Origin of the sequence: Streptosporangium nondiastaticum (assembly GCF_003011965.1) — a bacterium.
GTDB classification, from domain to species: domain Bacteria; phylum Actinomycetota; class Actinomycetes; order Streptomycetales; family Streptomycetaceae; genus Streptomyces; species Streptomyces nondiastaticus.
On record NZ_PXWG01000007.1, the window covers coordinates 1 to 56,673 of the forward strand.

A 56,673-nucleotide genomic window follows, 5' to 3' on the forward strand; every position below is an offset into this window, starting at 1 on the left:
CCGCGGTCCCGCGGCCGCCGCACCGGGCGTCCCGAGCAGCGTCCCGGCTGCTGCGAGGCTGCCCCAGGACATCAGTCGGCTGTGAAAGGTGCGGCGGTCCAAGCGGCTCTCCTGGTGGGCGCGGCTCCTGGCGAGGTGTCGCGTCCATGCAAGCGGCCGGCCGGATCATCAGATGGTGGATCCGGTGGATCCCCTCTTGTGGGTGATGCGGATATCGCCACCGGCGGGTGCGCGGCGGGTGTGGCGCGTGTGCCCGCCCGTCGCTCCGGGTGCCTGCTGAGCCGTGGTGACGCAGTGGGATGATGGCGGCATGCACGACGAGCTTCGCGCGGCCCGGGCTGCGGTGTACGAACCGAGCGGCTTCGCCTGCTCGCAGCCGGTGCCCGAGGCGGAGAGCGCCGAGTACGGGGCGCACGCGTTCACCCTGGACGGTCTGGCCGTCAGGTTCCGGGTGGGGAAGACCACTCCGACGAAGGCCGGCCAGTTCGTCACGGTGTGGAAGAGGCCTGACGGCGGCGGCCCGATCCAGCCGTTCGGCGTCGAGGACGCCGTCGACCTCTTCGTCATCAGCAGCCGCGAGGGGAGCCACTACGGGCACTTCGTCTTTCCGCGCGAAGTGCTGGGCGAGCGGGGCGTCCTCTCACGCGGCGGCGCCGGCGGGAAACGGGGCTTCCGGGTCTACCCCCCGTGGGTGACGACGACCAGCCGGCAGGCCGCCGGCACCCAGGAGTGGCAGGTGCGGTACTTCCTGCCCGTCCCGGCCGACGGCCCGGTCGACCCGGTCCGTGCCCGGGCGCTGTACCACCCCTGAGGCTCGTCGACGTACCACCCCTGAGGCTCGTCGACACCGGGCGACGCGCAGCGCGCAACGAGGTCAGGCGCGTACGGTGTACCAGGCGCCGACGCCGCCGCAGCCCGTACCCATGTACGTGGTGCTGCGGTATCCCGGCGGGATGGGCGAACCGGAACAGGTCCACATGCCGTTGCGGACGAGCTCGTGGTACCAGGCGCCGATGCCGTTGCAACCGGTGCGCATGTAGTTGGTCGTGACGTAGCCGGGCGGGATGGGGGACCCGGCGCAGGTCCAGCGGCCGTCACGGGCCGACTCGTGGTACCAGGCCCCGATGCCGGTGCAGCCGCCGCGGTCGTACCTGGTGATGACGTAGCCGGAGACGACCGGCGAGCCGGAACAGGTCCAGATGCCGTCCTTCACGGGCTGCTGGTACCAGGAGCCCGCTCCCTTGCACCCGGTGCGGTCGTAGCCGGTGATGACCCAGCCGTCCGGAACGGGAGCCCCGGAACAGGCCCACTTGCCCGGCAGCCGCCAGCCACCGCTCGGAGCCGCGGCGGCCGTACCGGCAGCCGCCGTGCCGGTGAGCGCGGCCGCGATCAGCGCTATCGCCCCCACGGCGGCGGCGATCCGGCCACGAGTTGCCGCCGACTTCGCTCTGAAGTACGTCAAAGGTCTGTCCACGCCCATCCCTTCGTCTTGGTCACTTCGTGCCTGTCGAGGGGAAAGGACACCGGAGACCGGTACGAAAGTCAGCCCGTCCGACCGTGAGTGTGAGAAGGGTGTCACTGCACATGAACCGCAGCCGCGGTGAGGTCGGCGTGATAGAGGCAGGCGCCTGACGCGTGGTTCCTCGGGTCCGGATCGCGCACTCAGGCGGCTGACCGGGCGGCCACGACGGATGCGGGGGCATCGTCGCGGCGCGTTTCGGTCGCCCACCGCGTCACCGGCGACAGCGCCGACGAGGCCGCCAGGAACAGCCCGCCGAGCAATACCCAGCCCAGCGCCCCCACTCCCGTCAGCAGCCCTGTGAGCACGAGCGGTCCGAGGGTGCGGGCGATCGTCGTACCCGTGCCGAAGAAGCCCTGGTACTCCCCGATGCGCTCCGGCGGCGCCAGGTCGAAGCCGAGCTGCCAGGAGCCGGCCGACTGCAGCATCTCGGCAGCCACCAGCAGCACCGAACCCGCGACCAGCACGCCGACCGCGACGGCGGGCGACTGCCCTGCCGAGAACGCGAAGACCACACACGTCGCGAGCGCCAGCACCCCGGACCGGCGAATGGCCCGGGCCGCAGTGGCCGGCCCGCGGACCGAGCGGGCGGTACGGACCTGGAAGAGCATCACGGCAACGGTGTTGAGCACGAACAGCGCGGAGACCAGCCACTCGGGGGCGCTGGTGCGTTCAGTGATCCACAGCGGCAGGCCGAGGCTGAGCAGCGGCATCCGAAGGAGCAGTACGGCGTTCAGGAGTGTGACGGCGACGTACGGCCGGTCCCGTAGCACCTGGAATCTCACGCCCGGTGCGGTGGCTGCGGATGAGGTGCCCGCGGGCGCGCTCGTGACGGCCGCGGCGCCGGCAGGTGCGGCGCCCGCAGGTGCGACGGCCGGCAGCCGCGAGAGCAGGACCGCGCAGAGCAGAAAGCTCACGGCATCGATCGCGAAGACCGTCCGGTACGCCGACGCGGTCCCGTAGGAGACCGCGAGCCCGCCGAGTGCGGCGCCCACGGCGAGACCCGCGTTGAGCGTCGACTGCAGATGGGCGAGGACACCGGTGCGCTCCCGCTCGGAGACCAGGCCTGCCAGCAGTGCCTGCCGGGCGGCGGCCAGGCCCGATTGGGCCGTGGCGTAGAGGCAGGCGGCGACGAGGAACGGCAGGAAGTCCCTCACGATCAGGAAGGAGGCGACCGCGGAACCGGTCGCGAGGGCGAGCAGCACGGCCGTGCCGCGCGGTCCGTGCCGGTCCGCTGTGCGCCCGAGCGGTACCCCTACGACCGAACCGACCGCCCAGGCCACGGTGAGGCCGAGACCGATCCTGGCCGGCGCCAGACCGACGACGTGCGTGAAATAGAGGACCGAGGTGACGTAGTAGATGCCGTCACCGACCGAGTTGCTCAACTGTGCGAGCGCGAGGCCGCGTTGTGGTCCGGCGGGCGGAAGAAGTCGGGGCATGTCTTGACAGTACACGCTCATTGGATCAAGGAAGTGGGCCACTTCGACGCGACGTTCATGGGCCACTGGCAGGGGGGCGGGGGCCGTAGAGGCGCCACGCTCGGCATCCACCGTGAGGGCGCGCTGCAGGACTGCTTTCCCCAACGGTCCGGCAGGTTCCGTCCGGCAGGCTCTGAAGTCTGAAGGGGTGACGTGGCGCCATGGCCGTGTGCCCCCGTACGCGGTGGGTCTGCGCCCTGCACGCCGGTGACGGCGCGGGGCGCGGCAGGCTCAATGGGCCCATGGAGACACTCACCGCCTGTACACGGCGGCCCGGCGCGGCCACCGCTATCGGCGCCGACGACGTGTTCACCGACCTCTGGATCGCCCCGGCCGCTTGTCCGGCGCCGGTGGCGATCTGTCTGCCGGAGGGGGCCGAGTGCCTGCCCGGCATCGATGTCTGCTGCTCGGGGTTCTGCTTCAAGGCCCCCGGCGAGGTGAAGGCGCACTGCCACGGGTGAGCGGAGAGCACGCTTCCCGGCAGTGCGGGCGAGTGCCGGAAGGGGGCTGCGGCTGATGCCCGGATCCGTCCTGCGGCTGACGCCCGGCACCGTCCTGCTCGATACCGGCGGCGACGGAGTGCTGCTGCACTGCACCGCACCCGTCGCCGCCTACGTTCCCCCGGCGGCGATGAACTGGGCGGCGCGCGGCGCGGCGGTGCCCGCCGAGCACGAAGCGGCGTACGCGCGGTGTCTGAAGGCGTGGCGCTCGGCCGGCCTCGTGCAGGACGCCGAGCCGCCGAACTCCCCTCTCTCCCGGGAGGATTCCCCGGCCGGGGCGGCGGGGCGTCGTGCCCACCTGGCCGTCGACCGTCCCGTGCTGGTCATCGTGTCGTCTCCCGGCTGCGGCTACTGCCTGCACCTGCGGGCCGATCTCGAAGCCAACCGCGAAGCCCTCGGGCGCCTGGACGCCTCGGTCCTCCTCGTGGGTGAGGGCAAGCCTGTGGTGTGGGGTGCCCGCCTTTCTTCGGGCGGTATGGAGGAACTGGCCGAGGTTGCGGCGGACACGGCGGGGTCGGGCACACCTTCGGCCGTCCTGCTGGCTCCCGGCGACAGCCCCAGGAGCCTGCACGGGTTCGGCGCCGTGACCGCCGCTCTGATCGAGCTCGGCGGGGGAGACCCCGGACGTACGGTCTGTGAGGTGCCGACGTCCTGCTCGGCCACGGTGGGCGCCGGCCCTGTTGACACCCTGGTGACGGTGCACGCCCGGGGGAGGGCGGTGGGGGTCGCCGCACGAGGACCGGAGCCTGTAAGCGTGGTGGCCGACCTGGTGGCCGAAGAGTCCGCCTCGGGCGGTGACACCGGCTACGTGCCCGTCACCTTGCGGGTGGAGCGCCCGCGCAACGTGTGGCTGATCTTCCGCGGCGGCGAACTGGTGGCCCGCTCTCGCAGCGCGGAAGAGACCTTGTCCCTGCTGCGACGGATCGTCGCCGGGTTCGGCCCGCCGGAATCCCACCAGTTCCGGCTGCTGTGCGGGGCGCTCGTCCACACCGACGCACCCGGCCACGCCGACGGGCGGGTCGTGCTCGTCCCGCGGAACTGGCTCTCGTACTTCGTCGTGCGTTCTTCCCTGCTGGCGAGGTCCGGTTGGCGGCCGTGCCCCGACCCGTACGTACTCCTGGAGGCCGCCTCGGGCCGGGGCCCGGGCCCCGGCCCGGACAGTGCGCGGCCTGTCCTCGTCCACCCGTCGCCGGCCGGGATCGCGCAGCGCATGCCAGTGACGGGGGTGCTGGCGCAGCGCCCGGACCGCTCGCGGCCTGTAGCGCACACGCGGGGAAGGGCACTGGCCGCGATCGTCAACTGGCTCGCCCGCCCGGTGTCCCCGCAACAGCTCCGCGCGGCGTACGCCCTGGTCTCCGCCCTCCCCGTCCACCTGGGCACCCGCGAGGAAGCGATGGCCTTCCTCACCGACCCGACGGACGCGGCGGTCCCTTCGTAGTCCTGCTTCGTAGCCCTGCTTCGTAGCTCTGCGAGTGCTCTGAGACCGAGCCTGTGCCGGCCGTGTAGCTAACCGGCCGCCAGACGGGCCTCGAAGCCGTCGAGGATGGCCCGGAGGCCGAAGGCGAAGCTGTCCACGGGCGCCGCCAGGTAGTCCGTGGCGGCGGCGCTGCCGAGCCGTTCGCGCAGCCGCGGGAACTCCGCGGCCACTTCGGCGGCGTGCGCCATGGTGTCGGCCAGCTGCTGCTCCGGGTCTCCGCCGTTCTTGCTCAGGCGCCGGGTCAGCGAGACCTCCGCGGCGGGCCCGAGGGCGTTGCCGAGGACGAAGGTGAAGACGGCCGCGGCCGCCCGGTCCGCATCGTCGGGAGCGAACCCCGCCTGTTCGTAGAGGGCGAGGAGGTGCTCGTCGTGGCGGGCCTTGCCGGGTCCGTAGAGGAGGTGGCTGCCGAAGGCCTGCCCGAGCCACGGGTGCCGGGTGAGCATCGCGTGCGTGCCGGTGGCCATGGCGGTGGCGGCCGTGCGCCAGTCGGTGGTGGCGAGGTCGGGGAGTTCGACCTCGGTCCAGATCGAGTCGCCGGCGAGCCGGACCAGTTCGTCCTTGGTCTTGATGTGCCAGTAGATCGCCGTGGGGGCCGACCCGAGCCGCTTGCCCAGGCTCCGCATGTTGAGGCCGTCGAGGCCTTCCTGGTCCAGCAGCTCGATGGCGGAGCGGACGATCTGGTCTGCGGTCAGCGTGTCCCGGGGCATGGCCCTCAGCCTACTTGAACTAAGTTCATGCAGGGCTTGCACTTAGTTCAAGAGTGGCTCTACGCTTCACTTGCACTTAGTTCAAGCGGGCAGGCCCGGAGGGGGAAACGATGAAGCAGGAAACGCTGTCGGATTTCGTGGGGACGAAGGCGGAGGAGTTCGGCGTTCCCGGCGTGGCCGTCGGGGTGCTGATCGACGGCCAGGAGGTTTACGCCTCCCACGGCGTCACGAACGCCGGGAACCCGCAGCCGGTCGACGAGGACACGCTGTTCCACGTGGCGTCGGTGACCAAGACCTTCACGGCGACCGCCCTGATGCGCCTGGCGGCGGAAGGGAAGGTGGACCTCGACGCGCCGGTGCGCCGGTACGTGCCCGAGCTCGAACTCGCCGACGAAGCGGCCGCGGCGCAGATCACCGTGATGAACCTGCTCAACCACACCTCGGGGCTGGACTGGAACCTGATCGACGGCGGCGAGGAGGACGGCAGCCTCGCCGCGTTCGTGGCGAAGATGTCCGAGCTGGGCACGATCGCGGCGCCCGGCGCCCGGGCCTCGTACAGCCAGGCCGCCTACAACCTGGCCGGGCGCGTCATCGAAAAGGTCACGGGCCTGGCCTTCGAGAAGGCCGTGGCCACCCTGGTCCTGGAGCCCGCGGGCCTGTCGAACACCCTCTTCGACCTCGACGAAGTCATGATCCGGCGCTTCGCCGTCGGCCACACCCCCGACGCGAACGGCGAACTCCGCCCCGCCCGGCCGTGGCGGGCGAACCCGTTCGCCGCCCGCGGCAACAACCCCGGTGGCGGCATCGCCTCCTCGGTGAGCGACCTGCTGCGCTGGGCCCGCTTCCACCTCGGCACCGGAGACGGCGTTCTGCCCACCGAGGCGCTGCACCGCATGCGGGAGCAGACGGTCGCACTGCGCGGCAGCACCCTCGGCGACGGCTTCGGCATCTGCTGGTTCCTGCGCGACGTCGACGGCGTCCGGACGATCGGACACGGCGGATCGGGACAAGGCCAGTTCGCCGAGCTGCTCATCGTCCCCGAACGGAACTTCGCCGTCGTCTCCCTGGCCAACGCCGGCCCGGACGGCTACCTCTTCAACCAGTCCGTCACCCGCTGGGCGCTCGCACACTACCTGGGCCTGACCGAGCATGACCCCGAGCCGCTCCCGTACGACGAGGCGCGGGCGCGGGAGGTGGCCGGACGCTACGAGATCGACGCCATGAACCTCGACATCGCCGTCGCCGAGCCTGCCGCCGAGCCCGTCGACGGGTCCGTCGCCCGGTCCGCCGGCGGATCCGCCGGCGGGGCCCGGCTCACGCTCGCCGTGGGCATCAAGCCGGAGATACGCGAGGCGTCGGACGCCGAGATGCCCGCGGACTACCCGGCCGCCACCATGGGCTTCCTGCCCGGCGACGGCGACGAGTACGTCATCACCGAGGGCGGCCTGAAGGGGCAGCGCGGCTTCTTCACCCGCGACGACAAGGGCACGGTCGTCGGCGTCGACCTGGCGGGCAGGCTCTTCGGCCGCGCCCCGGGTGCTTCCTGACCGATGGTGCGACGGCACCGGCAGGTGGTTTGCATTTCGGTCAGGGCGAGCAGCGACGGTGCTCTCCATCGCCTCGGACCGGCCGGCGGCAGGGGGCTTGCCGCCGGCCTACGCGGTGACGGGCTGGTCAGCTCCGCTCAGCTCCGTCCCGCTGCGGTCAGGAGGACGCGCCGAAGTTCTGCGTCCACCAGGGGCCGTTCGACTTGAAGTTGATGCCCACGCCGATCTCCTTGAAGGAGCAGTTGAGGATGTTGGCGCGGTGGCCGGAGCTCTTCATCCAGCCGTCCATTGCCGTGCGGGCGTCCTGGGGGCTCTTGAAGATGTTCTCGCCGTACGTGCTCCAGTGGTAACCGGCGGCGGTCATCCGGTCGCCGGGGCTCTTGCCCTCCGGGCTGGTGTGGTCGTAGTAGTCCCGGGCGGCCATGTCGTCGGAGTGGCCCTGTGCCGCGGCCTGCAGCTTCGCGTTGACGGTGAGCGGCGAGCAGCCGGCCTTCGCCCGCTCCGCGTTGACCATGTCGACGATCTGCTGCACGTACTTGCTGTTCGCGCCGCCGGCCTGGGTGCCGCCACCGCCGGACACGGGCTTGCGGTTGCTGCCGGAGCCGTTGTTGCCGCTTCCGCTTCCGCTTCCGTTGCCGCGGCCCGTCGACGGTGCTTCGCCGGTCTTGGCGGATGCCCGGTCATCCGGCTCGGCTCCGGCTTCGGTCCCGGCCTCGGCCTGGTCCTGCTTCTCCTGACTCCGGCCCTTGCCCTGGCCCTTCTCCGAGGCCTTCGAGGCGCTCGCACTGGGGGACGCGCTGTGCGTGCCGGGAGCCGACGGGGCGGCCTCCCCCACGGAGGAACGGTCCTTCAGCGGTTCGGTGGACGGGTCCGCGGCCGGCTCGGAAGCCGTCGGAGCGCTCGCGCGGGTCTCCCCGCCGCCCGACAGCGACTGGGCCACGCCGTACCCGCCGCCCACGACGGCTATCAGTCCCACCGTCCCGCCTATGACCATCGCCCGCCGGGGCCGCCGGCCGCGGTGCCGGCGCGGGCGCCGGTCGCCGTCGGAAGCCGGGTCGAAGGACGGAGTCTGGGGTTCACGATTCACGTGGATCACTTCCGGTGCGGGGGTCATTGCGTACTGGTCCAACGCATAGGAGATGCCGGGACCGGGGCCCGATAACAAAAACTTGTGAACGCGTTTTTCTCCGGCCGGCTGAGAGGGCGGCTCGACGGCCGCCCGCCGGCCCGCGGGTGAGCCGTTGTCAGTGCCGTATGGCAGGGTCTTTCGCACGAGCAGGGAACGAACGGAACGAGGAGTTCGCGATGACGGGGGCCTGGGACGAGGCGCGCGTGGTGGAGCTGGCGCGGCGGCTGAGGAAGGCGGAGACCGGCGGCTGGAGCGGGCCGGAGCTGCGGGCCGTGGTGGAGGGCCTCGACTGGCAGTGGGATGACGGCCCTGCCGGACCGCGGCTGGTCACGGGCCGGGAGGCGGATGCGTCCTCGCGATGGGCGCCCCGGCTGCGCCCGGTGGGCCGCTTCGAGAAGGACTACGTGCACGGTGGCCTGGAATACGTGGGGCTGTATGTGCCCGTCGCGCTGCCGGAGGGCGGTGCCGTGGGGAAGGCCGCGGCCTTCCGCGCGATCGCCGAGGCGCTGACGGAGGAGTTCGGCCCCGCACCCCTCATGGGTGCGTACGGCGACCCCGGGCCGTTCTACGACTCCGCCCCGCTGTGGGGCAGCCCGTTCCTCCGCTGGCGCGAGCGGGAGAACACGCTGGAGCTGCACGCCGGCGAGCACGGTCCCGAGCTGCTGCTGCAGCCGACCGACCCGGTGGAGAACTGGTTCTGGCGGCAGGGGCACGGCGAGCACTACGCACTCGGCGGGTTCTTCGGCTCCCGCCGCGTCTCCGCCAACGCGGGCATGGGGTATCCCGGCCGCTGGCGCACCGACGACTGGGACGTCTTCGCCCGCGCGCTCGGCGACTTCCTCGACACTCTCCCGGCGGAGACCCACGCCCTCGGCATCGAGCTGGACCTGGGTTTCCACGCCCTGGTGCCCGGCACCTACGGGCCGATCCTGTTCCACCTCGCGTGCGGTGAACGACTGGAGATCGTCTACGAACCGGTGCGGACCGGCGAGGGCATAGCCGATCCGAGCTCCTTCGGCTGGATCCCGCACACCACCCGCCCGGCCGCCCTGGACCACTGGCTCGAAGCGCCTTACCACTCCGGGGACTTCGGCATCGGCGAGGTGGACGGCAGCCGGCTGGCGCGGATGATGGTCGACACCCTGCGTGACCTGGGAGTCTCCTCCCCGAAGGACCTCAGTCTGAGCGACCACGCTCAGCAGGTGGGGGACTATCACGTCGACTACTACGGCCTGACCCTGGAGGAGAACCCGTAATCCGTGATGCGTAACCCGTAGGCAAGACGCCGCACGGCCGGGAGACCGGGAGACGACGAAGCCGGGGTACCTGACGGCACCCCGGCTCGACATCGAAGGTGAGGAAAGCGAACGGACTAATTCTGGGAGATTTTGAGAAGGAAGCCCGTTCATGGCCTCGCCGAGGCTCAGGTTAGCAGTCAGCCGGGGATCAGGTCGCGCAGATTTTCCGGGGTGAAGACCCGGGAGCCCGGATGGAGCCCGTCCGGGCGTTCCAGCCCGATGTACGTGACGGGCTCGTCCGGTACGGTCTTGCCGTCCCACAAGGTGGTGGCCGTGGCGTGGCCGGCCATCAGATCAGCGAGGTACCGGACCGTGAGGTAGTCACGCTCGACGACGCCGCGCAGCAGCGCGGCGACCGTCACGCGGTTTCCCTCGACCCGGTTGGCGCTCGGGGCGCCCTTGAGGTACAGGTGCAGCCACTTGGCCCGCCAGCGGCCGTCGCTCCCGCGCAGGAACGCCAGCGGCAGAGCGACACGACCCGGGCCGCGCAGCTCCGACTTCATGCGCACGGTGCGTGCCTCGAAGGGGCGGCCCTGCTGCTCGGTCTCGCGCAGCATGAAGCCGAAGAAGGATTCCTCGACCTCCTCGAAGCCCTCTCCCGAGAAGATGTAGACCTGCGGGACGACGTACGTGCCGCGGACCGCCCCCAGGCGCAGGTTGATGAACTCCGATGCGCCGTCGGGCGCGTTGGTGATGTCGCCGGAGTGCTCGCCTTCGAGTTCGGAGAGGTTGGTGTAGGACAGCCAGCTGATGGTGGCGTACGAGTCGTCCAGCATCAGCGCCGACAGGTCGTAGTCGGTGCTGCAGGCGGTCTGCTTCCAGTAGACGAAGAACCGCAGCAGTTCACCGTCGACGGGGGAGAGGGAACCGCGGGGCAGCACGCCCATACCGGCGGCCGTCGCCTTGCCGCTGAGCGGGAGTGCGACGTCGAGGACGCCGGGATCGATCAGCAGGTGCCCGGGCCGGGGGAGGCGGCGGCGCGTCTCGGCGTCCAGGGCGGCGGTCAGGCGCTCGCGCTCGGGCGGCAGCACGGGCGGGCGGGTGTCAGCGGTGACCCAGGCCCGGCCGAGGCGGTTGACGAACACGCGCTGCTCGCCGGCCTCCTGCTCCAGGCGGTTGTGGAAGTGCTCGCGGACGGACAGCAGGACCCGGCCGGAGACCTGCGGGGCGACCTGCTCGGCGGCGGCCACGACGGCGTCCCGCTCCTCCTGGGTGCGGCACGTGCGGAGCAGGCGGTCCAGGGAGCGGAACAGCATGCCCGGGGCGGCCGTCAGCAGGCGCGCCGCACCGGTGACGTCGTCCGCGCCGAGCAGTTCCTCGACGTGGCTGTCGAAGGCCCGGGCCTGCTTCTCGCCCCGGGCCACGGCGAACACGTCGGCGGCGTGCGGCCAGCGAGGGTACTCGTGCGGGTGGAGGCGCTCGCCGAGCCGCTTGAACATCTCGCGGTGCGTCGCGACGTCGGCGAGCTTAGCGGGGGCCTGCGCGACGACCGCGTCGAGGGCGGCGAGCAGGGCGCGGCGCACCGGCCGGGACAGCGAGCGGAACCGGGTCGGTTCGGTGAGGGTCACGTCGCCGTCCGACAGGGCGCAGGCCAGGCGGAGCACATCGGTGACGGTGTCCACCAGGAGGCTTGCGCCGGCGTCGAGGCGGGCGAGGTTGACGACGGCGCGGTTCTCCCGGACCGGGATCGCCTCGGGCCGGGGGCCGTCGACGCAGTGCCCGGCGAGCAGCCGAAGGTCGCGCAGGCCCTCCTCGCCCAGCGGCGTGGTGCTGCCGGCCAGGGCCAGATACAGGGCGGTGACCTCGTCCTCCAAGGCGCCACCCAGGTGAAGGACCGTCATGCGGTCCCCTGCGGCCGCGATCAGCTCGTCGTGAGCGGCCAGCATCTCGGCGTACGTGTGCTGGTAGCTGCCGTACGAAGGGAGGGTGAGCAGGTCGATCACGCCGGTGCTGAGCTGGGCGAGCGTACGGTCGTGTGACGCGTCGTCGGACAGCGCCTCGGCGACGCACCGCATCCAGAAGTCGAACGTGTCCGGCACGTTGGCCGGGAAGTCGACGAAGTACACGTTGTGCTGCACGTGGTCGCCGACCATCTCGCGGACGGTGTCCAGCGTCCGCGCGGCGACCTGGCGGACCGTCTCCCCGGACAGCCCCGACAACTGCTCCAGCAGATCGGCGGAGAGCTTGAAGCCCACGGACAACAGCGTGGCGTCGAACTGCCGCGCCACAACACCGCTATGCCCTGCCGGACCGGCCGGTCCGGCAGGGCCGGAGGGCATGGGGAGGCGGCGGGCATGCCGGATGACCAGGGGTTCGAGGCGGTGGACCATCCGGGAATGATCCCAGCCCGCCCGGGCAGACGCCTACGGGTTTTCGAGCGCGACGTGAGGGCGGGGCCTCTGAGCGGCGGCCGGAGCGATCACTGCTCTTGGGCGCCGGTCACGTGAGGGGTGGCAACTCCCCCGTACCGAAATGCCTTGGCGAGCTTCGGCAGCGGGGCGACACTGGCGTGATGGCGACCTGGGAACAGTTCGAGAACGAGGCGAGTGACCTCGCGTCCTTGGTGAGGGCCCGGTTCGAGAGAGCCGAGACGCACGTCCTGGCGACGTTGCGTAAGGACGGCTCGCCACGCGTGAGCGGATCCGAGATCGCTTTCCTCGGGCCGGACCTGTCGTTCGGGTCGATGCTCAACGCCGTCAAGGCCCTCGACCTGCAGCGGGACGGCCGGTGTGCGATCCATGCTCATCCGGGTGAGGGAGGCGACGCCAAGGTGTCCGGGGTCGCGTTCGAGGTGACGGACCCCGAAGAGAAGAAGACCTGCGCGACCGGCGGGGAGCCGCCCGGCGACTTTCACGCCTTCCGCCTCGACATCCGTGAGGTCGTGCTCACGGCCGTCGAGGACGGCGAGCTCGTCGTCCGGCTCTGGCGGCCGGGCCTGCCCGTGAAGACTTTCCGCCGCACTTGATCACCATCAACTGCGCACCGGGCGATTCCCTCTGCGGCGGCCGCCGCCCGGTTCCGTGACCCGGCACGGAACCCGGCGGCGGATCCGGCGAGTCGTTACCGGGGAGCGAGGGGGAGCCGGCGCTTGTGGTCGGTGAGGCGGTAGCGGCGGACGATCGTTTCGAAGGCCCGGTCGTCCACCGGCTTGCCCTCCAGGAAGTCGTCGATGTCGTCGTAGGTGACCCCGAGAGCGTCCTCGTCGGCCTTGCCCGGGTCGAGGGTCTCCAGGTCGGCCGTCGGGGTCTTCCACACCAGCTCGGCGGGTGCGCCCAGCGCGTCCGCGACGGCGCGCACCCGGCGCTTGGTCAGGCCGGTCAGCGGGACCAGGTCGGCGGCGCCGTCGCCGAACTTGGTGAAGAAGCCGGAGACCGCCTCGGCGGCGTGGTCCGTGCCGACGACCAGGCCGTCGTGCGCGCCGGCCACCGCGTACTGGGCGATCATGCGCTGCCGTGCCTTGATGTTGCCGTGCACGAAGTCCTGGTGGTGGTCGTCGCGGAAGGCCACGCCGGCGGCCAGCGCCGCGTCGAGGGCGGCGTCGCTCGCGGGCTTGATGTCCACCGTCAGCACGTGATCGGCGCGGATGAACGAGAGCGCGAGCTGGGCGTCGTGCTCGTCGGCCTGGACCCCGTAGGGCAGTCGCATCGCGTAGAACCGCGCCTCGTGCCCGGCGGCCCGGGCCCGCTCGACCGCGAGCTGGCACAGCCGGCCCGCGGTGGTGGAGTCGACGCCGCCGCTGATGCCGAGCACGAGGGACCGCAGACCGGTGGAGGTCAGCCGCTCGGTGAGGAAGGCCACCCGGCGCTCGATCTCCCGCTCGGCCTCGAAGGTCTCGGCGACCTCGAGTTCCCGGGCTATCTCCTGCTGCAGGGCGATGGACGCCGGCTCGCTCACGTCTGCTCCTTGTTCCGGTTCACGATGTGCTGCCGCCCACCCTAGCCAGAGCGTGCCGGAGGCACGGCACCGGAGGCGTCCATCGCCCGCCTCCGGCGCCTGTCACCTTCCGAGCAGCGGACGCAGCCGGGCGTGAGCCCACCCGCTGAGCGAGGTGGGGGTGGTGGTGAGCAGGTCGCGCGGCTGCTCGGGCACCAGGCCGCGTGATCCGGCGGTCATCCCGACGATGCCCTCCACGGCCGACGGAGGCATCCCGGCCGCTCGCAGCGCGTCCCGCACGGCGTCCTCGCTGACGGGGTTCAGCCGGACCGGGTGCCCGAGCGCCTCGCTGAGGATCCGTGCGACCTGGTCGAAGGTGAGGTCCTCCGGCCCGTGGACGGCCTGCACCACCCGGCCCCGCCACGCCTCGCTCAGCAGCCGGGCCGCGACGACATCGCCGATGTCGCGCGGATCCACCCATGGCATCCGGAAGCCGGGATCGAACGCGGTGGTCAGGACGCCCTTGGAGAGTCCTTCGAGGTCGAGCAGCAGGTTGGTGAAGAAGTACGCGCACCGGAGGTGCAGCACATCCACCCCGGTGGCGTCCAGCTGCTCCTCGATCCCCGCCAGAGCGTCGATGTGGCCGACCCCGTGCCGCTTCTCCGCCCCGATGCTGCTCAGCAGCACCACTCGCCCTACGTCGCCTTTCCCGGCGGCCTCCACCAACGGCGCCGCGGTCCGCAGTGAGGTCCCGACCGGATCCGCCGCCGAGTGCGGCGTGGGATCGACCCAGAAGACGGACCGCGCCTCCGACACGGCGTCCCGGACGAATCCGGCGTCCGTCAGGTCACCCTGGTGCACATCGACCCGCTTGCGGGTCGCCTCGCCCAGGCGGGCCGGGTCGCGGACCAGGACGCGGGGACGGACGCCGGCCTGGAGCAGCAGCCGCACCACGCGCGATCCCACGTGGCCGGTCGGTGTGGTGACCACGATGCTCATCGAGACTCCGTTCCGTGGACTTCTCCGGCGATCTGAGCGCTTCCGAGCGCTTCAGGGTCCGCGTGCCCGTCCGGAGCGGACCCGAATCCGGTACCACAGCGGGCACCCTGCGATTATCGGCAGTCACTTACGGTAATCCATGCCCCGGCGCTCCCCTTGTTCAGCAGCCTCAGCAGCCTCAGCAGCCGCGCGCGAGCCATTCCGGGCGGCCCGCGCCGCGCGGCATCAGGATCGTACGGAAGGCGCCCGGCGTCTCGGACATGACGACCTGGTCGGTGACGCCCTGATAGCGGCCGCACGGAGTGTCGGCGGTGAAGGTCTCCGGGTCGAGGTAGGCGTGGAGTTCGCCGGTGCCGGCGAGTTCGCGGGCGTGGTCCTTGCCGAGGATGCCGAGGCTCAGGATCCACAGGGCGACCCGCGTGAGGGAGACGTGCACGCGGTAGCTGCCGCCCTCCGTGGCGCGCCGCATCAGCGCGGCGATGATGCCGGTGGTGGCCAGCCACGGCACGAGGTAGTCGTTGACGACCTTGATCGGGGGCAGCGCCGGGTTGTCGTCGGTGCCTTCGAGGTTCATCATGCCGGCCACACAGCCGGCGGTCTGGTCGAAGCCCACGCGGTTCGCCCAGGGGCCGTGCTGGCCGTGCAGGCTGACGGTGGCGTGGATGATGCCGGGCCGGATCTCCGCCGCTTCCTGCGAGGTCAGGCCCATGCGCTCCAGGTAGCCGGCGCGGTGGTTGGCGTAGAAGACGTCGGTGCCGCGCAGCAGTTCCCGCAGGACGGCCGCGGACTGCGGGTCGCGGTCGTACGCGAGGGTGGCGGAGCGCACGCCGACCTGGGCGGTGTAGTAGAGGATGTCGTTCTCGAACTGGCCGGGGCGCCAGATGTTGAGCGCGTCCGCGCCGTGCTGGGCCATGGTGCGGCCGATGGCGGCGCCGGCGATGACGTGGCCCAGGCCCAGGGCGCGCACGCCGTCCAGCGGCTGGGCGGCGCCGGGCGGCAGCGGCTCGGGGTCGCTGTCGCCGATCTTCTCGACCTCGATCAGGGGCATGCCGGCCAGGACGTCGCGGTACTGCCGGGTGCCGAGGAACTCGCGGGTGCTGCGCAGCATCGGCATGACGACACCGGCGTCGGCACCCGCCCGCTCCAGCTCCGCGCCGTCCCAGCGGGCGATGGCGTTGGAGATGGCCAAGGCGTCGTCGGGGGCGCCCAGGAGTTTCAGGGTGCGGGACTTGAGCGCCGGGTAGACGTTGAGCGGCATCACCCAGCGACCGTCGCCCGCGCGGTAGAAGGAGAGGGCGAAGGGGTCGTCGGGGGCGGCGACGGGGTAGCCGTTGAGCTTCTCCCACTTGCCGTCGTAGAAGGGGCACAGCCGGTGCGGGGCCTTGCGCAGGTCCATGGCGACGTCCTGGCCGGGACCGCCGCGGTGCTGCCACAGCTTGGCCAGGGCGACGGACTTGGCGGTGAGGCCGAGGGCGGGGGCGGCGGCCAGTCGTAGGGCGGAGGGGACGACCGGGTCGGCGCCGGTGAAGGAGACGGTGCCTCCGGCGTCCTGTTCGCTCATGCCGACGCCGCCGAGGACGTCGTTCAACGCGGCGTGGATGTCGAAGTCGTCGCCGCTCTCGCCGGTGACCGGGTTGTCGAGCGCGGCCTCGATCTTGCGGGTGAGCTCAGCGGACTTCATGGGCTCGGTGCTTTCGGTGCTTTCGGTGCTTTCGGTGCTTTCGGTGCTTTCGGTGCTTTCGCTGTTCTCGGTGACGAGCTCGGTCTGCGGGGTGCTCTCGGTGAGCTTGGTGTGCATCGGGCTGCCTTTCTGGGCGCTCACGCCCGGGCGCGAGCGCCGGAGGTCTTGTCGAGGGCGCGCATCAGGGCGATCTGCGCGCGGTCGCGGCGGGCGGCCAGCTCGTGGACGGGCGCGTCCCCGAAGGCCTGCTCCGCCTGCTCGGTCAGCAGGGCGACGGTGGGCTCGTCGAAGGAGGGGGCGCCGAGGCCCGGCCAGGACGCTTCCATGGCGCGGCCCAGGTGCTGGATGAAGTGCGGCAGACCGCCGGGCCCGCCGCCGAGGTGGAAGGTGCGGAAGGGGCCGGCGGCCGCCCAGCGCAGCCCGATGGAGTCGGTGACGATCTCGTCGAGCTCGGCCTCCGTCACGACGCCTTCGGCCACCAGGTGCACGCATTCGCGGAAGAGCGCGGACTGCAGGCGGTTGGCGACGAAGCCGGGGACCTCCTTGCGCAGGATCTGCGGCTTCTTGCCGAGCGCCGTGTAGAAGGCGTGGGCCCGGCGGAGGGTCTGCTCCGAGGTCCGCTCGCCGGGGACGATCTCCACCAGCGGTACGAGGTGCGGCGGGTTGAACGGGTGGCCGACGACCAGGCGCTCGGGCTGCCGCATCGCCTCGGCGATCGCGGTCGCGGGGATGCCGGAGGTCGAGGTGGCCAGCAACGCGTGGGCGGGGGCCGCCTGTTCGACGACCTGCCAGATCTGCTGCTTCACGGGCAGGCGCTCGGGTCCGTTCTCCTGCACGACGTCGGCGTCCGCGACGGCGGTGGCCGGGTCGGCCTCGAACCGGAGGCGCGCGGAGAGGTTCTCGGCGGGCAGCCCGAGCTCCGCCAGGGCGGGGGCGATCTCGTCCAGCCCGGCCAGGACCTGCTCCTGTACGCCGGGCCGCGGGTCGCTGACGACGACGTCCATGCCGTGGGCCAGGAACAGTCCGGCCCAGGAGATGCCGATCACGCCGGCACCGATGACGGCTGCGCGCCGGTACGGGGCGGGCGCGTCAACAGCAGATGTGGCAGTGGTTTGTGCGTTCATGGTGGGTGCGTTCATGGCGGGTGCACCGGCCTTTCAGCGAGCGAGGTAGTCGTGGACGACCGCGGCCGGGCTCAGGGTGAGATCGGTGAGGATGTGACTGGCGGAGACGACTTCGAGCACCGGCAGGTCCGCGAGCGGCGCCAGCGCGTGGGCGAAGAGCTCCAGGCGGGCCGGGCCGCGGAAGGCGCTCTTGACGGTGATGTCGGTGATCCGGGTGCGGACCAGTTCGCAGATGCGCGGTCGGCCGTCGTAGCCGGGCACCGCCTTGACCATGAACGTGGGCACGCAGATCTCCGCGCGTGCCTCTTCCGGGTCCATCGGGTGGTGCTTGTAGCCCATGGTGGCGGTGGCCACGCGCAGCGAGCCGTAGTCGAGGGTGCCGACCAGGGTGTCGGAGTCGACGTAGAGCCTGGGTGAGCCGGCCTTCTTCGGGTAGGCGCTGAGCTCCCGCCCGCTGGAGATCGCCGGCACGCTGTCGAGGTACATCGCCAGGTTGTATTCGCCGTGCTCGCCCTCGTACTCGACGGGGACGACCTGGCCCGCCTCCGTGTAGGCGCCGAGCCCCGTCACGTCGGGCATCCGCATGATCTCGAACCGCACCAGCGGCTCGGGAACGGCCAGCGGCTCGGGGACGACCCGCCTCAGGGCTTCGGGGTCGGTGCGGTAGGTGATGTTCAGGTACTCGCGGTCGGTGAAGCGGTACCGCGTGGGGGCGAAAGCGGGTGCGTCCAGCGGGGTGGTGAACAACTGGGCGACGTCGTGCATGTGCATGAGTGGCTTCCGTGGCTTCCTTGGAGGTGCCTGTGCCTGTCAGGGGTGCCTGGCAGGAGTGCCTGTCAGGGCGGGGAGCGGACTCGTCCGCTCAGCGCTCGGAACCACTGCACTCCACGGAGCCGATGTCTGTCCAATATATGTTGCAGGCCGACTCGATATCCTTGATCGTATGGATTTCACTCAGCGCCTGCTCGAACAGTTCCTGGTCCTCGCCGAGGAGAAGCACTTCGGCCGGGCGGCCGAGCGCCTTTCGATGAGCCAGCCGCCGCTGAGCCAGGCGATGCAGCGGCTGGAGCGCGGCCTGGGCGCGACGCTCCTGGACCGCAGGCCCGGGGACCTGCGGCTCACCCCCGCGGGTGCGGCGTTCGCCGTGGAGGCGCGGCGGCTGCTGGATGCCCGGTCCGCGGTGGTCGAGCGCGTGCGGCGCGTCGCGCAGGGCCTGGAGGGCGTGGTGCGGGTGGGGTACGTGAGCATCCTCAGCCACCGCCACCTGCCCCGGCTGCTGCGCGCCGCCGCCGAGGAGCTTCCCGGCCTGCGCATCCACCTGCACCAGGACTCCACCGCCACGCTCGTCGAGATGCTCCGCTCCGGCACCCTGGACCTCGCGTTCATCCGCGACCCCTTGCCCGTGGCGGACGAACTGGTCGCCCACGACTTCGCTGTCGAGCACATCGTCGCCGCCCTGCCGCACGACCACCGGCTGGCCGGATCAGACTCCCTCGCTCTGGAGGACCTCTGCGACGACGACTTCGTCCTCCTCAACGGAACGGCCTTGCCCGGCCTCGCCCTTCAGGCCCGGCTCGCCTGCCGGGAAGCGGGATTCACGCCGCGCTGCCGCGCCGACGCCGACGATCTGACCGGTCTGCTCGGTTACGTGGCCGCCGGGCTGTGCGTCAGCCTCATGCCGGAGGACCTGCGCGACTTTCCCGTCCCGGGAATCGCCTTCGTACCGCTTCGAGGGTCATCGCCGTACCTGCGGACGACCATCGCAGCCGTACGCCGCGCCGATGCGGATGCGGCCGTGCACCGACTCTTGGACCTCGTCGCCCGGCACTCCCGTCGCTGAACCCGCGCCTCGGCACGTTCCACAGGATTCGGGGCGTTCGAACGGAACTCCGAGGCATGGAATTGCCGGACTCCCGGATCCGGAAGAGGCGTCCGCTGTCACACTCTCCGAGTGATGTTCCGGCCTACGGGCCGCAATTGAACGATCGAACGGGGGAAACGGCGGAATGCCATCTAGATCATCTAGATCATCTAGATCATCTAGATCATCTAGATCGGCTCGGTCAACGTCGGCTCGGTCAACCCGGTCAACCCGGTCAGCTCGGTCCACCAGACCAACGCGATCAACTCGGTCCAGGCGGGGGACGGTCGTCTGGAGGTGCTCCTGCCGGTGCTCCTGATCAAGGGCCTCGGGGGCGGCGGCGGTAGCGGGCGACGGCGCGTCAGTCACCGTGAGGAATACGAGCGGTGGTGCGAGGAGAACGACGGCCGAGGCCGCTACCACTTCGACAGCGGCGTACCGTTCTGACGCGTTGCCCGGAAGCGTGCGGTGCTGTGGCGTTTCCTACCAGTAGTGGCGCCGGCCGCCAACGGCATGGCCGACGGCTCCCAGGAGCCAGAGGATGAGGCCTATGACGACCAGGATGATGCCGATCGTCCACAGAATATGGATGCCGATGAGGAATCCGACGATGAGGAGGATGAGACCAAGGATGATCACGACGATCTCCTGAGTTTCCGCATTTCTTGTTTCACCGGACATTGTCGTTCGAGCGCCACTCAGGCGGTGCGAGGCCGCCGAAGCGGCCTTTCGTCGCGCGAGCCGACCGTATAGTCGACAGGTGTCCTGAATTTCAGGATATCGCCGACCGGGGATGCCGGAAAGGCGATCCCGTGCGCCCGGCGTCACAGCCGGTCCGGGACCCCGCGGCCGTCTCAGTACGGTCATTCGCGTGCGATCGCCACCGTCACCGTCACCCCAGCGCGATCTCCTCGCCGACCGACTTCTCCCGGGCGGCGGCGACGACCAGGGCCGCGGCCACGGCGTCCTGCACCGCCACGCCGACCGATTTGTACAGGGTGATCCGGTCCGGCGACGTGCGCCCCGGCTTGCTGCCCGAGACGAGCTCTCCTAGCTCGGCGTGCACGTGCCCGGCCGTGATGACGCCGTCGCGCATCGGCATCAGCAGGTCGTTGCTGCCGGCGGGGAAGGGGGCGAGCGCGGCCTGCCGTGTTTCGACGCAGACCAGCGCCTCGGCGACCGTGGCGTCGTCGACCTCGCGGCCGTCCGGGTTGAAGCCCACCGAGATCACGTGCACGCCGGGAGACAGCCAGGGGCGGCGGATCACGGGTTCGAGGGCGTGGGTGGTCGCGGCGGCGATGTCCGCGCCGTCGAGCGCCTCGGCGTAGGTGGGCACCGATCGGACGTCGGCGTCCAGTACGGACGACAGCTCGCCGGCCAGCGCGGCCGCCTTCGCCGGGTCCCGCCCGGCGATCCGGATCTGCCGGATCGGGCGGACCCGGCAGACGGCGCGGGCGTGGGAGCGGGCCTGCACGCCGGTTCCCAGGACCGCCAGTGTCGTCGAGTCGGCACGTGCCAGCAGGCGCGCCGAGAGCGCGGAGCAGGCGGCGGTTCGCGCCGAGGTGATGGCCGTGCCGTCCAGGAAGGCCACCGGTTCGCCGGTGGCCGGGTCGAAGACGACGATGACCGCCTGGTGGGTGGGCAGGGGGGACCCGGCATTGTGCGGGAACAGGGAGACCAGCTTGCTCGCGAGCGCGCCTGCCGACGGTACGTAGCCCGGCATGGCCGCCACGAAGCCCTGCCGTTCGGGCACCGTGGCGGCGACGCGGTCGGGCGCCGACGCGCGGCCCGCGGTGAGATCCGCCATCGCCGGGCCCAGGGCGTCGATCAGTGCGTCCATGTCGAGCAGGGCCTCGATGTGCGAGCGCCCGAGAACCAGCATCCGTTGCTCCCTCTTATCCGACACGGCCCTCATGGGCTGATGTGTCATGCATACATGTTCATCGCACGCGCCTGCCAACTGCCTTTGTTCGTCAGGTGGTTGGACGCCCCAGCCCGTAGGGGGTCAATGCCGGAGCCGTGATCACGGAGGAGGATGAACATAAGGGCAGTTGGTAGTGCCAGCAGTTTTTCCTACGCAAGACTCGTTCTTGCCAGAGCCTTTGCACTGGCTTACTTCCCCCCTTCCATCTTTTGGAGAAGAGCTATGAGCATTCGCAACGCCGCCGCCGTGACCGCCCTCGCCGCTGCCGCCCTCGGTGCCGGCGCGACCGTCGCGAGCGCGCACCAGGCCGACGGCTCCGCGCAGAACTCCCCGGGCGTGGCCGCCGGCAACGTCGTCCAGGTCGCCCCGCGCGTCTCGCCGAACGTCGGCGGCAACGCGATCTCCGTGATCGGCGTCGGCAACCTCAGCCAGGGCAACACGCTGATCAACAAGTAAGCCCCGGTTCCAGCCGCCGAGGGGCCGCAGGGGCGAAGGCTCCTGCGGCAGGCCGCGCGCCCTCCGGCCCCACGTCGGGCGCGCGGCCTTTTCGTCTGCCGGTGAGCCGTGGCCCGCACCCCCGCGCGGTTGATGCACCTCGCAAGGCTGTCGCCGTGCATTTCGCGCATCAGGGCCGAATCCTCCGGGCAGCCTCCTCCACAACGCCGGCCGGAACGAAGAGGTCCAGTCATGGTCCATGAAGTCACCCGAGCCCGTCGGACCGATGCCCTTCGTCTGATCGCCATGGCCATGCTTCCCACCCTCGCACAGGGGCCCATCATCCGCCGTCCGTACGCGCTCCGCGTGGCGGCCGCGCTCGACAGCAACGCGTGGGCCTGCCGGGCCCTGGACGAGCTGAGAGAACGCTACGGACCAGGACCGGTGCTGGTCTCCTTGCCCGGCAGGCAGGCACTCGTCCTCCTCTCGGTCGAGGACGTCCACCGGGTGCTCGGCGATACCGGTGCGGCGTTCACCGCTGCCAACAAGGAGAAGACGGCGGCCCTCTCCCACTTCGAACCGGACGCGGTGCTGATCACCCGGGGCGCCGCCAGGAAGCCGCGGCGCCTGTTCAACGAGACCGCGCTCGACCACCCCGCCCCCGAGCACCGGTTCCACGAGGCCTTCCGCGACGCCGTCCGCCAGGAGGCGCGGCCGCTGCTCCGCCACGACACCCTCGACTGGAAGCGGTTTCACGCCGCGTACCAGCGCATCGTCCGGCGGATCGTGTTCGGCGACGCGGCCCGCGACGACGAGCGCATCACCGAACTGCGGGACGAACTGCGCGGCGACGGCAACTGGTTCATGCTGCACCGCAAACGCCACCGGCTCCGCACGGAGCTGTTCGTCCGCTCGCAGAAGTACCTCGACCTGCCCGAGCCGGGCGGCCTGGCCCGCGCGGTCCGCGCCACCCCGGCCGCGGCCGACGTCAAGCCCGTGGCCCAGATGCAGCACTGGTTCTTCGCCTTCGACGCCGCCCCGATCGGCGCCTACCTCGCCCTCGGCCTCCTCGCGGGCCGCAGGACCGAGGCGGCCAGGGCCCGCACCGATCACGGCTATCTCCGGGCCTGCGTCCTGGAATCGCAGCGGCTGTGGCCCACGTCCCTGGCCATCCTGCGGGACAGCACCGTCGAGACGCGCTGGCCGGGCGGCCCTCCCGTGCCCGCGGGCACGGCCGTGTTCTTCTACAGCTCCTACTTCCACCGCGACGCCCGGCGCCTGCCCTACGCCGACCGCTTCGAGCCCGAGGCGTGGCTCGACGGGCGGGCCGAGGCGGACTGGGGGATCGCACCGTTCAGCCGCGGTCCCGCCGAGTGCCCCGGCAGGAACATCGTGCTGTTCACCAGCGCCACGCTCCTCGCCGAACTCCTCCGCCGGCAGTGGCGGCTCTCGTCGCCGCACCGGCTCGGCCCCGGCCGCCCGCTGCCCCGCACCGTCGACCACACGTCGCTGCGCCTGACCACGGCCGATCACCTGAGGATGACCAAGTGAACCACCCGGGAGCGGCGACATGACGACCACCGGCCCGCTGCGGGGCGCTTCCACCTCCGCCGCTGCTGCCGCCCCGCCCGCGCTCTGGTACCCCGCCGGCCGGCCGCCCGCCTTCACGCCGGCGGAGATCCTGGCCGTGGCAGCCCGCATCAGGGAGCCCGTCCACATCGTGGCCGCCCCCTCCGGCAGTGACACCGCAGCCGGAGCCGGAGCCGGGGCGGTGGCCGGCCTCGGCATAGCCGTCGGAGGATCGACGAGCCCGGCCGGCACCGGGCAGTCCGGGCTGCCCCTCCTGGGCACCCTGCCCCCGCTCTGCCCGGAATGGCTGGGGGACCGCTCCTTCGCCGAAACGCACGGCGTGCGCTTCCCCTACGCCGCCGGCGAGATGGCAGGCGGCATCGCGACCGTGGCCATGGTCAGCGCCATGGCACGCGCGGGCATGCTCGGCTTCTTCGGCGCGGCGGGCCTGGACCCCGACCGCGTGGAACGGTCGGTCGCCGAGCTGTCCGCCACCCTCACGGGCAAACCCAACTGGGGCGTCAACCTCATCCACTCACCCGGCGCCCCCGCCTTGGAGGAGCGGATTGCGGACATCGCCCTGCGTCATCGCGTACCGGCCGTCTCCGCCTCGGCGTTCATGGCCCTGACGCCCGCCGTCGTACACATCGCCGCCCGCGGGCTGCACCGCGGGACGCACGGGCGGATCCAGCGCCGCACCCGCCTGTTCGCCAAGGTGTCGCGGCCCGAGGTCGCCGGGCCCTTCATGTCCCCCGCACCGCCGGCGCTCCTGCGCGCCCTCGTGGAGCGGGGGCGGCTGACGGCGGCCGAGGCGGAGCTGGCCTCCCGCGTGCCGGTCGCAGAGGACGTCACCGTCGAGGCGGACAGCGGCGGGCACACCGACAACCGGCCGCTCGCCGTCCTCCTCCCGGTCATGCTGGCCCTGCGGGACGAACTGACCGCCGCGCACGGCTACGACCGGGTCATCCGGGTCGGTGCCGCGGGCGGGCTCGGCACGCCCGCCGCCGTGGCCGCGGCCTTCGCCCTCGGCGCGGCCTACGTCGTCACCGGCTCCGTCAACCAGGCCACCCGGGAGGCGGGCCTGTCGGGCGACGCCAAGAGGATGCTCGCCCAAGCCGACATCGCCGACGTGACCATGGCACCGGCGGCCGACATGTTCGAACTCGGGGTCAAGGTCCAGGTCCTCAGACGGGGAACGTTCTTCGCTCCGCGCTCGGCCCGGCTCTACCAGCTCTACCGGGACCACGCCCGCTGGGAGGACATCCCTCCCGAGCAGCGGGCGAAGGTCGAGAAGGACGTGCTGCAGGCTCCCTTCGACACCGTATGGGCCGAGACCCGCCGGTTCTGGGAGCAGCGGGACCCCGCCCAGGCGGCGCGTGCCGAGCACGACGCCCGCCACCGCATGGCCCTGGTCTTCCGCTGGTACCTGGGCATGTCGAGCCGGTGGGCGGTCTCGGGCCGCAGCGCGCGCCGCGCCGACTACCAGATCTGGTGCGGCCCCGCCATGGGAGCCTTCAACCGCTGGGCCGCCCACAGCTTCCTGGCCGACCCGGACCGGCGGGACGTCGCGCAGATCGCCCTCAACTTCCTCGAAGGCGCGGCCCTCATCACCCGGGCCCACCAACTGCGCAGCCACGGCGTCCCCGTCCCTGCAGCCGCCTTCGCCCCCCGCCCCCGACGACTCGCCTGAACCGTGGAGCTCGTCGAGGCGCACGGAACCGGCACCACGGCGGGCGACCAGGCGGTGCTCACGGCCCTGAGCGAGGTCTACGAGGCGGCTCCCGGGCGCGACGGCGGGCCGTGGTGCGCGCTCGGGTCGGTCAAGTCCCGGATCGGCCACGCCAAGAGCGCGGCGGGCGGGCGTCTCCAGCTTCGGGTTCGGGGGCAGTAACTTCCACGTCACGCTCGAAGAACACCGCCCGTCCGGTGACGTACGGGACGGCCGCGCCCATGCGGCTCGGACGCGGGGGATCGGTGTGACGCCGGGGGTGCGCGTGGCGGGACGCGCCTTGCCCGGCACCTGTGCGTCCCCGGAAGGCCCGTTTCCGGGAACCGCCGACCGGAGAGCCTCCTGCAGCACCGCCTCTCCTGGCGGCGACACCGTCATCATCATTCGCAGGAGGCCGTCATGAGCAGCATTCGTCGTGCCGTCGCCGCAGCTGCGGCGGGCATCATGCTCACCGTGTGCGGTGTGGTCGTGGCCACGCCCGCCCAAGCCGACAGCGAAATCGCGAAGGTGCTCTGCGGGGCCCTGAAGCTCGGCTACGACCCGGCCCAACTCAAGGGGTGTGAGGACCTGGAGGATTGACCGTTCGGTCGGCATGCGTTGAGCCCTCACAACCCGTGGTCGGTGAGGGCTCAGCGCATGCCACCAGCTCAGCAGGCCAGGGCGCTTGACGCCCCGCCGGGCTGTGGATCTACGGTGTCCGGCATGCTTGCCGCCCACCGAATCCCCTCACTCCTGTACTACGCGGGCTCGTACGGCCTGCTGAAGGAGGTCGCCGCACGACTGCGTCTGATCACCCCCGGCGAGCCGGTCCCCGAGGCACTGTGGCAGAAGAACAGCACCGTCCGCCGATACGCGAAGGAGGCGGCCGAGGACGAGGAGAAGGCGCGCCGACGAGGTGAACAGGCCTTCCCCGATGCTTCCTTCCCTGATGCTTCCTTCCCCGTCATTTCCTTTCCCGGTCCTCCCTTCCCCCGCGACTTCCTCTTCGCCGACGATCCGCTGCTGCGTCTGCGCGCCCTGCTGCCCGACTGGCCCGAACCCGGCTACACGCGCGACCGCATTCACCTGGACGCCGGTGAGCAACTGGCCGCCGGGCTGCTGCTGGCACGCAGCGATCGGTACGACCTGCTCGGTCAGGTCGTGGAGGCAGGCGACCGGGCGCTCCTTGACGCCGTGCGCCCGGCCTTCGAGGCGTCCGTGCGCGAGGGAAACGTCCGGGCCCTGCGCGAGGCCCTGGTACACGACCGGCGCCGCCGCGACCACCTCTTCAGCACGTACGCCGCGGAGCCCGACCCGGAGCCCGACCAGCGGTGGATCACCATCGACTGGGAGGCCGTCCGGCGGGCCGTGGACGCCGACAGCGAGCCGCTGCGCCGGCAGGCCGCCGGGCTCGCCTCCCACCCGCAGTGCCCGCTGGACATACGCCTCCTGCTGGCCACCAAGTGGTCCGACCAGTTCGTGTGGTCCCGGCTCCTCTCGGACCGCCCCACGGGCCTCCGCCTCCTGCGCACCCTGCCGATGCAGCCGAATCGTTCCCTCGCGGTGCCCTTGTCGTACGTGAGCGAAGACGGCGTCGGCGTCAGCGACATCCTCGAAACGGCGCACCCGGCCGACCTCGTGCTGCGGGACGCAGCGGGGCTGCCCGGCATCGTGCGACGGCACCCGATGCAATGCGTGATCACGCGCCAGGACGAGCAGGGGCCGATGCGGCTGCTGCGGGGGATCACGGAGCTGGCCGATCACCACTTGGGAGACGATCCCGGCGCCTGGACGATCGGCTGCCGCATTGTCGAGGGCTCTCGCTTCACCGGCTCGGTGGCCGAACTGCTGGAGAGGGCAGGGGCGAGAAGGCCCCGGTGAACAGTGCCTGTTCAGCCTCCGGCGGATCGCGGGCCGGCGTTCTTCTCGCGCGATGGAGGCGAGGCGGCCGTGGCCCGCAACGCGCGGTGGGCGGTGGTGCGCAGGTGGGCGAGGACGTCCGGGTCGGCGTCGAGGGTGTAGTCGGCGTCGAGGCCGGCGAGGGTCTGCGCGATGCGGGGCAGGTGGTCGTCGGAGACGTCGACGACGCAGGTGTGGTCGTCGACGGGCTTCAGGCGGGTGCCCAGGCCGCGGGTGCGGGCGCGGATCCGGTCGGCGGGGGCGTGGACGGTGGCCACGGCGCGGTGGCGGGTGGGGGCGGCGGACAGCCGGCTCGCGACGAAGGCGGCGGGGTCGCCGCCGGGTACGGGGCGGGGCGGGACACGCCGGCCGGTGGGTGTGAGGTCGCTGATGCGGTCGAGGCGGAAGAGGCGCCAGTCGTCCTTGCCGGAATCGTGGGCGAGGAGGTACCACAAGCCGCCGGAGTCGACCAAGTGGCAGGGCTCCGCCCGGCGGAGGGCGGCGCTGCCGTGGCGGGTGGTGTAGTCGAAGGTGATGACCTCGTGGTCGCGGCAGGCGACGGCGAGGCCGGCTAGGAGGGCCGGGTCGGCGCGCGGCCCCCGCTCCTCCCAGGTGATGCCGGCGAGGGACGCCTGGAGGGCGGCGACCTGGCCGCGCAGGCGGCGGGGGAGGACCTGTTCGAGCTTGCCCAGGGCCCGCAGGGCGTTCTCCTCCACTCCGGACAGCCCGCTGCCGGTGGCGGTGCGCAGGGCGACGGCGATGGCGACGGCTTCGTCGTCGTCGAGGAGGAGCGGCGGCAGGCCGGTGCCGGGCGCCAGGCGGTAGCCGCCGGCGTGTCCGCGGGTGCTGTCGACGGGGTAGCCCAGCTCGCGCAGCCGGTCGATGTCGCGGCGGACCGTACGGACGGTCACCGAGAGGCGTTCCGCGAGGTCGGCGCCGGACCACTCACGGCGGGTCTGCAGCAGGGACAGCAGCCGCAGCACGCGGGCGGTCTTGTCGCTCGTCATGAATTCCATGATGCCGGTGTCAAAGGACACTGACTGTCCTGAAAGGACCCTACGGTGGAGCCGCCCGCACGGAGCAAAACGGAATATTCACCATGAAAATTGCTGTTCTCGGTACTGGTGGCGGCGCCCGCGCCCACATCGCCGAGCTCGCCGAACTCGGTCATGAGGTCCACGCCGGCACCCGCGACCCGGAGGCCACGCCGGCCCGCACGGAGCCCGACATGACGGGCACCCCGCCCTTCGCCGGATTCCTCGCCGAGCGCCCCGGCGTCGCCCTGCACACTTTCGGGGACGCCGCGGCCGCCTCCGACGGCCTGGTGATCAACGGCATCGACGGCCACAACGCCGTGGCGGAAGCTGGACCCGTGCGACACCGGCAGCCTCGGCGAACGGACCCAGCGCGCCCTGCCCCGGACCAAGGCCGTGAAGTCCTTCGTCACCCAGGAGCAGAGCACCGTGGCCGACCCGGGCAGCGTCGGCGGCGGGGACCACACCATGTTCGTCGCGGGCGAGGACGCCGGAGCCAAGCAGCAGGCCACCGACCTGCTCAAGGCGTACGGCTGGAGCGACGTCCTCGACCTCGGCCCCCTCGTGGCCTCGCGCGGCATGGAGATGCACGCGCACATGCACTCCGCGATCGGCTTCGGACTGGGCCACCAGTTCGGCGGCCGCTTCGGCATCAAGGTCGTCCGCTGACCGCCCGCCGGTCCGCACCCCGCACGCACGCAAGGAAGCGCTCTCTGTCCTTCCACATGGACTTCTCCTTCCCCGACGTGGGCGTGGCCGAGAAGTGACTGCTGCGGATGGGCGCCACCCAGCCCGCCCACCAGCCCGGCGGGAAGCACTGGACGGCCCTGCTCGACCCCTCCGGCCAGCCCTTCTGCATCCACGGGCCGTACTGACACCCGCGGCGCGCACGGCCTGCCCGGTGCACGTCGCCGGCCCGCCCCGCGCGGCGCCGCCCCTCCGTGGCCGTTCGCCGCCTCTTCACCCCGGCGGGCCGGGTTCGTACTCTGGCGGGATGGCAGCGGACTTCGGAACGTCATGGATCGCCGACGCGGTCGAGGTCACCGCGCCGGACGGCGCCACGGTCCGGCCCTTGTGCTCCTTGCCCGGGACGGCGAGCTCCGCGCAGTTCGAACTCGGGCCGCAGCAGGTGTCCAAGGCCGTGTCCCACGTCAGTGTCGAAGAGATCTGGTTCATCACGGCCGGAACCGGCGAAATGTGGAGGCGCCAGCGCGGCAGGGAGGAGATCACCGCGCTGGAGCCGGGGGTCTGCCTGACCATCCCCCTCGGCACCGCGTTCCAGTTCAGGGCCGGGTCCGGCGGTCTGCGGGCCGCCGCGGTGACGATTCCGCCGTGGCCGGAAGGGAACCCGGACGAAGCGAGGAGCGAAGCGGGGCGCTGGTGACGCCCGGCCCTCGCTCTACCCGGCCCGTCCTCGCCCTGCCCGCCCGGCCCTCGCCTCACCCGGCGCACGAGTGAGCGCAGCCCTCCTCCGTCAGAGTGAACTCGCTTGATTCTCAGCCCACTTGAGGCCCTCTGCTCGACATGATGCTCTCCGGCATCATGGAGTCCGGTTCATCCGGCGAGAGGGGGCCTCCTTGGCGGCCTGGGCGCGCTCAGTCATCGGCATCGGCTCCTTCGGAGAGCCGGACCCACGTCTGGCCGCCGCCGTCAGCAGAGCCGGTGGGCTCGGCGTCGTGGACCTCGGAGCGGACCGCGCACCCGCCCGGGACGCCCTCGGCCTCGCCCGGGCCTGGACCCCCGACGTCTTCGGCGTCCGCGTGCCCGCCGACTGCGCCCTCCCGCCCGAGGAGCTGTACGCCTCCGACGCCCCCGGCCCGCACGCCGTGCTGCTCGCCCCCGGCTCCCCGTGGGCCGCCGGCCGGTACCGGAGCGGCACGGTCATCGCCGAGGTGCGCAGCCTGCACGAGGCCCGCGCGGCCGTGGACGCCGGCGCGGCGGGCCTCGTGGCCCGAGGCAGCGAGTGCGGCGGCCCGGCCGGCGAGCTGTCCACGTATGTCCTGCTCCAGCAGCTCCTCGCCGACGACCGGGTGACCGTTCCCGTCTGGGCCTGCGGCGGCATCGGACCGCACACGGCCGCCGCCGCGGTGATCGCGGGCGCCGCCGGAGCCGTGCTCGACGTGCAGCTCGCCCTCCTCGAAGAGGCGGCCACGCCGCCCGGCGTGGCCGCCGCCCTGCGCACCGTGGACGGCTCGGAAACCCGTGCCGAGGGCGGATACCGCACCCTGGACCCCCGGCGGCCCGGCCTGCCCGCCTCCCCGCACGGCCGGCCGCTGCCGCTCGGTCAGGACGCCTTTCTGGCCCGTCGCTTCGCGCAGGAGTACCGGACGGCGGCCGCCGCCGTCCGGGCCGTCCGCGAAGGCATCGACCGGGCCGTGGGCGACCGGCGCGCCCCGGACGCGCTGCGCCCCGGCTCTCCCATGAGCCGTGTCCTCGGCACCCGGCTGCCCGTCGCCCAGGGGCCGATGACCCGGGTCAGCGACCAGCCCGGGTTCGCCGCCGCCGTCGCCGACGCGGGCGGGCTGCCGTTCCTCGCCCTGGCGCTCGCCGGTGCGGAGCGCACCCGCGCCCTGCTGGGGGAGACCCGCGCCGCGCTGGGGGAGCGCCCCTGGGGCGCCGGCATCCTGGGCTTCGCTCCCGAGGACGTCCGTACGGCCCAGCTCGCGGCCGTACGGGAACTCCGCCCCACGCACGCGATCATCGCCGGCGGCCGGCCCGCCCAGGCCGCGGCCCTGGAAGAAGACGGCATCCGCACGTTCCTGCACGTGCCCTCGCCCGGCCTGCTGGAGCAGTTCCTCGCGCAAGGCGCCCGGCGCTTCGTCTTCGAAGGCGCCGAGTGCGGCGGCCACATCGGACCGCGCAACAGCTTCCCCCTGTGGGAGGCCCAGCTCGCCGTCCTGAACGACTTCATGGACGCCCGTCCGGACGGGCCGCACCCGGAAATCCTCTTCGCCGGCGGCATCCACGACGAGCGCTCCGCCGCCATGGTCGCCGCACTCGCCTCCGGCATCGGCGCGCGGGGCGCCGCCACCGGCCTCCTCATGGGCACCGCCTACCTCTTCACGGACGAAGCCGTCGCATGCGGCGCCATCCGCCCCGTCTACCAGCAGCAGGCGCTCGCGGCCGAGCGGACCGCCGTCCTGCGCACCGGCCCCGGACAGGCGACCCGCTGCCTGCCCAGCCCCTTCTCCCGCACCCACCAAGCCCTCCAGGACGAGCTGAAGCGGCGCGGCGTCCCCGACCGGCAGGCCCGGGAAGAGCTGGAGCACCTGCACCTCGGGCGGCTGCGCATCGCCGGCAAGGGCATCGAGCGCGTCGGCGGCACCCTCGCCGACGTCGACGAGAAGCGACAGCTCGCCGAGGGCCTGTTCATGGCCGGCGAAGCGGCCGTCCTGCGCACCGCCACCACCAGCATCGCCGCGCTCCACCGTCAAGTGGGCGAGGGAGCAGCCGCGTTCTACGAGCACCGCGCCGCCGCACTGCGGCCGGACTCCGCCGCAGGCGGGCGACAGCAGGTGCCCGAGCAGGTGCCCGAGCCGCTCGGCATCGCCGTCGTCGGCATGGCCTGCATGTTCCCGAACGCGCCCGACCTGCCCGCGTTCTGGGCCGACGTGCTCGCCGGCACCGACGCCGTCACCGAGGTCCCGCCCGAGCGCTGGGACACCTTCCTCCACCACGGACAGCAGGCCGCCGCCCATGACGTGTCGGCCTCCAAATGGGGCGGCTTCCTGCCCCGGATCCCCTTCGACCCGCTGCGGTACGGCATCCCCCCGGCCTCCCTGGCCGCGATCGACCCCGCCCAGCTGCTGGCGCTGGAAGCCGCGGCGCGAGCGCTGGCCGACGCCGGCTACGACCGCCGGGACTTCCCGCGCGACCGCACCTGCGTGATCTTCGGCGCCGAGACGGGCAGCGACACCACGGACGCGGTGACCGTGCGCGCCGTCCTGCCCTCCTACCTCGGCCGCCTCCCGGAGGAACTGGCCGCCCAGCTTCCCCCGCTGACCGAGGACTCCTTCCCGGGCATGCTCGCGAACGTCATCGCGGGCCGGATCGCCAACCGCTTCGGCCTCGGCGGCGCGAACTACACGGTGGACGCCGCCTGCGCCTCCTCCCTGGCAGCCGTCGACGCCGCCTGCAAGGAACTGCGCACCGGAAGCGCCGACGTCGCCCTGTGCGGCGGAGCCGACCTGCACAACGGCATCAAGGACTACCTGCTCTTCTCCTCCGTGCACGCCCTCTCGCCGACCGGCCGCTGCCGTCCCTTCGACGCGGACGCCGACGGCATCGCGCTCGGCGAGGGCATCGCCTGCGTCGTCCTCAAACGGCTCGCGGACGCCGAGCGCGACGGCGATCGCGTCTACGCCGTCATCGAGGCCGTCGGCAGCTCCGCCGACGGACGCTCCCTCGGGCTGACCGCGCCGCGCCGCGAGGGACAGCGGACCGCACTGGAGCGGGCCTACGCACAGGCCCGGATCCGGCCCGCCGAGGTCGGGCTCGTCGAGGCCCACGGCACGGGCACGGTGGTCGGGGACCGCACCGAACTGGCCGCGCTCACCGACGTGTTCACCGAGTCGGGCGCGGCTCCGGGCGCATGCGTCCTGGGCTCGGTCAAATCCCAGATCGGGCACACCAAGTGCGCCGCCGGCCTGGCCGGTCTCATCAAGGCCGCGCTGGCGGTGCACACGGGCGTACGGCCGCCGACACTGCACCTGAACCGGCCCGGCCCCGTATGGCAGCCGCACGAGAGCCCGTTCGTCTTCCACGACAGGGCGCTGCCGTGGGCCGCCGGGCGGCGGGTCGCCGGCGTGAGCGCGTTCGGCTTCGGCGGCACGAACTTCCACGCGGTGCTGCGGTCCGGCCCGGGAGCCGCGCCGCCGCGGTGCGGCCACGACGCCTGGCCCGCAGAACTCCTCGTCCTGCGGTCCGCGGACGACGCCCGCGAGCTGCTGCGGCTCACCGGGATCAACGACGGCGCCGGGCGCCCGTGGCGGCTGCGCGACCTCGCCCTGACCGCCGCGCGGCGCACCGGCGCGGACCGGGCCGCCGCGGCCGTGGTGGCGCCGTCGCTCGACGCGCTGCCCGAGCTGCTGCGGGCGGTTGCGGCGGGGGAGCCGAGGCCGGGAGTCTTCCTTGCCCCAGAAGAACGCTACGGGGCGGAGGAGGCATCGGCGCGAAACGAGGGCGGCGCGGCCGCCCTGACCGCCGCCCGGTGCGGCAAGGTCGCCGTCCTCTTCCCCGGCCAGGGCAGCCAGCGGCCCGGCATGTTCGCCGAGCTCTTCACCGCGTTCCCCGGCACGCAACGCCACCTGCGCACGGCCCCGGCCGACGTGCTCTTCCCGCCCGCCGCCTTCGACACCGCGACCCGGCAGGCGCAGCGGGCCCGGCTCGCCGACACCCGGCACGCCCAGCCCGCCCTCGCGGCGGTGTGCTCGGCCGCCTACGACGTGCTCAGGACGCTCGGCGTACGCCCCGACATGACGGCCGGCCACTCGTACGGCGAACTGGTCGCCCTCGGCGCGGCGGGCGCCCTCGCCCCGGAAGCCCTGGCGGAGCTCAGCACCGCGCGCGCCGAGGCCATCGCCAAGGCGGCGGAGGGCGAACAGGGCGCCATGGCCGCCGTCGCCGCGGCACCGGACAAGACCGAGGTGCTGCTCTCCACGGCCGGACTGACCGGCAGGGTCGTGGTCGCCTGCTGCAACGCCCCCGCGCAGAGCGTCGTCTCGGGTCCCGAGGCGGACGTCGAACGGGCCCTAGCCGCCGCGGCGGACACCGGCATCGACGCGTGGCGCCTCCCCGCCCCGTACGCGTTCCACAGCCCGCTCGTCGCGGGGGCCGGTGAACGGTTCGCCGAGGCGCTGGCAGGCTGCCCGATCCGTACGCCCGACGTCCCCGTGTGGTCCAACACGACGGCGGACCGCTACGGCCCGGACCCCGCGGACGTACGGGAGCTGCTGGCCGCGCAGATCGCCGCGCCCGTGCGGTTCTGCGAGCAGATCGAGGCGATGTACGCGGCCGGGGCGCGCGTCTTCGTGGAAGCCGGCCCCGGCACGGTGCTCACCGGACTGGTCCGGAGCATCCTCGGCGAACGGCCGCACATCACCGTCCCGTTCGAACCGTCCCCCGACGCAGGGCTGGCCGGGCACCTCCAGGCGCTGGCCCGGCTCGCCGTCGCCGGCGTGCCGGTGGAGGCGGAGCGGCTGTTCGCCGGGCGCGACGCGGTGGTTGCCGACCCGGAAGCGGTCCCGGCCGCGCCGGGCTGGACGGTCGACGGCCGGCTCGTCCGTACGGCCGACGGGCAACCGGTGGCCGGCGGGCTGCGACCGGCCCGCAGGGTCGAGCCCCTCGCGCTGAGCGGCACACGGACGGACGGCAGCGGCGACCGCCCCGACCTGCTGGCGGAATTCCTCCGCAGCAGCCGCGAGATGGTGGCGGCACAGCGGGATGTCCTGCTGGCGTATTTCGGTGCCGGCGGTGCTCCCGCCGCGCCGACGGACGTGCCGGAGCTGCACCCCGCCGCAGGCCCGAGCCGCACGGACCCCACTCCCGGCCCGAGGCACGCGGCCCCCGTCCCCGGGCCGCGGGCCGGCGAGCCGGCCGCCGTGCCGGACGTGCTGGGCACGGTCCGGGCGGTCATCAGCGAACGCACGGGCTACCCCGTGGACCTGGTCGAGCCCGACCTCGACCTGGAGGCCGACCTGAGCATCGACTCGATCAAACGGACCGAGATCGTCGGGGAGCTCGGGCGGCGGCTCACCGGCGCCGCCGGACGGACCCCGGGAGCGTGGGCGGACACCGGACTGGAGGAACTCCTCCGGGCCCGCACGGCCGCGGCGCTCGCGGAGCGGCTGACGAGCGCTGATCCCAACGGAGCCACCGAACCCGAGCGGGGCTCGATGCGCGCCGCCCTTCCGGAAGAGAGCCCGCTGTGTGACGTCCCTTCTGAGGAGCCGCAGGGTGACGCCGCTGCGGAGGGCCCGCTGCGCGGTTCTCGGCGTGATGCCCTCACGGAAGAGGGCCCGCTGAGTGACGCGGAAGGGCGCGCCCATGACGTCCCCGCGGCCGCCGCCCCCGAGCGCTACCTGCTGCGGGAAGTGCCACTCGCTCCCGCCCCCGAGACCGGCGGCTCTGCCCTGCGCGGCCGGCGCTTCCTCGTCCTCGGGGCGGACCCGGACACCCCTGCCGTCCAGGCCGTCGCCGACCGTCTCGGCGCGCTCGGAGCCGTCGTCGTCCGGTCCGGCGACAGCGCGGACGTTCCCCCCGGTCCTCTCCACGGTGCCGTCCACCTCGGCGCGCTCGCCCAGGACGCGCGGCCGGTGCTCCCTGCGGGCTTCCCCTGGTTCCAAGCCGTGCTGCGACGCGAACCGAGGTGGCTGCTGTGCGCCCGGCCCGGCGAGGAGGGCGGCGACACGGCGGGGCTGGGCGGGTTCTTCCGCACCGTCGTCCGCGAACACCCCGGCACCCTCGCCCGCGTGGTCTCCCTGGCCTCCGGCCGCCCCGCCGACGTCCTCGCCGGCGACATCGTGGACGAGCTCCTCGCCCCGGACCGGGCCCCGGTGGTCCGGCACGCCCCCGACGGGAGCCGGTGGGGCAGTGAGCCCTGCCGGACGCCGTTCGGCTCGTACGCCGAAGCCGACGCGCTCGCCGCCGGGCTCGGCCCCGGGACCGTCGCCGTCCTCGCCGGCGGCGCTCGCGGCATCACGGCCCGCATCGCCGTCGCCCTCGCCGGAGCGGGCTGCCGCGTCGAGCTGCTCGGCCGTACGGAACCGCCCGGCACCCCCGAACCGCCCGACCTCGCCGGGGCCGCGGACAAGGCGGCCCTCTGTGCAGCCCTCGCCGCGCGCGGCGGGCTCGCCCCCCGCGGAATCGAACGCGAGGCGCGCGCCGTTCTCGCCCGGCGCGAAGTCGCCGCCACCCTCGCGGAGATCGAAGCCGCCGGCGGACAGGCGCGCTATCACCGTGCCGACCTGCGGGACGCGGAGGCCGTACGCCGGGCCGTCGAGGACATCCACGCCGACGCGGGCCGCATCGACGCCGTCGTGCACGCGGCGGGCGTCGTCGAGGACCGGCTGCTCGCCGACAAGGACCCCGGCTCCTTCGAGCGCGTCCACGGCACCAAGGTGGACGGCGCCCGCGCCCTGCTGGCCGCGCTGCGCGGCCTGCCCGGACCCGCGCCGCTGACCGTCCTGTTCGGCTCGGTCGCCGCCGTCCTCGGCAACCGCGGTCAGAGCGACTACAGCGCCGCCAACGACGCCCTCGCCGCCCTCGGCAAGCAGTGGCGCCGGACCACCGGAAGCCGCACCCTGACCGTCCACTGGGGCCCGTGGGCGCCCGACCCGCGCCACCCCGGCATGGTCGGCCCGGAGCTCGCCCGCGAACTCGCCCGGCGCGGCCTCGGCCTGATCGACCCGGAGGAAGGCGTACGGGCCCTGTTCCGCGAACTCGCCCACGGCGACCCGGCCACCGACGAAGTCGTGCTCACCGCGGGGCGGCTGCCGTGACGGCGGCTCGCGAGCCCGTCGCCATCGTGGGCATGGCCGTCACCCTGCCGGGTGCCGCCGACCTCGACACGTACTGGCGCAACATCACCGGCGGCGTCGACGCCGTCACCGAGGCCCCGCCGGGGCGCCTGGACCCCGAATGCCACCGGCCCGACGCCGTCTACTGCCGCCGCGGCGGCTTCGTCGACGGCCTCGCCGACTTCGACCCGGCCGCCTTCGGCATCATGCCGGCGGCGGCCCGCACCACCGAACCCGACCAGCTGATCGCCCTGCGCACCGCCGCCGCGGCCGTCGCCGACGCGGGCGGGACCCTGCCCGCGGACCGCTCCCGCATCGGCGTCGTCCTCGGCCGCGGCGGTTACCTCACAGCCGGGCTGGCCCGCCTGGACCAGCGGGTGCGCACCTCGTCCCAGCTGATCCGCACGGTGCGGGAGGTGCTGCCGGACCTGGACGGGGAACAGCTCGACCGGCTGCGCACGGCCTTCGTCGACGCGCTCGGCCCGCACAGCCCCGAGTCCGTGATCGGCCTCGTCCCCAACTTCGCGGCCTCCCGCGTCGCCAACCGCCTCGACCTGCGCGGCCCCGCCTACACCGTCGACGCCGCCTGCGCCTCCTCCCTCGTCGCCGTCGACCACGCCGTGCGGGAGCTGGAGCGCGGCCGGTGCGACGTGATGCTGGCGGGCGGTGTGCACCACTGCCACGACATCACGCTGTGGAGCGTCTTCGCGGAGCTCCGCGCCCTGTCGCCGTCCCAGCGCATCCGGCCCTTCCACCGGGACGCGGACGGCGTGCTCCTGGGGGAGGGCACGGGCGTCCTGGTGCTCAAACGGCTCGCCGACGCGCGGCAGGACGGGGACCGGATCTACGCGCTCGTCCGCGCGGTCGGTGTCGCATCCGACGGGCGCGCCGCCTCCCTGGTCACCCCCGACCCCGCGGGCCAGGCGCACGCGGTACGGCTCGCCTGGGCCGCGGCCGGCCTGGACCCCGCGGCCCCGGACGCGCTCGGGCTCCTGGAGGCTCACGGTACGGGCACGCCCCGCGGCGACCAGGTGGAGATGGCCGTGCTGGGAGAGGTGTTCGGCCGGGGCACCGAGCCGGACGCCGTCATCGGCTCGGTGAAGTCGATGATCGGGCACGCGATGCCCGCGGCGGGCGCGGCGGGCATGATCAAGGCGGCCCTGGCGATCCACCACCGCGTCCTCCCGCCGACCCTGCACTGCGAGGTGCCGCACCCCGCGCTCCTGGACACCCGCTTCCGCCCGGCGCACACCGCCCGCCCCTGGGAGGCCGGCGTACGGCGGGCAGCGGTCAACGCGTTCGGCTTCGGCGGGATCAACGCCCACGCGATCCTGGAAGAGCCGCGGCCCGCGCCGGCTGCGATCCGGCCCACGCGCACGACCACGGCCCGTCCCGTACCTGTCCCCGAGGCGCGCACCCCGCGGCTCGAAGTCACCGAACGCGAACCGCTGCTGCGTCTCGCGGCCCCCGGCCCCGAGGGCCTGGCCGAGCTGCTCGACGCCGGCGACACGACCCTGCGCGGCGCGGGGGAGCGGGGGCGAGGACCGGCCCGCCTGGCGATCGCCGGTCCCGACGCCCGGAAGCTCGCCCTGGCCCGCAAGGCGGTCGCCCAGGGGCGGCCGTGGGGCGGGCGCGGCGACGTGTGGTTCGCGCCGGCCCCGCTCCTCGGGGCCGGCGGCGGACGCACCGCGTTCCTCTTCCCCGGCCTGGAGGCCGGATCCGCTTCCCGGGCGGACGGCGTCGCCGCCCACTTCGGGCTGGAGCCGCCCCCGGCACGGGAGGCGCGGGCCGGGGACCTCGCCGGCCGCACCGTCGCCCTCATCAGCGCCGGCAGGCTGCTCGCGAGCGCGCTCGACCGCATCGACGTCCGCCCGGACGCCCTCGCGGGCCACAGCGCGGGCGAATGGACCGCGATGGCCGTGGCCGGAATGCTCGGGTCGGGCGACCCGGGAGAATCGCTCGTCGAGACCCTCGTACGGCGGATGCGGCTGCCCCGGCTGGCCTTCCTGGTGCTGGGGACCTCCGCCGCACAGGCCACGGCGGTGCTGCCCGGCCACCCCGGCATCGCCCTCTCCCACGACGATGCCCCGCACCAGTGCGTCGTCTGCGGCCCACGCGAAGAGATCGAAGCCCTGGCGGCCCGTCTGCGCGGCGAAGGCGTCCTCGGCCGCGTCCTGCCCTTCGAATCGGGCTTCCACACCCCCATGCTGGCCCCGCACCTCAACCCCCTCCGGGAACTGGTGCGCCACGCCGTCGTGCGCGCCGCGAGGACACCGGTGTGGTCCGGCACGACGGCGGCCCCCTTCCCCGACGACGAGGCCGGCATCCGGGAGCTGTTCTTCCGTCATCTCCTCGAACCGGTCCGCTTCCGGCAACTGACCGAGTCGCTGTACGAGGCGGGCTTCCGGGCCTTCGTGCAGCTCGGCGCCGGCCAGCTCCCCGCACTGGTCGGCGACACCCTGGGCAGCCGCGCACACCTGGCCGTCACCGCCGACTCGCCGCGCCGCGACGGCCTGTCCCAGCTCGGCAGGGTCGCCCTGGGCCTGTGGGCGTTCGGCGCGGACCCGGACTTCACCGCACTCGCGGCATCCCGGACGGCGATGCGCATCGACCTCGGTGCGGGGCCGGTCTCGCTGGAACCGGCGGCCCGCGAACGGCTGCGTTCCCTGCTGGGCAGGCAGAACCGGGCGGGGGCCGGGGAAACCGCCGCCGCCCCGCTGAGCGCCTTCGCCCGGCACATCCCGGCCGCCGCCGAACTGGACGCGCTGCTCACCGAGACGGCCACCACGGCAGCCACCCTCTTCGCCGCCGCCGAGTCCTCCGCCCGACCGGCTCACCGCACCGCCCTGAAGGCCCCCCGCACGGTGGTGGAGACCGTCGAGATCGACGTGGCCCGCATGCCCTACCTCCTCGACCACTGCTTCTACCGGCAGCGCCCCGGATGGCCCGACCTCGCCGACCGCCGGCCCGTCGTCCCCGCCACCACGATCGTCCAGCACATGATGGACGCCGCGGGCGCCGCCGGAACACCCGTCGCCGTACGGGACGCCCGGTTCCTGGAGTGGGCCGTCGCCGCGCCGCCCGGCACCGCGGAGCTCACCGTGGCGGCCGGACGGGACGGCTGGCTCCGGGCCGAGTTCGGCCGGTACGCGCGCGCTGACGTACGCGTCGCCGGCACCTACCCGGCCCCGCCGGCCCCTTGGCCCTGCGACCGGCCCGAGAGCCCGCCCGAGGTCTCCGCGCGGGAGATGTACGAGCAGCGGTGGATGTTCCACGGCCCGCGCTTCCAAGGCGTCACCGCCGTCACCGCACTCGGCGAGCGGCACGTGCGCGGAGTCCTCACGGCACCGGCCGCCCCCGGCGCCCTCCTCGACAGCGCCGGGCAACTCATCGGCTACTGGCTGATGGCGACCCGCACCGAACGCACCGTGGTGCTCCCCGTGAGCATCCGGCAGGCCTGCTTTCACGGGCCCGCCCCCGCCCCCGGCTCCCGCGTCGAGTGCCACGTCCGGATCACCGTTCTCGACGCGACCGTCCTGGAGTGCGACGTCCAGCTCACGCACGGCGGCCGCGTGTGGGCCGAGATCCGCGGCTGGCGGGACCGCCGGTTCGACTCGGCACCCGGGTCGGTCGCGGCCGACCGCCACCCGGAGCGGTGCACCCTCTCCACCCGGCAGCCGGGCGGCTGGCAGCTCCTCTTCGACCACTGGCCCGACCCGGCCTCCTGGGACCTGATGATGCACGGCCAGCTCGCCGGGGAGGAACGGGCCGAGTATGCGCGGCGTGCCCCGCGCGGACGGCGGGCCTGGCTCCTCGGCCGGATCGCGGCCAAGGACGCGGTGCGCCGCCACCTCTGGGACCTGGACGCGGGACCGGTCTTCCCCGGCGAGGTCCGGGTGCGCAACGAGCCCGGCGGCCGCCCCCGCCCGGAAGGCGTGCACGGGCGCGAACTGCCCCCGCTGGAACTGTCCCTCGCCCACTGCCGGGAAGCGGCCGTCGCACTCGTCCGGCCCGCAGGCACGCCCGCCGGCATCGATGCCGAGGAGATCACCGACCGGCCGGACACCACCGTCGCCATGGCGCTGGACCCGGCCGAGCACGCCCTGTTCGAGCGGCTCGGCGCCGGGTCGGAGGCACTGACCCGCCTCTGGGCGGCCAAGGAGGCGGCGGCCAAGGCCGAGGGGACGGGGCTGCACGGCAACCCCCGCGGCTTCGTGGTGACGACGGCCGCAGGCCCGGGGGACGCGGACGCCGTCGACGTCCGTACGCCTTCGGGCCGTTCCCACCCCGTCCGCCTCACGCGGATCGGCAACCCGCCCGGGCTGCCGCCCAGGGACTACATCGTCGCCTGGACCAGTGAAGGCAGCGGCCACGTCAGCCGGGACCCGGCATCCGAGAAAGGGCAGCAGCCATGACCAATTGTGTGGAAGAAACCGGTGAGGCCGCCGTACTGGCCCGGATCACCCGGGCCCTGCACACCGTGCTCGGCGACTGCGCGCCGGACCCGGGCGCCGTCACCATGGAAACCCGCTTCGTAGAAGACCTGGACCTGGAGTCCATCGACCTGGTCGTCCTCACCGGAGAGCTGCGCGCCGCCTACGGAGACCGCGTGGACTTCCCGGGCTACTTCGCCTCCCTCGACCTCTCCGAGATCATCGGCCTCACGGTCGGACACCTCGTGCGCCACGTCGTGGAGTCCCTGCGGTGACGTCACTCCGGGCGGGGCAGGTCCGGCTGAACGTCGAGCGGCTGGGCGAGCCCGGTACCGCCGGCCGGCCCCCCGTGGTGCTCGTCCACGGCATGGGACCCGACAGCCTCGCCGACTACTACTTCACCATCGCCGCCGGGATCGCGGCCGCCGGGCACGGCGTCGTGATGTACGACCAGCGCGGCCACGGCCGCAGCGAAAGGCCGGCCACCGGTTACCGTCTGGAAGACTTCAGCGCCGATCTCCGCAACCTCCTCGACGCCCTCGGCATCCACCGTCCCGCCGTCCTCGTCGGGAACAGCTTCGGCGGAGCGGTCGCGGTCGACTTCGCCGTACGCCATCCGCACCGCGTCTCCAGGATCCTCCTGATCGAGTCCGCGCCGCCCGTCGGCGACTGGCCGCAGCGCATGAGCGGATTCCTCTCGCACTGCGCGGAGACGCTGTGCGACGCGCAGGCGACCGACCGGATGGAGCAGGAACACGGGCGGTTCGTGGCCCGGCTGGCCCGGCGCACCCGCCCCTTGCTGGACGAGACCACACTGATCGAGGACATCGCGGCCGGCCGCATTCCCGGAGAGGACGGCTTGCACTCCCTCGCGGTACCGGTCCTCGCCCTCTACGGTGCGGATTCCGCCCTCGCCGCATCGGCCCCCGCACTGGAGAGGCTGCTGCCGGACTGCCGTACTGTCATCGTCCCCGGCCAGGGACACACCCTGCTCGTCGACGCGCCCCGCACGGTCGGCGCCCTGCTGCTCGGCTGGCTGCGCGAGGACCTCAGCAGGCCGGAGCGGGCGACGGCACGGGCGCGTACGCCATGAGCCGGTTCCTCTTCGTCGTCCCGCCGTTGACCGGCCACATCAACCCGGCGGCCGCGGTCGCCGCCGAGCTGACCGCGCGCGGCCACCGCGTCGCCTGGGCCGGAGTCCCCGGCCTCGTACGGGAAGCGGCCGGGCACGACGCCGAGGTCCATCCCTGCGCGATCCCGGAAGGGCTGCGGCGGCCCCCCGAGTTGCGCGGGGCCGCGGCGCTGCGCTTCCTGTGGCAGGACGTCCTCGTCCCGCTGGCCGAGGCGATGGCCCCGGACACGGAGAACGCGGTCCGTGTGTTCCGCCCGGACGTCATCGTCGCCGATCAGCAGGCTCTCGCGGGTGCTCTGGCCGCCGAGCGGCTGGGCGTGCGCTGGGCGACGTCGGCCACCACGCCGGCCGAGGTCGGCGGCGCCGTCGCCGCGCTGCCCAGGGCCGAGGACTGGATCCATGGCCTGCTGGGGCGGCTGCGCGAGCGGCACGGCGACCCCGGGGCGTCCCACGACCTCCGCTTCTCTCCCGGCCTCGTGCTCGCCTACACCGTCGCGGAGCTGGCTGCCGGCCACCCTCCGCGCCCCCAGCTGCGGTGGGTGGGCCCCGCCGTGCCCGCCCGGACCCCGGCCGCGGACTTCCCCCGGGGATGGCGCGACCGCGCCCGGGCCGCGGTCCTCATCTCGCTCGGCACCGTCAACACCGACGTCGGCGCCCGCTTCCTCACCGAGTGCGCCGCGGCCGTACGGGAACGGGCGCACCGCCTGCAGGCCGTGGTCGCCGACCCCGGCGGGTTCCTGGCCGGAACCTCGGACGACACGGTCCTCGTGCTGCCGCGCATCCCCCAACTCGCCCTCCTGCCCGCGGCCTCAGCGATGATCTGCCACGCGGGTCACAACACCGTCGCCGAATCGCTGTGGCACGGAGTTCCGCTGGTCGTCGCCCCCATCCGCGACGACCAGCCCTTCGTCGCCGGCCAGGTGACGGCGGCCGGCGCGGCGGTGCGCGTGCGCTTCGGCCGCGCCGACCGCACCCGGCTGGGCGAGGCGCTCGACGCCGTCCTCGGCGAGCCGCCGTACCGCCTCGCCGCCCAGAGGCTGCGGGACTCCCTGCGCGCGGCCGGAGGCGCCGGCGCGGCCGCCGGTCACCTCGAAGCGCTCGCGCAACGGGCGTGACCCGCGCGGTCGCTCAGTTGCGGCGCGCGAGCAACCGGTAGGCGTTGGAGAACCCGACGCGCCGGGCGAGCGGGCTCAGGAGCAGGTCGAGACCGTACACCGCGACCACCGCCGGAAGCGCGGCCCTCCACATCGCGGCCCGGACGAACCGGGCGGCGGCGGACGGCGGCCGTGGGTGCCAGGGGGCGTCGGCCCGCGGCATCAGGCGGGAGAGCAGGTACAGCAGAGCGGCGGAGAGGTCCACCGGCCGGTGCGCCGCCGGGCGTTCGGCCGCCACGACGGTGAAGCCGCACTCCTCCAGTGCCCGCCGCAGGTTGCGCGCCGGCGCCATGTTCAGGTGCTGGGGCTGGAACCACGGCAGCCACCAGCGGCCCAGCACCCTCGCGTACGCCGATTCGGGATCGGGCACCTCGATGTGGAGCAATCCGCCGGCGCGCAACGCCGTATGGGCCGCGCGCAGTTGTGCGCGCGGATCGGGGGTGTGCTCCAGGTAGTGATGCATGGTCACCACGTCGTACGTCCCGGCCAGGGAGGGAGCGAGGTCGGTGAACGACCCGCGCAGGGCCCGCTTGATCCGGCCCTCATGGACGGCGTTTTCCACCCCCTCGCCCTGGTCCAGGCCCTCGAAGACGGTGTCCGGAAAGACCTCCCCGGCCATCTGCGGGAAGTACCCGTGCCCCGTGCCCACGTCCAGCCAGCGCTCGGGAGGAGTCTCAGGAGAAGTGAAGGGCCGCAGCGAGCGGGCGACGGCCCGGTGGCGCTTCAGGCTGCGGGAGGCGCCGAGGATGCTCTGTGCGGCCTCCGCGCCGAGCCCGTCGTAACAGTCGCGGTAGTAGAACTCCAGGCCCTTGTCGTTGAGTTGCGGGTTCTGGAAGTGGTGGCCGCACGCGCGGCACCCGTCGATGACGAAGGCTCCGGGCTTGTGCTGGAGGAGGTCGGTAGTGCGCACCCGCTCGCGAAGGCGGTCCGACGCACACCAGGGGCAGGTCGTCCGGCGGGGCGCGAAGAACCGCTCCACACCGGAGGCCAGATCCTTCTGATAGAGGGGACGGAGGGCGGCGATCTTCTCGGCCGTCTCGGCTTTCTCAGCTCGCTTGGTCACCCTTGGTGTCGTACCGCACCTGAGCCCGCGCCGGGCTTGGCACGGCCCGGCGCAACCCCAAAGAGGGACGGGGCGCGCCCGGACACGAGCCGTGCTCACTTGGCCGGCGGGCCGAACCGCTGCCGGTACGCCGAGGGCGTGAGCCCTCTCTCGCGGCGCATCAGCGCGCGCAGGTTGGCGGCGGTGCCCAGCCCGCTGCGCCGCGCGACGGTCTCCACTTGTGTGGCGCCCCGTTCGATGAGGCGGCACGCCAGGGCGAGGCGTTCCCGGGTGAGCCAGGCCAGGGGAGTGGTGCCGAGCTGGGCCCGGAAGCGGCGGTGCAGCGTCGCCGGGCTGACCGCGGCGCGCGCCGCCAGGTCGGACACCGTCAGGGGCATCTCCAGGTGCTCCTGGGCCCAGGCCAGTACGGGCGCGAGGGACTCGTCGGGCAGGTCGGGCACGGGACGCTCGATGAACTGCTGCTGCCCGCCGTCGCGGTGCGCGGCGAAGACCAGCCGCCGGCTGACCGCGTTGGCGACGCCGGCCCCGTGGTCGCGGCGGACGATGTGCAGCCCGAGGTCCAGCGCGGCCGCGCTCCCCGCCGCCGTGAGGACGTCCCCGTCGTCGACGAAGAGCACGTTCTCCTCCAGGCGGACGGCGGGGAAACGGGCCCGGAAGGAGTCGGCCCACTGCCAGTGCGCCGTGGCCCGGCGCCCGTCGAGCACCCCGGCCTCGGCGAGGGTGAAGGCGCCGCTGCACAGCCCGACCAGTCGCGCACCGCGCGCATGCGCCCGCCGGACGGCGTCGAGGACGGCGGGGCGGCGGGGGACGTCGACGTCGGGCCGGTTGGGAACGATCAGGGTGTCCGCCGCGTCGGCCGCCTCCAGGCCGGCGACTCCCGTGAGCGTGAAGAACCCGTCCCGCATCAGGGTGCTGGGCTCGGGCGAGCAGAGGCGGAAGTCGTACAGCGCGCGGTCGATCTCGGGCCTGTGCAGGCCGAAGACCTCCGTCGTGCAACCGAGCTCGAAGGGGTTGGAGTTCTCGTCCACGATCACGACGACCCGGTGCGGTGCCGACGCCTGCGCGGGGCCCGGCTGCCGGGACGGGCGCGCGTCGTGGTGCGAGCCTTGGTACGAGTCGTCGTGGTGCGAGGAATCTTGCGGCATGTGCGATTCCTAGCACTCACGCAGGGCGAGCTCAACCGGCGACGATGCCTGCATGAGCAACGACCACCCCATCGCCCTCGGCAAGGCCCTCGCATCCTTCGACGCCTTCTGGAGCCCCCGCATCGTCACCCGCGTCAACGACTACGACGTCCGCGTCGCGAAGGTCCGCGGCGAGCACATCTGGCACGTCCACGACGAGACCGACGAGTTCTTCCTGGTTCTGGAGGGCGAGCTGGACATCTCCCTGCGGGAGCCGGCCGGAGAGCGCACGGTCCGCCTGCCGCAGGGCAGCGTCTTCACCGTCCCGCGCGGTACGGAGCACAAGCCGTCCTCCGCCACCGGCGCCGCGATCCTCATGTTCGAGCCCACCGGGACGCCGACGGTCGGCGACCGGCACGACGAGATCCCCGACCACGTCGACGCGACGACCGGACACGCCCTCGACCGCTGACGGCCGGCGCGGAGGAAAGGCGATCCGCCGGCGGCGTGAACCGGGTCAGGGGCTGGGCGCCGGCGCGGCTGCCGGGCGAGATCGGAGACGGTGGCCTTGCCGTCGGGCGCAGCGGCGTCGGTGAGCGCACGGCGGGTGACGACGCCCGGCAGGGTGCCGTCCGGGCGCAGGACGGGGACGAGTTGCCGGGCCCCGGCGAGCGGCGTGCCGACGGGATCGCCCTCGCCGACGGTGAAGGCACCGGTGCGCATGGCCTCGTGGACGAAGTGGTGAACTACCGCATGAACTCACGCTGTGGCGCGGGGGTTTGGCGGGCCGGCGGGTCGGTTGGGCGGGGCGGTGCCGGTCAGGAAGCGGAGCGGATTGCGGCGGGTCATGAGGTCCAGCAGGTCGTCGCCGATGCCCGCGGCCCGCGCCATGGGGAGGAAGGTGCGGAACAGGTGCCCGTACCCCGTTCCGCCGTGGCCGCTGAGGTAGGCGTGACGGGAGACGTCGCAGGAGAGCAGGACGCGGTCGGCGTGCCCGGCATCGAGCAGGGCGAGGAGCAGCCGCAGGCGGACCGTGTCGCTCTGGTAGGAGTCCTTGCCGATGGTGTCGAAGGCGACGTACGCCCCTTCGCGGGCGAGCCGGCGGTGGACGGCCGGGGCGTCGAGGAGGTCCTGGTGCCCGATGGCGATGCGGTCGGGGGCCAGTCCCTGGGCGGTCAGGAGGGCCAGCTGGGCCGGACCGCCGCGGCCGAGCCGGGCGTGCGTGGCGACGGGCAGTCCCGTAAGGACGGCTGCCCTGGCCGCGGCCGTCAGTGTCTTCCGCTCCAGTGCGCCGGGCCGGTCGCCGCTGCTGCCGACTTCACCGATGAGCCCGGGCCGGACGCGTGTGAATCCGGGCCGGACGCGCGCCGGGCCGATCCCTTCCTCGACGTCCCGGACCAATGCGCCGACGAGGTCGTCGACACGTGCGTGCTGCACCTCGGGTGGAAGGAACGGCCCGTAGTACCACCCGGTGGACGCCACCACGGCGACACCCGTGGCGGCGGAGATGCGGCGGAGCGCGTCAGCGTCGCGCCCCATGCCGCGGCAGGTCTGGTCGACGACCAGGGCGAGTCCGAACAGCTCGCGCAGCGCGGACAGTTCCGCGGAGATCAGGCCGGTGTGCCGGTCGTCGAGGACGGCGTCCCGGCCGCCGTGGCGGCGCAGGTCGAGAGCGAGGTGCTCGTGGGGGAGGACCGGGCCCCGGACGCCGGACACGGGAAGGAGGCCGGCGACGGTCCGGAGGGCGTGCGGAGGGCCTGCCGTCGCCCGCGGGGCGTCTTCCGGGCGCGGGCTCATCGCGGTGCCGGCGTGAACAAGTGCAGCCAGGAGAGGACGTTCAAGACGACCCCCGCCGAGATCACTGCGGCGGGCGCCGCGGCCATCCTCGCCACGGGACGTCCCATCGCCTCGTTGGACAGGTACAGCCCGCCGGCGAGCAGGATGCCGAGCCCGCCGGCCATGGCGTTCGCGGCGGTCAGCGAGCCGAAGAGGAGCGCCAGGTCCAGGGTCTGGGCGATGGCGCAGCGCAGGTGCTCGGAGGAGTCGCGGACCGACGGCAGGCCGCCGAGGGCCCGGCCGGCCCACGACAGGGCCGTGACCTCGGCGGCGAGGGTCGCAGCGCCCGCGGCCGCCGCCGGCCAGGGGCCGGGCAGCAGGTATCCGACGGGGTGGACAAGAGTGAAGCCCGCGACGCCGTACGCGCCGGAGGCCAGTGCGGTCGTCGCGATCAGTGGGATGAAGCCGAGGGCCCGGTAGAAGTCGACCTGGGCTGCGGCCCCGTAGCGCCCGTCGGCGATCAGGAAGGCGCCGGCCTCGCCCCCGGCGTAGACATGCGTACTCGCCAGCAGGCACATCCCGGCGCCCAGCAGCATGAACAGCGCCAGGTGCGCGCGCAGCCGGGTGGCGCCGGCGCGGAACAGGCCGGTCATGGGGGCGGCGTCGCTGTTTCGGTCTGCGCGCGGCTCCTGCTTCGTCGCTGCCCGCCCCCGATCGGCCCTCCGGCGCTGCACGAGGTCTCGGTGGACCGCGAGGCCGGTGAGGAGCAGGACGCCCGCGGCCATGGCGACCGACCCGGGAAAGGCCTTCGGCCACAGCTTCAGGGCCGTCACGACCAGCGCAAGTTCGATCACGCCGCAGACGGCGCCGCTGAGCCGGCCGAACTGACGGGTGACCGCCAGGACGGGGAACAGCGTGAAGAGGTAGAGGATCGGCGTGGCCATCTGCTGCATGGCGGTGACGAAGTCGACCGGCAGCTTGTGCGCGAGCCTGTTGGCGCCGGCGAGGCCGAAGACCACGACCGCGCCCCAGGCGGCGCCGGACAGCGCGGCGAGCCACCGCTTCGGTGAGAGAAGGCCCAGCACGTCGGTCGGCAGGAAGAGGAGCCATGGGTTGAGCACACCGGTCGCCAGGGCCAGCGGGGCGCCCAGACCGAAGACGAAGCCGGCCGACAGACCGAACGACACCGTCGCGACGGCGCCACGCGTCGACCGCCCGCGGACGAAGTCGAGCAGGAACGGTCGGACGCCGTCGTTGAAGACGGCCACCGCACGCTGCGCGACGTAAGCCGTCAGCGCGCACACGGCGATGACCGTCAGTTGCTGTCCGAGGGTGAAAGTCACAGGCGTGCGGGCAGCGGCGGTGGTGACGGCAGGGGCAGTGATGGCGGGTGGCACCGGACGGACACCTCCCGGAACAGGCGGGGCGGGGCTAGTGGGCTCTCGCGATGGCGCGTACGACGACCGGGACGACGGCGTCGATGCGGTCGACGGCGAAGCCGAAGACCGTCACGCCGCTCGCCAGCAAGGGAACGACATCGCCCTCCGACGGAGCGGACCTGCCGAACGTGTGGCACGCCGCACTGCCCAGCAGGCCGACCAGTACGCCCAGGGACGCCCCGGCGCCGGTGTGGCAGGTGCCGAGGTAGTAGTCGGCCTGCCCGCCGGAGAGCTTCACGGCGGCGTCCATGTCGCTGGAGAGGGCCACTTCGACACCGGGCAGGCGGAGTTCCCGGACGGCGCGCGCGACCTCGGCTTTGCCGAGCCCGCCTGTGAGGATCCTCGTCATGGGCAGACGTCACCTTCCGTTCCGGCCCGGTTCGGTCATGGGCGTCAGCTGGGGGCGCATCGTGACAAGACGGCAAGATGCATGCCCAGGAAACCGATCTCGGACTCGGGCAACCGGCAACCCAGTGCCGCCCGGGCCCGGGCCGCCAGGTCCCGCGCGGCGGCCACCGCCTCAGAATGATCGGCCAGCTCCGCGGCCACCTGCTCGTCCATCGCGCCCTGATCCACCGGCTCGCCCTTCACCGACCGGGTCAGGGCCATCATCAGGTGACTCGTCAGCATCCCGGCACGGGCCTCCGTGACGCTCCGGCCCGCAGCCGCGAGAAGTCCCAGCTCCGCCACGACGAACTCCACCACCTCACCCGGAACATGACCGCCCTCACGGAACAACCGCACCCGCCTGGCCAACCCCTCGTCCACCGCCCCCACTCCCTCCCTCGCCGGGAACGCCCCGGACAGGCCGCTGTCCAGTGTCCACCGGCCTGCTCCTTGCCGTCGCGAAGTCCTGGAACACCGGGGCACCGGGCGGGGGCACAGCGCTCCAGGCGTGCCGGGGCGTCCGAGGGGTGGTGCGGGGGCGACTTCCGGGCCGGGGCGAAACCCTGAGCCGGGGCGCACGTTGTGCCGGGCATGACCACATCGAGCCACAAGCACAGCGTGCGACGCGCTGCCGTCTCCGCGTCCGTCCTGGCCGCCGCCCTGTCCGCCGCCACCCTGCTCGTTGCCGTGCCGCCCGTGCACGCGGCCGTGTCCGGCCCCCGGGCCGCGACGGCAGCCGTGGACCGCCCGGCCCCCTCCGGGGCCCCGCGGCAGGCCTACTACCCCAATGTGGACCGGATCGTCTGCGAGGTGAACAAGGAACGCGCGACCCACGGGCTGGCCGCGCTGCTGATCTCGGAGCCCGTCTCCACCGTGGCGCGCAGCCACGCCCGTGACATGGCCCGGGCGGGGCGGCTCACCCCGACCGGCAGCGACGGCCGCGACCTGCGCGCCCGGCTGAACGACGCGAGCGTGTTCTCCTCCCACATCCTCGAGTACCTGTTCTACGGCTACAACCACGACGGCTACTTCGCGGACATGGCCACGGATCCGGACCCGAACAACGACTTGTTCAAAGGCTTGATGAACCGCGACACGGTGGCGGTCGGCATGGGGTACGAGAACCGGTATTGGGACGTGGTGCTCGTCGGCAAGCACCGGAGGCTCGTCACCCGCCCGTCGTCGTGCGGCGGCGCCTGACCGGCCGGGGACGGACGGACCCCGCTCCTACGGCCGCCCGCAGGCGGGCGGCACGGCACCGGCCGGTCCGGCCCCGGCGGCCGTGGGGGAGGACCGGTCCTCGGCCCGGTGCCGTTTCGCCCATCCGGGCGACGAAGGCGTGCTCCTCGGCCGCCGCCCGGAACGGGACCAGGACGCCGATGACGGCGACCGCGAGCAGGAACGAAGGCCGGCCCGGGAAGGCCGACCGCAAGGCACGCGAGCGCCGGCGCGCACGCTACCTCCGCGCCCCTGCCCGAGAGCGGCGCCCTAGCGCGGGTTGAAGATGACGCTGGCGAAGCGCGCGCGGCTCGGAGCGGCCTGCCCGGGAGCCAGGCGCGTGGAAGCCCCCTTGCACCTCTTCCGGGAGTAGACGACGACCGGCTGCTTCGTCGCGTTGTGCGCGCCGCGCGCTTCCTGCCCGAGGTCGTAGCACTTGTTGTCCGGCGGGTTCTGGATCGAGTACGTCCGGCCCTGGGGCCCGACCCAGGCGAACGTCCCGTTCGCGGCGCCCGCGGAGCCCGTGCCGGCCGCGGCGAGGGTGAGCCCGGTGAGCACGACGGCGAACGGACGGAGAATGCGCATGATGGTGTCCTCCCTGAACGGCGGAAACGCGGCAGAAAGTGCTGTTACCCGGACCAACGGTTCAGCTGAACCGAAGGAAACGGGCTGATTCCGCACAGGGGGCGAGGGGAGCGGAACGGACAGGACGATCGGCGAGCAGGACCCGGCCGCCGAGAGGAGGGCGACCTGCCCCGCGCCGCCTCCGGCGCGTCACCCGGACCCTGCTCCGGTGACCACCGGTCAGCTGTTGCGGAAGACGGTCGTGCAGAGCAGCACTTCGTCGTCGTTCACCAGCCAGGCCCAGTACTGTCGCCGGTCGTACGTGCCCTCGCGGCAGTTGCCGGCGTTGGCGCCCGCGGGGGCCCGGTACACGCCGCTGATGTGCATGACCTGGTTGTACGCGGCGGGGACGCGCTGCGCCCGGCAGTCCACGGCCGTCATGGGGCCGATCGTGATGCTGTCGCCGGACTGCTTGCCGAGCACGCAGTAGTTCTTGAGGTAGATCCGGGTCACGCAGAGCTTCGTGGTCCTCCCGGAGCCGGAGGAGGAGTACGTCCACGAGGCCTTGCCACGCCGCTGGGGCACACGCCGCCCGCCGTGCCGGTGACCCGGACGAGCCCGGCCCACTGGCTGCTGCAGGACACCGGCTTCGGGGGGACATCGGCACTCCAGGTGATGGCGTCGCCGCCGCGGCCGGTGTCGTACACGGGCAGGCAGTCACCGGCGGAGACCGCTTTGAACGCCTCTTCCTTGCGGTCAGGAGCATTTGTCGCGGGCGCGGTAGGACGTCTGCGGGCCGGGGTCGTCGCGCTCCTTGCCGCTACTGCCTCCGCTGCCGCTGCCGCTGCCGGTCGTGGACCCGGTCCCGGTGTTCGCCTGCCTGCCGGTGTCCGACAGCCCCGGCGACCGTGAGGGGCCGCCGCCGAGGCCCAGGGGGGTGCCGGACGACGTGGTCCCTCCGCCGCTGCTGCGGAACGGGCTGCCCGACGCACGGTGCGACGCGGCGCTCGTGCGGTCGGACGTGTGGTCGCTGCTCTTCCACGGCTGCCAGATCGCGAACCCCACGACGAGCAGCGCGACCAGCGACCAGGCGCCGGCGGCGTTCGAAGCCTACTTCTGATTCTGGTGACTCCGGTTCCACTCGTCCTCCGCCCGGCGCCTCGCCTCTTCGGCCCTGCGCCTCTCCTTTTCCCTGCGCTGCCTTTCGGCCTCCTGCGCCTTGACCCGCCTGGCGGCATCCGCCAGCTCGCGCAGCTCCCGCTCCCTGCGCTCCCGGGCTTCGAGCGCCTGCCGCTCCCGCTCCCGGCGCGCCGACCGTTCCAGGGTGTCGAGGAGGGTGGGCGGCGCCGGTGGCAAGGGGTAGGTGTGGTCGTCGGCCATCGCCGTCGTGCCGCCCGGGTCCGCGCTCAGTGCCCGCCCGTGGGCCTCGTACGCGATGATCAGGGCCGTCCACCGCGCCGGCAGCCGGTGTTCGGCGCGCCGGCGTGCGGAGGCCGGGGACCTGTCGGCCATCTCAAGGAGGTCCACCAGCAGGTCGTCGAGTTCCGGGCGCCTGCCGGGCTTGGCGGCCAGGCACGGACGGATCAGCGGGGCGAGTTCCGCAGGCAGGCCCTCCAGAACGATCTGGTTGGTCTGCACGCGGGCGAGCCGCTGCAGGGGACCGTCGTCGGTCCGGGCGTAGGGCGGGTGGCCCACGGCGAGGTGGAAGAGGGTGGCGCCGAGCGAGAAGACGTCGGACGCCTTGGTGGACCGCTGGCCGAGGGCCTGCTCCGGCGAGGTGTAGTCGATGGTGCCGAGCGTCAGCGACGTGGTCGTCCTGTCGCTGGCGTGTGAGATCCCGAAGTCGATGACGAGGGGGCCGGTGAGGGGCAGCAGGATGTTCTGGGGCTTGATGTCGCGGTGGACGACGTCCTTGCCGTGGAGGGCCATGAGGGCCTGCACCGTCCCGGCCGCGACCCGCGCCAGCGCCCCCGGCGGCAGCGGTCCCGCCTCGCGGACCAGGTCCCCGAGCGACGGCGCGGGCACGTACTCGATGGCCATCCAGGGCCGGGGTGCGCGCGGGTCCGCGTCGAGCACGCGGGCCGTGTACTCGCTGTCGATCCGCCGCGCCAGGTCCACTTCGCGGTGGAACCGCTTCCGGTCGACGTCGCTGACGAACCCTTCGCCGAGCAGGGTCTTGACCGCGACGAGCGGCCCGTCCCCCGTGGACCGCGCCAGGTAGAGCCGTCCCATGCCACCCGTGGTGAGCCGCCACAGGAGCCGGTACGGCCCGAGTCTCGTCGGATCGTCCGTGCCGAGCGGCCTGATGCCGATGCCGGCCATCCGCTGTCCCCCTCTTCTCGCCCTCTCGGACCCCGTGCGGAGCGCGTCGGTCCACTCTTGATCGAGATTGATCAACTCGACTACGGCCCAAGCAGGTTGACCGCTACTGTAGGAAGGCTAAGGAGCAACTATCAATAGATAAGGAAGCTTCGGCATGGGGCGCAGCTACGACCAGTTCTGTCCCGCGGCCCGCGCCCTGGACGTGGTCGGCGGCCGCTGGACCCTGCTGATCGTGCGCGAGCTCCTCCTCGGGCCGAGGCGGTACACCGACCTCGCCGAAGGGCTCCCCGGCATCGGCCCCAACGTCCTCGCCGAGCGGCTGCGCGCGCTCCGCGAGGCCGGCGTCGTCACGCAGGCCAAGCTCCCGCCTCCGGCCGCGACGACCGTCTACGAACTGACGGAACTGGGCGCGGCCATGCGCCCCGTCGTCGACGAGCTCACGCGCTGGGGGCTGCGCCTCCGGAATGTCCCGCCCCGCCCGGGCGAGCGCTTCCGGATCGGATGGCTCCTCGGCTGCGTGCGTGCCGGCTTCCGCCCCGAACTCGCCCGCGGGGTCAGTGAGACGTACGAGTTCGACGTGGACGGGGACGTCTTCCACCTCCGTGTCGAGGACGGCACGCTCGACGTGCGCTACGGCCCGGCCACGGAGCGGGCCGCGGCCTGCAGCGTCACCACGGACCTCGCCACGTTCATGGCGATGGGCGCCCGGCTCCTGGAAATCCCGGACGTGCTGGAGCGAGGCCTCGCCCGGGTCGAGGGAGGGCCCGGCGCCGTCGAGGCCGGCGGTCGCGCCGTCAGCATCCTCGGGGGTCACTTGGACGACACGGGGGGCCGGTACGGCATCATCGGCGCCGTCGGCTCCACGTTCCGTCCGGAGGCGGCGCGGGGTGTCCACGAGACGTACGGGTTTCTCCTCGGCGAGTTCGCCTTTCACGCCCGGGTGGACGACGGGGAGCTGCAGATGTGCCCGGGGCCCGCCGACGACGCGGACGTCACGTTGAGCACCGACCTGGCCACCTTCCTCAAGCTGGGGGCGGGCACACTGTCCCTGGAGGACGCCTTCGGCACAGGGGTCGCCACGGCCACGGGGGATCCGGGCGCGGGGCTGCGCATGGCAGCGGTCTTCGGAGTGCCGTTCACCGCTGCCGAAGCGGCGGCAGGTGCCTGAACCACCCTGTGCCCCCTATGTCCTGGCTGTGACACAAGGCTGTGGTGTGAGTTATAACAGGGCATGGTCCAGACCAGTTCGGCTCACTCCGCTCACTCCGCGCGCGGCAATTCCCGCATCGTCCGCACTCTCCCCGTTCTTCCCCTCGCCCTGTCCGGCGTCCTGCTCCTCACGGCGTGCGGATCGGAATCGGCCGGCGCGCGGCAGGACGGGCGGACGCCGGCCGGGGCCGCACGTTCGTCGGGGCCTGCCGGTGAGTTCTCGTGCGAGCCCCGGCCCTCCGGCGCCGCCTCCGCTCCTTCCGCCTCTTCCACCCCTTCAGCAAGCGCCGGCGGCGAGCCCGCCAAGGACGGTGTGAGGATCACGGGGACCGGGCGGATCCCGCACCCCTGCTTCGGGTTCGAGGTCACCAACAAGGAGAAGGAAGCCCTCAGCTACACCGTCACCTTCACCCTCCTGTCGGGTTCCGGGGCCGCGTTGGAGACGACGAAGCAGACGGTGCCGTCGGTGAAGCCCGGTGAGACCACGCAGCGCATCGTCGACATGCGCGACCTCCTTCCGAGCACACAGGACAGCGCGCGCGTACGGATCACGAAGGTGAGGAGCGTCCCCGCCGGCGAAGCCCCGTCCACAGGCGGCACCTGCCCCTCTTCGGGAGTGCGCGTGTACGCGGACGAGGACGGTGACGCCGCCATGGGACTGCGCGTCCTGGCACTCCACCTCGAAAACTGCGGTACGCAGCCCTACCGGCTCAACGGCTACCCGCAGCTGCAAGTCCTCGACGAGCGGCATCAGGTCCTCAGCGGTGTGGAGACCGTCCGAGGCAGCGAGGTCGCGCAGAGCACCGGAGCCGACGGGTCGCCCCGGCCCATGACTCTGCAGCAGGGCGAGCGGGCCTACGCCGTCCTGGTCTGGCGCAACACGGTCGGCGGCGGCGACGCCGTGAACGCCCCCTACGCCAGGGTGCGGGCGCAGTCCGGCGCCGCCCCCGTGACGGTGATCCCGGAACTCGACCTGGGTACGACGGGGAAACTCGGTGTCGGCCCCTGGAAGAAGGACGACACGCGCGCACCGGGCGCTGGAGGCGCGTCCGGTTCCCGGGCGCCGGATCGACCGTCCGCGCCCACTGCCCCCGTTCAGCAGTGAGAGGGCGGTGGCCCGCGGTCACTTGACGCAGCGTTGTGCGGCCAGGATATGTACGTAACAGTCCCCTTGTAACGTCCGGCGACAGGGCAGGTCAGGGGAGGGCAGGGCAGGAACCGGCGATGGCGAAGGGACCACGTATGGCCGAGGGCACGACGGGAAGCACGGCACGCGTCACCGCGGGCATCACGACGGGCGCCACTGCACGCGCCACCACAGGCATACGCGTCCGGCCGGGAGTGGACGGCGATCTCGCCGAGCTCACCGAGATCTACAACCACTACGTGGCCCACACCCCGGTCACCTTCGACATCGATCCGGTCACCGTCGAGGAACGCCGCGCCTGGCTGGACTCCCACCCTGCCGCCGGCCGCCACCGCCTGCTCGTCGCGGAGGAGGCGGGCCGGATCCTGGGCTACGCCACCAGCAGCCCGTTCCGCGACAAGCGCGCGTACGAGACCTCGGTGGAGACCAGCATCTACCTGGGGCCCGACCACACGGGGCGCGGCCTGGGCGGCCTGCTGTACAGCGCCCTCCTCGAAACCCTGGCCCACGAGGACGTCCACCGCGCGTACGCCGGCATCACACAGCCGAACGCAGCGTCCATGCGGCTGCACGAACGCTTCGGCTTCCGCCCGGTGGGCCTGCTCGGCCAGGTGGGCCGCAAGTTCGGCACCTTCTGGGACGTGGCCTGGCTGGAGAAGCGGATCGCTTAGGGAACGCTTCCCCTCGCTTCACCCAAGGGTGCAGGGCCGCCACCCCGTAGGCCGAGGCGGTAATGCCCGGTCCCGCCCGGCCGGGACGTGCGGCGGCCTCACCGCTGCGGGGTCTCCGGACGCAGCCGGACCGGCAGGGTCTCCGTGCTGTTGCCCACGAAGCTCGGGTGCCGGGGCAGGTCGTCGTCGGGGACGGCGAGCGCGAGGTCCGGGTAGCGGTCGAAGAGGGCCGCCAAGGCGGTCGTCGCTTCCAGCCGGGCCAGTGCTGCGCCCAGGCAGTAGTGCGGGCCGTGCCCGAAGGAGAGGTGCCGGACCGGGGGCCGGCGGGTGACGTCGAAGCGGGACGCGTCGGGTCCGTACGCGCGCTCGTCGCGCCCGGCGGCGGTGTACGAGGCGAGCACCGGGGTGCCCCGGGGAATGACCGTGTCACCGACCTTCAGGTCACGGACGGGGTAGCGGAAGGGGAAGAAGCTCACCGGGCTGTCGTAGCGCAGGGTCTCCTCGACCACGTCACCCCAGTCGGCCTTTCCTGCGCGTACGAGCGCGAGCTGTTCCGGGTGCGTGCACAGTGCCCGTACCGCGTTGGTGATGAGGTTGAGCGTGGTCTCGTGCCCGGCGATGACCATCAGCAGCAGGGTGCCGACCAGTTCGCGGTCGGTGAGCCGGTCGCCGTCCTCGGCCTGCGCGGCCAGGAGGGCGCTGGTGAGGTCGTCACCCGGGGCGGCACGGCGTCGGACGACGACGCTGCCGAGGATG

At 73.0% G+C, this 56,673-nt stretch carries 51 protein-coding genes (1 of these 51 only partly in view); 27 read left to right on the top strand and 24 right to left on the bottom strand.

The window, feature by feature from the left end; genetic code table 11:
* Nucleotides 1-310: 310 nt before the first annotated feature.
* Complete coding sequence (locus tag B7P34_RS05250; RefSeq protein WP_106674609.1) at nt 311-811, top strand: MepB family protein; 501 nt, start codon at nt 311-313, stop codon at nt 809-811.
* A gap of 63 nt (nt 812-874) precedes the next feature.
* Here the strand turns inward: B7P34_RS05250 and B7P34_RS05255 are convergent, their stop codons facing one another.
* Nucleotides 875-1,474, bottom strand: coding sequence for a hypothetical protein (locus tag B7P34_RS05255; protein WP_223267519.1), 600 nt, complete (start codon nt 1,472-1,474; stop codon nt 875-877).
* Nucleotides 1,475-1,662: 188 nt separating this feature from the next.
* Nucleotides 1,663-2,958: an MFS transporter gene (locus B7P34_RS05260; RefSeq protein WP_106674611.1), complete on the bottom strand. Its 1,296-nt coding sequence runs from the start codon at nt 2,956-2,958 to the stop codon at nt 1,663-1,665.
* 281 nt (nt 2,959-3,239) lie between these two features.
* Between B7P34_RS05260 and B7P34_RS05265 the strand changes: the two genes are divergently transcribed.
* Together B7P34_RS05265 and B7P34_RS05270 are read left to right on the top strand one after the other, a co-directional pair.
* Nucleotides 3,240-3,458 (top strand): hypothetical protein, encoded by a 219-nt coding sequence (locus tag B7P34_RS05265; protein WP_146166734.1) that lies wholly within the window; start codon nt 3,240-3,242, stop codon nt 3,456-3,458.
* A gap of 55 nt (nt 3,459-3,513) precedes the next feature.
* The gene (locus B7P34_RS05270) at nt 3,514-4,935 is read left to right on the top strand and encodes a hypothetical protein (protein ID WP_106674613.1); all 1,422 of its coding nucleotides are present in this window, start codon (nt 3,514-3,516) and stop codon (nt 4,933-4,935) included.
* A 68-nt stretch (nt 4,936-5,003) separates the two neighbouring features.
* Here the strand turns inward: B7P34_RS05270 and B7P34_RS05275 are convergent, their stop codons facing one another.
* Nucleotides 5,004-5,681, bottom strand: coding sequence for a TetR/AcrR family transcriptional regulator (locus tag B7P34_RS05275; protein ID WP_106674614.1), 678 nt, complete (start codon nt 5,679-5,681; stop codon nt 5,004-5,006).
* Between the two features lie 110 nt (nt 5,682-5,791).
* Between B7P34_RS05275 and B7P34_RS05280 the strand changes: the two genes are divergently transcribed.
* Nucleotides 5,792-7,228, top strand: a complete 1,437-nt coding sequence (locus B7P34_RS05280) for a serine hydrolase domain-containing protein (protein WP_106674615.1) — start codon at nt 5,792-5,794, stop codon at nt 7,226-7,228.
* Nucleotides 7,229-7,385: 157 nt separating this feature from the next.
* Here B7P34_RS05280 and B7P34_RS38255 read toward each other — a convergent pair whose 3' ends face one another.
* Entirely contained in the window at nt 7,386-8,315 is a 930-nt protein-coding gene (locus B7P34_RS38255) for a CAP domain-containing protein (protein ID WP_223267520.1), read from the bottom strand.
* Between the two features lie 218 nt (nt 8,316-8,533).
* Between B7P34_RS38255 and B7P34_RS05290 the strand changes: the two genes are divergently transcribed.
* Entirely contained in the window at nt 8,534-9,613 is a 1,080-nt protein-coding gene (locus B7P34_RS05290; protein WP_106674616.1) for a hypothetical protein, read from the top strand.
* 179 nt (nt 9,614-9,792) lie between these two features.
* Here the strand turns inward: B7P34_RS05290 and B7P34_RS05295 are convergent, their stop codons facing one another.
* Nucleotides 9,793-11,883, bottom strand: a complete 2,091-nt coding sequence (locus B7P34_RS05295; RefSeq protein ID WP_223267521.1) for a TerD family protein — start codon at nt 11,881-11,883, stop codon at nt 9,793-9,795.
* Nucleotides 11,884-12,167: 284 nt separating this feature from the next.
* Between B7P34_RS05295 and B7P34_RS05300 the strand changes: the two genes are divergently transcribed.
* Complete coding sequence (locus B7P34_RS05300; RefSeq protein ID WP_106674618.1) at nt 12,168-12,620, top strand: pyridoxamine 5'-phosphate oxidase family protein; 453 nt, start codon at nt 12,168-12,170, stop codon at nt 12,618-12,620.
* 95 nt (nt 12,621-12,715) lie between these two features.
* Here the strand turns inward: B7P34_RS05300 and nadE are convergent, their stop codons facing one another.
* The 5 genes from nadE to B7P34_RS05330 form a co-directional block, all read right to left on the bottom strand.
* Nucleotides 12,716-13,549, bottom strand: a complete 834-nt coding sequence (gene nadE, locus B7P34_RS05305) for an ammonia-dependent NAD(+) synthetase (RefSeq protein ID WP_106674619.1) — start codon at nt 13,547-13,549, stop codon at nt 12,716-12,718.
* 102 nt (nt 13,550-13,651) lie between these two features.
* The gene (locus tag B7P34_RS05310) at nt 13,652-14,527 is read right to left on the bottom strand and encodes an NmrA family NAD(P)-binding protein (protein WP_106674620.1); all 876 of its coding nucleotides are present in this window, start codon (nt 14,525-14,527) and stop codon (nt 13,652-13,654) included.
* 178 nt (nt 14,528-14,705) lie between these two features.
* Nucleotides 14,706-16,325, bottom strand: a complete 1,620-nt coding sequence (locus B7P34_RS05315) for a CoA transferase (RefSeq protein ID WP_223267522.1) — start codon at nt 16,323-16,325, stop codon at nt 14,706-14,708.
* Between the two features lie 20 nt (nt 16,326-16,345).
* Nucleotides 16,346-17,332, bottom strand: coding sequence for a 3-hydroxyacyl-CoA dehydrogenase family protein (locus B7P34_RS05325; RefSeq protein ID WP_223267523.1), 987 nt, complete (start codon nt 17,330-17,332; stop codon nt 16,346-16,348).
* Between the two features lie 33 nt (nt 17,333-17,365).
* Nucleotides 17,366-18,103, bottom strand: coding sequence for an acetoacetate decarboxylase (locus tag B7P34_RS05330; protein ID WP_106674622.1), 738 nt, complete (start codon nt 18,101-18,103; stop codon nt 17,366-17,368).
* A 172-nt stretch (nt 18,104-18,275) separates the two neighbouring features.
* On the opposite strand from B7P34_RS05330, the gene B7P34_RS05335 reads away from it, so the two are divergent.
* Nucleotides 18,276-19,172: a LysR substrate-binding domain-containing protein gene (locus tag B7P34_RS05335; protein ID WP_106674623.1), complete on the top strand. Its 897-nt coding sequence runs from the start codon at nt 18,276-18,278 to the stop codon at nt 19,170-19,172.
* Nucleotides 19,173-19,676: 504 nt separating this feature from the next.
* Here B7P34_RS05335 and B7P34_RS37270 read toward each other — a convergent pair.
* The gene (locus B7P34_RS37270) at nt 19,677-19,832 is read right to left on the bottom strand and encodes a DUF6131 family protein (protein WP_189382487.1); all 156 of its coding nucleotides are present in this window, start codon (nt 19,830-19,832) and stop codon (nt 19,677-19,679) included.
* Between the two features lie 253 nt (nt 19,833-20,085).
* Nucleotides 20,086-21,075 (bottom strand): ornithine cyclodeaminase family protein, encoded by a 990-nt coding sequence (locus B7P34_RS05345; protein WP_106674625.1) that lies wholly within the window; start codon nt 21,073-21,075, stop codon nt 20,086-20,088.
* Nucleotides 21,076-21,339: 264 nt separating this feature from the next.
* Here B7P34_RS05345 and B7P34_RS05350 point away from each other — a divergent pair, with 264 nt between their 5' ends.
* The 6 genes from B7P34_RS05350 (at nt 21,340) to B7P34_RS37275 (ending at nt 26,710) form a co-directional block, all read left to right on the top strand.
* The gene (locus B7P34_RS05350; RefSeq protein ID WP_106674626.1) at nt 21,340-21,573 is read left to right on the top strand and encodes a chaplin; all 234 of its coding nucleotides are present in this window, start codon (nt 21,340-21,342) and stop codon (nt 21,571-21,573) included.
* Nucleotides 21,574-21,858: 285 nt separating this feature from the next.
* The gene (locus B7P34_RS05355) at nt 21,859-23,103 is read left to right on the top strand and encodes a cytochrome P450 (RefSeq protein ID WP_146166736.1); all 1,245 of its coding nucleotides are present in this window, start codon (nt 21,859-21,861) and stop codon (nt 23,101-23,103) included.
* A 19-nt stretch (nt 23,104-23,122) separates the two neighbouring features.
* Nucleotides 23,123-24,811, top strand: a complete 1,689-nt coding sequence (locus B7P34_RS05360) for a PfaD family polyunsaturated fatty acid/polyketide biosynthesis protein (protein WP_106674628.1) — start codon at nt 23,123-23,125, stop codon at nt 24,809-24,811.
* Nucleotides 24,812-24,814: 3 nt separating this feature from the next.
* Nucleotides 24,815-25,012 carry a hypothetical protein gene (locus B7P34_RS38260; RefSeq protein ID WP_223267524.1) on the top strand — a complete coding sequence of 66 codons (198 nt, stop codon included), beginning with the start codon at nt 24,815-24,817 and terminating at the stop codon, nt 25,010-25,012.
* Between the two features lie 237 nt (nt 25,013-25,249).
* Nucleotides 25,250-25,429: a hypothetical protein gene (locus tag B7P34_RS05370; RefSeq protein WP_106674629.1), complete on the top strand. Its 180-nt coding sequence runs from the start codon at nt 25,250-25,252 to the stop codon at nt 25,427-25,429.
* Between the two features lie 123 nt (nt 25,430-25,552).
* A complete protein-coding gene (locus tag B7P34_RS37275; RefSeq protein WP_189382489.1) occupies nt 25,553-26,710 on the top strand; it encodes a hypothetical protein in 1,158 nt (385 codons plus the stop codon).
* An 11-nt stretch (nt 26,711-26,721) separates the two neighbouring features.
* Here B7P34_RS37275 and B7P34_RS05380 read toward each other — a convergent pair whose 3' ends face one another.
* Nucleotides 26,722-27,735: a helix-turn-helix transcriptional regulator gene (locus tag B7P34_RS05380; protein ID WP_106674711.1), complete on the bottom strand. Its 1,014-nt coding sequence runs from the start codon at nt 27,733-27,735 to the stop codon at nt 26,722-26,724.
* Entirely contained in the window at nt 27,732-27,908 is a 177-nt protein-coding gene (locus B7P34_RS37280) for a hypothetical protein (RefSeq protein WP_189382511.1), read from the bottom strand. Before B7P34_RS37280 ends, B7P34_RS05380 begins: the two co-directional genes overlap by 4 nt.
* 250 nt (nt 27,909-28,158) lie before the next feature.
* Between B7P34_RS37280 and B7P34_RS38265 the strand changes: the two genes are divergently transcribed.
* The 8 genes from B7P34_RS38265 to B7P34_RS05415 all read left to right on the top strand — a co-directional run bounded on the left by B7P34_RS38265 (nt 28,159) and on the right by B7P34_RS05415 (nt 42,958).
* Nucleotides 28,159-28,431, top strand: coding sequence for a hypothetical protein (locus B7P34_RS38265; RefSeq protein WP_223267525.1), 273 nt, complete (start codon nt 28,159-28,161; stop codon nt 28,429-28,431).
* A 107-nt stretch (nt 28,432-28,538) separates the two neighbouring features.
* On the top strand, nt 28,539-28,637 hold the full coding sequence (locus B7P34_RS36655) for a hypothetical protein (protein WP_223267526.1): 99 nt from the start codon (nt 28,539-28,541) through the stop codon (nt 28,635-28,637).
* Nucleotides 28,638-28,756: 119 nt separating this feature from the next.
* Nucleotides 28,757-29,146, top strand: coding sequence for a cupin domain-containing protein (locus B7P34_RS05390; protein WP_106674631.1), 390 nt, complete (start codon nt 28,757-28,759; stop codon nt 29,144-29,146).
* Between the two features lie 193 nt (nt 29,147-29,339).
* Nucleotides 29,340-36,260, top strand: a complete 6,921-nt coding sequence (locus tag B7P34_RS05395) for a type I polyketide synthase (RefSeq protein ID WP_106674632.1) — start codon at nt 29,340-29,342, stop codon at nt 36,258-36,260.
* Nucleotides 36,257-40,693, top strand: coding sequence for a type I polyketide synthase (locus tag B7P34_RS05400; protein WP_106674633.1), 4,437 nt, complete (start codon nt 36,257-36,259; stop codon nt 40,691-40,693). Before B7P34_RS05395 ends, B7P34_RS05400 begins: the two co-directional genes overlap by 4 nt.
* Nucleotides 40,690-40,986: an acyl carrier protein gene (locus B7P34_RS05405; protein WP_106674634.1), complete on the top strand. Its 297-nt coding sequence runs from the start codon at nt 40,690-40,692 to the stop codon at nt 40,984-40,986. Before B7P34_RS05400 ends, B7P34_RS05405 begins: the two co-directional genes overlap by 4 nt.
* Nucleotides 40,983-41,804 carry an alpha/beta fold hydrolase gene (locus tag B7P34_RS05410; protein ID WP_223267527.1) on the top strand — a complete coding sequence of 274 codons (822 nt, stop codon included), beginning with the start codon at nt 40,983-40,985 and terminating at the stop codon, nt 41,802-41,804. The genes B7P34_RS05405 and B7P34_RS05410 overlap by 4 nt, the downstream gene beginning before the upstream one ends.
* Nucleotides 41,801-42,958 (top strand): glycosyltransferase, encoded by a 1,158-nt coding sequence (locus B7P34_RS05415; protein WP_106674635.1) that lies wholly within the window; start codon nt 41,801-41,803, stop codon nt 42,956-42,958. The genes B7P34_RS05410 and B7P34_RS05415 overlap by 4 nt, the downstream gene beginning before the upstream one ends.
* A gap of 13 nt (nt 42,959-42,971) precedes the next feature.
* On the opposite strand, the gene B7P34_RS05420 is transcribed toward B7P34_RS05415, so the two are convergent.
* Nucleotides 42,972-44,060, bottom strand: a complete 1,089-nt coding sequence (locus tag B7P34_RS05420) for a class I SAM-dependent methyltransferase (RefSeq protein ID WP_223267528.1) — start codon at nt 44,058-44,060, stop codon at nt 42,972-42,974.
* A gap of 95 nt (nt 44,061-44,155) precedes the next feature.
* Entirely contained in the window at nt 44,156-45,205 is a 1,050-nt protein-coding gene (locus B7P34_RS05425; RefSeq protein ID WP_106674636.1) for a GlxA family transcriptional regulator, read from the bottom strand.
* Nucleotides 45,206-45,257: 52 nt separating this feature from the next.
* Here B7P34_RS05425 and B7P34_RS05430 point away from each other — a divergent pair, with 52 nt between their 5' ends.
* A complete protein-coding gene (locus B7P34_RS05430; RefSeq protein WP_106674637.1) occupies nt 45,258-45,656 on the top strand; it encodes a cupin domain-containing protein in 399 nt (132 codons plus the stop codon).
* A gap of 287 nt (nt 45,657-45,943) precedes the next feature.
* Here the strand turns inward: B7P34_RS05430 and B7P34_RS05435 are convergent, their stop codons facing one another.
* The 4 genes from B7P34_RS05435 to B7P34_RS05450 all read right to left on the bottom strand — a co-directional run bounded on the left by B7P34_RS05435 (nt 45,944) and on the right by B7P34_RS05450 (nt 49,167).
* Complete coding sequence (locus tag B7P34_RS05435) at nt 45,944-46,900, bottom strand: phosphotriesterase family protein (RefSeq protein WP_223267529.1); 957 nt, start codon at nt 46,898-46,900, stop codon at nt 45,944-45,946.
* Between the two features lie 77 nt (nt 46,901-46,977).
* Nucleotides 46,978-48,303: a YhfT family protein gene (locus B7P34_RS05440; protein WP_223267530.1), complete on the bottom strand. Its 1,326-nt coding sequence runs from the start codon at nt 48,301-48,303 to the stop codon at nt 46,978-46,980.
* A gap of 88 nt (nt 48,304-48,391) precedes the next feature.
* A complete protein-coding gene (locus B7P34_RS05445; protein WP_106674639.1) occupies nt 48,392-48,748 on the bottom strand; it encodes a DUF2620 domain-containing protein in 357 nt (118 codons plus the stop codon).
* A gap of 44 nt (nt 48,749-48,792) precedes the next feature.
* Nucleotides 48,793-49,167: a PRD domain-containing protein gene (locus B7P34_RS05450; protein WP_106674715.1), complete on the bottom strand. Its 375-nt coding sequence runs from the start codon at nt 49,165-49,167 to the stop codon at nt 48,793-48,795.
* Nucleotides 49,168-49,377: 210 nt separating this feature from the next.
* On the opposite strand from B7P34_RS05450, the gene B7P34_RS05455 reads away from it, so the two are divergent.
* Complete coding sequence (locus B7P34_RS05455; protein WP_106674640.1) at nt 49,378-49,986, top strand: CAP domain-containing protein; 609 nt, start codon at nt 49,378-49,380, stop codon at nt 49,984-49,986.
* 288 nt (nt 49,987-50,274) lie between these two features.
* Here the strand turns inward: B7P34_RS05455 and B7P34_RS05465 are convergent, their stop codons facing one another.
* Nucleotides 50,275-50,589: a hypothetical protein gene (locus B7P34_RS05465; protein WP_106674642.1), complete on the bottom strand. Its 315-nt coding sequence runs from the start codon at nt 50,587-50,589 to the stop codon at nt 50,275-50,277.
* Between the two features lie 219 nt (nt 50,590-50,808).
* Nucleotides 50,809-51,153, bottom strand: a complete 345-nt coding sequence (locus B7P34_RS05470) for a hypothetical protein (RefSeq protein ID WP_146166737.1) — start codon at nt 51,151-51,153, stop codon at nt 50,809-50,811.
* 229 nt (nt 51,154-51,382) lie between these two features.
* On the opposite strand from B7P34_RS05470, the gene B7P34_RS05475 reads away from it, so the two are divergent.
* Nucleotides 51,383-51,688 carry a hypothetical protein gene (locus B7P34_RS05475; RefSeq protein ID WP_106674644.1) on the top strand — a complete coding sequence of 102 codons (306 nt, stop codon included), beginning with the start codon at nt 51,383-51,385 and terminating at the stop codon, nt 51,686-51,688.
* Here B7P34_RS05475 and B7P34_RS05480 read toward each other — a convergent pair.
* A complete protein-coding gene (locus B7P34_RS05480) occupies nt 51,679-52,890 on the bottom strand; it encodes a serine/threonine-protein kinase (protein WP_106674645.1) in 1,212 nt (403 codons plus the stop codon). The genes B7P34_RS05475 and B7P34_RS05480 overlap by 10 nt on opposite strands.
* Before the next feature lie 154 nt (nt 52,891-53,044).
* Between B7P34_RS05480 and B7P34_RS36660 the strand changes: the two genes are divergently transcribed.
* From B7P34_RS36660 to B7P34_RS05495, 3 genes are all read left to right on the top strand, one after another.
* Nucleotides 53,045-54,058: a winged helix-turn-helix transcriptional regulator gene (locus tag B7P34_RS36660; protein WP_146166738.1), complete on the top strand. Its 1,014-nt coding sequence runs from the start codon at nt 53,045-53,047 to the stop codon at nt 54,056-54,058.
* Between the two features lie 354 nt (nt 54,059-54,412).
* Nucleotides 54,413-55,204, top strand: a complete 792-nt coding sequence (locus tag B7P34_RS05490; RefSeq protein WP_223267531.1) for a DUF4232 domain-containing protein — start codon at nt 54,413-54,415, stop codon at nt 55,202-55,204.
* A gap of 119 nt (nt 55,205-55,323) precedes the next feature.
* Nucleotides 55,324-55,917 carry a GNAT family N-acetyltransferase gene (locus B7P34_RS05495; protein WP_223267532.1) on the top strand — a complete coding sequence of 198 codons (594 nt, stop codon included), beginning with the start codon at nt 55,324-55,326 and terminating at the stop codon, nt 55,915-55,917.
* 98 nt (nt 55,918-56,015) lie between these two features.
* On the opposite strand, the gene B7P34_RS05500 is transcribed toward B7P34_RS05495, so the two are convergent.
* A protein-coding gene (locus tag B7P34_RS05500; RefSeq protein WP_223267533.1) for a cytochrome P450 family protein crosses the window boundary here: on the bottom strand, nt 56,016-56,673 show its 3' portion. It continues 338 nt past the right edge of the window; the window shows 658 of its 996 coding nt (coding positions 339-996); its start codon lies off the right edge, out of view — the gene reads right to left on this strand; it ends in the stop codon at nt 56,016-56,018.

Coding starts and splice junctions, on each gene's coding strand:
- B7P34_RS05350 (WP_106674626.1), top strand. CDS start 21,340: ATGAGCATTCGCAACGCCGCCGCCGTGACCGCCCTCGCCGCTGCCGCC.
- B7P34_RS05300 (WP_106674618.1), top strand. CDS start 12,168: ATGGCGACCTGGGAACAGTTCGAGAACGAGGCGAGTGACCTCGCGTCC.
- B7P34_RS36655 (WP_223267526.1), top strand. CDS start 28,539: ATGGGCGCCACCCAGCCCGCCCACCAGCCCGGCGGGAAGCACTGGACG.
- B7P34_RS05405 (WP_106674634.1), top strand. CDS start 40,690: ATGACCAATTGTGTGGAAGAAACCGGTGAGGCCGCCGTACTGGCCCGG.
- B7P34_RS05360 (WP_106674628.1), top strand. CDS start 23,123: ATGACGACCACCGGCCCGCTGCGGGGCGCTTCCACCTCCGCCGCTGCT.
- B7P34_RS05280 (WP_106674615.1), top strand. CDS start 5,792: ATGAAGCAGGAAACGCTGTCGGATTTCGTGGGGACGAAGGCGGAGGAG.
- B7P34_RS05315 (WP_223267522.1), bottom strand. CDS start 16,325: ATGCACACCAAGCTCACCGAGAGCACCCCGCAGACCGAGCTCGTCACC.
- B7P34_RS05430 (WP_106674637.1), top strand. CDS start 45,258: ATGAGCAACGACCACCCCATCGCCCTCGGCAAGGCCCTCGCATCCTTC.
- B7P34_RS05425 (WP_106674636.1), bottom strand. CDS start 45,205: ATGCCGCAAGATTCCTCGCACCACGACGACTCGTACCAAGGCTCGCAC.
- B7P34_RS05260 (WP_106674611.1), bottom strand. CDS start 2,958: ATGCCCCGACTTCTTCCGCCCGCCGGACCACAACGCGGCCTCGCGCTC.
- B7P34_RS05380 (WP_106674711.1), bottom strand. CDS start 27,735: ATGACGAGCGACAAGACCGCCCGCGTGCTGCGGCTGCTGTCCCTGCTG.
- B7P34_RS05390 (WP_106674631.1), top strand. CDS start 28,757: ATGGCAGCGGACTTCGGAACGTCATGGATCGCCGACGCGGTCGAGGTC.
- B7P34_RS05310 (WP_106674620.1), bottom strand. CDS start 14,527: ATGAGCATCGTGGTCACCACACCGACCGGCCACGTGGGATCGCGCGTG.
- B7P34_RS05275 (WP_106674614.1), bottom strand. CDS start 5,681: ATGCCCCGGGACACGCTGACCGCAGACCAGATCGTCCGCTCCGCCATC.
- B7P34_RS36660 (WP_146166738.1), top strand. CDS start 53,045: ATGGGGCGCAGCTACGACCAGTTCTGTCCCGCGGCCCGCGCCCTGGAC.
- B7P34_RS05250 (WP_106674609.1), top strand. CDS start 311: ATGCACGACGAGCTTCGCGCGGCCCGGGCTGCGGTGTACGAACCGAGC.
- B7P34_RS05325 (WP_223267523.1), bottom strand. CDS start 17,332: ATGAACGCACAAACCACTGCCACATCTGCTGTTGACGCGCCCGCCCCG.
- B7P34_RS05495 (WP_223267532.1), top strand. CDS start 55,324: ATGGCGAAGGGACCACGTATGGCCGAGGGCACGACGGGAAGCACGGCA.
- B7P34_RS05270 (WP_106674613.1), top strand. CDS start 3,514: ATGCCCGGATCCGTCCTGCGGCTGACGCCCGGCACCGTCCTGCTCGAT.
- B7P34_RS37275 (WP_189382489.1), top strand. CDS start 25,553: ATGCTTGCCGCCCACCGAATCCCCTCACTCCTGTACTACGCGGGCTCG.
- B7P34_RS05415 (WP_106674635.1), top strand. CDS start 41,801: ATGAGCCGGTTCCTCTTCGTCGTCCCGCCGTTGACCGGCCACATCAAC.
- B7P34_RS05465 (WP_106674642.1), bottom strand. CDS start 50,589: ATGCGCATTCTCCGTCCGTTCGCCGTCGTGCTCACCGGGCTCACCCTC.
- B7P34_RS05455 (WP_106674640.1), top strand. CDS start 49,378: ATGACCACATCGAGCCACAAGCACAGCGTGCGACGCGCTGCCGTCTCC.
- B7P34_RS05290 (WP_106674616.1), top strand. CDS start 8,534: ATGACGGGGGCCTGGGACGAGGCGCGCGTGGTGGAGCTGGCGCGGCGG.
- B7P34_RS05445 (WP_106674639.1), bottom strand. CDS start 48,748: ATGACGAGGATCCTCACAGGCGGGCTCGGCAAAGCCGAGGTCGCGCGC.
- B7P34_RS05335 (WP_106674623.1), top strand. CDS start 18,276: ATGGATTTCACTCAGCGCCTGCTCGAACAGTTCCTGGTCCTCGCCGAG.
- B7P34_RS05265 (WP_146166734.1), top strand. CDS start 3,240: ATGGAGACACTCACCGCCTGTACACGGCGGCCCGGCGCGGCCACCGCT.
- B7P34_RS05330 (WP_106674622.1), bottom strand. CDS start 18,103: ATGCACATGCACGACGTCGCCCAGTTGTTCACCACCCCGCTGGACGCA.
- B7P34_RS05355 (WP_146166736.1), top strand. CDS start 21,859: ATGGCCATGCTTCCCACCCTCGCACAGGGGCCCATCATCCGCCGTCCG.
- B7P34_RS05370 (WP_106674629.1), top strand. CDS start 25,250: ATGAGCAGCATTCGTCGTGCCGTCGCCGCAGCTGCGGCGGGCATCATG.
- B7P34_RS05345 (WP_106674625.1), bottom strand. CDS start 21,075: ATGCTGGTTCTCGGGCGCTCGCACATCGAGGCCCTGCTCGACATGGAC.
- B7P34_RS05480 (WP_106674645.1), bottom strand. CDS start 52,890: ATGGCCGGCATCGGCATCAGGCCGCTCGGCACGGACGATCCGACGAGA.